Below are 48,537 nucleotides of genomic sequence, written 5' to 3' on the forward strand. Positions count from 1 at the left end.
CAACGACAGTTGGGTAACACCGACATCTAATGGTCCAAAGGACAGTATGGTGGTAACCCTTACCAATTACCACGTAAACGACACCATGCTTATGGGCACTAGAATATTTGTGAAAGACAGCATTTCAGCATCGGTATTGAGTATCACTGCGATTGTAAATAATGCAGGCGTTGTTTTTCCCGGAACATCTGGAAACGATACGTTAAACTGGAGTTATACAGGATCTGTTAAACTTACTTTTGGAAATAAGGGTGACTATAACGATAATGTAGTAAGTTTAAATATTTCAGGAAATGTTGATACAAAAGTTGGAACATATGCTATTCAGACATTGCAAACGCTATCCACACAATTTAGTTGTCTGTCAACGTGTGTTTTTACTGCTGGACAATTAAAATTATCTAATACCGAGGCACAAAGTGTGAAAGTGGGACCTAAAACCTATAGTGCAAGTGTAACAACAGCCTATACACTCGATTTTGGAACAGGTAGCTGTGACGGTACGATCAACTCATCAACAAATGTGGTTGGTGTTAATACCACTGATAGTTCAGAGTTGTTTAATGAATCAAGTTCCGAAACGATTAACTGTGATGATTTTACAGACTGGGAATAATTGGCGTAGGCATAGATTTAGTTGACTAAAAAAGGGCTCTAAAGCCCTTTTTTAGTATGTATATAGAACAATAAAATTATTTTACATCTGTTGTAACTTTTATTACTATTGGTTCGTCACATACAAAACGGAATTCTATTTAATGACTATTGAGGAGTACAATACATGTGTAGATAATTTCTCGGACGGCATTTACCGGTTTATCCTTAAAAACGCCAAGGATACCGATAAAGCCAAGGATATTGTGCAAGACACTTTTGAGAAGCTTTGGAACAAGGTGTTGGATGTAGATTTTTCAAAGGCAAAATCGTATTTGTTTACAACCGCATACCACACATTTATTGATCAAGTAAGAAGAGAGAAAAAACAAGGAGATTGGGAAGAAGCGCCATTACAAAGTCTTACCCACACAAAACAATATTCCGATTTAAAACACATACTAGAGGATGCGTTAAATAAACTTCCGGATATTCAAAAATCTGTACTAATGCTGCGTGATTATGAAGGGTACAACTACCAAGAGATTGGAGAGATAACCTCATTAACAGAAGCGCAAGTAAAGGTATATATTTTTAGAGCACGAACTTTTTTGAAAAATTATATTGGCAGTATAGAAAACGTATTATAACGTGGAGATAAACAAACATAATTACTCATTTTACCTAGAGCAATACACCAATGGCTCTATGGACGAGGCTTTACAAGAAGCTTTTGAGCAATTTATGGTTGATAATCCGGAATTGTGGGATACCACAACAACTATTCTTGATTTGGAAGAAATCACACTGCCTTTTTCAGAAAAAGAATCGCTAAAAAAAACTACTATTTCACTAGATAATTACGCCACTTTTTTTGTCCGAAAAATAGACAATGATTTGTCTAATGCTGAAATAGCAGCCCTAGATGCCTTTCTTGACAAAAATCCGCACTTAAAAGGAGAAGTTGCATTATTTGAAAAAGCAAAATTGAATACAGATACAACTATTGTTTTTGAAGAGAAGCAAGCATTAAAAAAAACAGAAACAGTAATTACAGCAGACAATTATGCGCACTATATTGTTCTTGAACTAGACAATGAATTGGGGGAGTACGAAAGTAAAAAACTTGCTCAATTTATAGCTACCAATAAAAAATATGAACAAGAAAAAGAGTTGTACGCTAAAAGTCGTCTGGTTGCACATCCCGTCCTATTTGAGGATAAGGAACTATTGAAAAATATTGGCAGCAGAAAGAAAAATGGGCTGTTCTATTACATTTCAATTGCTGCATCTATTCTCGTTTTGCTGGGTATTGGAATTGTATTTTTAAATCAAGCGAAAGACGAAGCCACTTCCATTTCTTTGTCGAATATTAATACGTTAGATGCACTTGTGAAAAAGACTGCCCCAGTCATATCGCACAGTACTAACACGACTAATGGCATTACAGCGAAACCTAAAAGTGAGTCATCCCGAGAACATAAATTCGCATCCAATGCTACTAAAAAAAGAAAAAGGAAAAATCGTGTTTCGGCTACTCCTGAACCACAAGTACCTATTGCGAAAGAACAAATAACTCCTGATACGTTAACCACAACTATCTATGCAGCAACTAGTATAGATACCAATGATGTTGGAAGTGCTACTTTTTCGGCAAACACCGAAAATGCTTTACCTGTTGCGCCCCAAACCTATTACATATACGAAAAGGTGGCCGTTGAAAAAAAATCAACATGGATAAAACAAGTATTGACTAAAAAAGATTCTAAAACAGAAAAACAGAAAAATGGGTTTACTCAACTACTAGCTAAAACAGTTGCAAGGCTGACTAACAAAAAAATTATATATACCCCTAGCTATAATGAATACAATGAGTTGGTGGCATATTCGATACAAACACCAGGGTTTGCGATGTCTAAAAATATAGGAAATGAAGAAGAATAATTTTTAGAACGAACTGTAACTTTTACCATGTCTCAATCGTCCTATTATAAAGGAAGCTAAAACATAGGATATAATTTTAGCACAAGTAAAAATTAAACTAGATACCAAATGAAAAACTTAATTCCCGCAGCATTTTTAACACTAGGATTATTGTTACATGCAAAAGCACAAACAGCCAGTTTTACTAAAGTACATTTGAATGGCAACGTAGATGTGGTAGTTGAACAATCGGACAGTTTTTTAGTTGCAATTAATGCTTCTGAAAATAACGCACCTAAGATAAAAACTACCATTTCTAACGAAGGTGTACTTACAATAACAACGGATGCAGGCATTAAAACATCTGAGAAAGCAAGTATATTAATAAAAGTGCCTAAGCTAAACGAACTAGAAATTAACGGTTCGGGTAATATTAAAAGTAAAGGAACATTAACGACCGACAATATTGCGCTTATTACAAAATCAACCGGCTCTATGGATTTAAACATAAAGGCCTCAGAAATAAATGCAACCATACATTCCATTGGGGTAATAAAACTTGCAGGAGAAACCTCTGTGTTAAATACTGAGATAACGGGTGTAGGCAGTATTGATGCGTTTGAGCTTCAATCAAACAAAACAAAAGTTTCAATATCGGGTGCTGGTTCTGCACAGGTGCAGGCTAAAGATAAGCTAGAGGCGTCCGTATCGGGTGTAGGTTCGGTTGTATACAAAGGAACTCCTTCCGAAAAAATAATTGAGGTAAGTGGTCTAGGTGCAGTAAAATCGAAAGAAACAAAAGAGATGGTAAGAAACCCAGGTACAAAATTTAATTTTTTCAACAAACAAATTACTGTAGAAGATGATGAAATTGAGGGTGAAGAAGAAAAGAAGTATGAGTACGATGCAGGCGATTTTAAACATTGGAGAGGGATTGGATTTGGTATAAATGGATACATGAGAGATGCATCATTCGTGCTTCCTGGAGGATATCCATATTTAGAATTAGATTATGCAAAATCGTTTTCTTTTAGTTGGAATGTCATAGAAAGACAAATGCGCTTAACAAAGAATGCTCCTAATGTAAACTTGTTTTGGGGTGTTGGATTTGAATGGAACTCATATGCTTTGCAAAATAATTATAGATTAAGACCATCAAACTGGAAACCCGAAGGAAACGTTATATTAGACGCACCTCCATTAACTTTAGGTGCGGATTACGAAGCAACGGACGTGTTTACTAAAAATAAATTGAAAACAGTTTTTGTGAAAGTTCCTTTAATGCTCGAAATAAATTCATCATCTAATCCTGATAAAAATTTCCATGTAGCAGCCGGAGTAATTGGCGGGTACCGCCTTGCAGCAAAAACAAAAATTAAATACGAAAAGAATAATGATGAAAAAAAGGAAGTCGTGAAAAATGATTATTTCATAAATCCATTCCGTGTGGAGGCAGCTTTCCGAATTGGATACAAGCATAACACCTTATTTGCCAACTATGCTTTAACATCTTTATTTCAAGACACAAAGGGTCCCGAATTAAATCCATTTACAATAGGGATACACAGAAGTATATAAACGAGAAGAATGGCAAAAAGCGCAAAAGCCAATACTGTAGTGGCTTTTGCGCTATGTTATAAAAATAAGTAGGGGTATTATCCCACCAATGCTTTCTTGCTTAGTCCAACCAATTCTTTTGCTGCGTGAACAATTCCTTCTACATCAAAACCGCATTCTTTGTGCAGCTCCAGCTGTTCGCCATGTTCAATAATTTTATCGGGTATTCCTAGGCGCCTTACTTGAGCAGCATATCCACTATCTCCCATAAACTCAAGCACTGCACTGCCCATACCGCCCATAATACAGCCATCTTCTACGGTAACAATTTTTGTATGTTTAGTAAACACTTCGTGTAAAAGTTGCTCGTCTATTGGTTTTGCAAAACGCATATCGTAATGCGCTGCATTTATACCCTCTTTTTCTAATTGCTTGCAAGCCTCTACAGCATAATTACCAATATGTCCTATGGTTAGTATTGCAACATCTTCGCCTGCTTTTATTTTTCTTCCTTTGCCAATTTCAATTTTTGTAAAAGGCTTTTTCCAATCTGTCATCACACCATTTCCACGTGGGTAGCGAATAGAGAATGGTGCATTTGTTTCGGGCAATTGAGCGGTGTACATTAAGTTTCTAAGCTCTTCTTCATTCATCGGAGCAGAAACAATCATATTGGGAATACATCTAAAATAAGCTATATCATAAGCGCCATGATGAGTAGGCCCATCGGCTCCTGCAAAACCACCTCTGTCTAAACAAAACACCACATGCAGGTTTTGCATGGCTACATCATGCACCACTTGATCGTATGCACGTTGCATAAAAGAAGAATAAATATTGCAAAATGGTACTATTCCTTGCGTTGCAAGTCCTGCCGAAAATGTAACAGCATGTTGTTCTGCAATACCCACATCAAAAGCTCTGTCGGGCATTGCTTTCATCATAATATTTAACGAGCAACCGCTAGGCATAGCAGGTGTTATACCCATTATTTTAGGATTCTTTTCTGCCAACTCAACAATGGTATGCCCAAAAACATCCTGATATTTTGGTGGTTGTGGTTCGGTTGGTTTTACTTTAATAATTTCTCCTGTGTCTTTATTAAATAGTCCGGGAGCATGCCACACGGTTTGGTTTCCCTCTTCCGAAAATTTATATCCTTTTCCTTTTACCGTTAAGCAATGCAAAATTTTTGGACCCGGAATATCTTTTAAATCTTTTAATACTTGTTGTAGGCGAACTACATCATGTCCATCAACAGGTCCAAAATAGCGGAACTTAAGCGATTCGAATAAGTTACTTTGTTTTAAAAGCGTTGTTTTTATTGCATTCTCAACCTTTGACGCTATCTCTTGCGCATTAGGTCCAAATTTGCTGATTTTACCTAGCAATTTCCAAACTTCATCTTTTACTTTATTGTAGGTGTGAGAAGTGGTAATGTCTGTCAAATATTCCTTCAGTGCCCCTACATTTGGGTCTATCGACATGCAATTGTCATTCAAAACCACTAAAATATCTGCATTCTCCGCACCGGCATGATTCAATCCTTCAAAAGCCATTCCGGCTGTCATGGCTCCATCGCCAATAACTGCAACGGTTTTCTGTGCATCATTTTTATACCTACTCGCTACGGCCATGCCCAATGCCGCAGAAATAGAAGTGGAGGAATGACCTACACCAAATGTATCGTATTCGCTTTCTTTGCGTTTAGGGAAACCACTAATGCCTTTGTAAATTCTGTTGGTGTGGAAAATATCTCTACGACCTGTGAGAATTTTATGTCCATATGCTTGATGTCCCACATCCCATACCAATTGATCAATTGGCGTATTGTAAATATAATGTAAGGCAACTGTAAGCTCAACAACACCTAAGCTTGCGCCAAAGTGTCCACCTTTTTGAGACACCACATCAATAATGTATTGGCGTAACTCATCACAAACTTGTGGTAGCTTATCTGACTTTAACTTGCGCAAATCAGCCGGATAATTAATCTTTCCTAAAAGTTCTCCCGCTTTAAATTCCATGTTGTTTTTATGAGTTGCAAAAGTAGTGGATTTTAACATTAATTTAATATTGTTTGGTAAAGTTTATTAAACTGATAACCAACTTGTTTGAAAATTGTTCTGTGCTATGTAAGTGAATCAAACAAAAAGCCTCGTTCTGTATAGAATTGAAGCACTTTTGGCAATGTGGTTTTAATTTTTTCTTCTGCTTTTATATTGTCGTGAAACACAAGAATAGAGCCATTTCCATAGTTATTGGTTGCATTCAAATAACATTGCTCATTTGAAATAGAGGCAGAATAATCCATGGTAAGAATATCCCACAATACAATTTTGTACTTTTTTTGCAATTCACGGTAGGCTGAAAGCCGCATTTTACCATAAGGTGGGCGAAACATCGTAAAAGGATACAATTCTTGACATTTTTCAATATTGGCAAGATAATCTGCATTGCTAACTTTCCAGCTGTTTACATGATTATAGGAATGATTGCCAACAGTGTGACCTTCCGTTAAAATCCTGTCGAAAAGGGTAGGGTACTTTACAATATTTTCCCCCACACAAAAAAATGTAGCCTTTGCGTTATACTCTTTAAGTATATCTAGAATACGAGGAGTAATGGTAGGTATGGGCCCATCATCAAATGTAAAATAGATTTTTTTTTCACTTGTAGCAACTCTCCAAAGCGCCTTTGGATAAAGCTTTCTGAGTAGAATAGGTGGTTTTACAAGTAAATTACGCAAAGATTTTTTGTTTATAGGTATGCGTTACAAAAAATATCGACTCGTGAAATTATACATAACTCCAAAATAGATTCTTTAGTGCGTTCAGGGTGAACTCTATGCCACTACGAGCATTTTTACACACCCCTAGCCACTCTCGAGAGAGGAACTAAATCTAATTACCCGCAGGCATTTGCTGCTGAATAGCCATTGGAAGCTCTTTTTCAAACTTCTTAGATAGCTCATCCTGCTTAAAGCTTTTTGCCATGTACACCAAACGTTGCATGATATCCGCTGCTTGGCGTTTTTCTCTTTCGTATGCTCCGCTTAAGGTAGAGTAGTAGTTAAACTCTTGCTTGAAGTTTTTAAACAATTTTTCTGCTAGCTCATTCGCTTGTTTAACATCTCCTGCTTGGTAATACGCACCGGTTATAGAGTACATTGTTGCATCATATGGAGCATTTTCTTCAGGCATTTCTTCACGACATTTGTTTAGCACTTTTATGGCCATATCATTTTTCCCTTCCTCAATTAATGCAGATGCTAAAGCTCCCATTTGCAAGCGCAAATTCATAATCATTCGCATGATGTTTTCGTCCAAAAATGTTCCGGGTTTTTTAATATTACCCCATTTAAACTTATTCATTATGTTGTCATACATAATATCTGTAGCCACGCGCGAGCCCATTTGCTGCTCTTCCGGAGTGTTTTTAATTGGCACCAATCTAAACGCCAATCCTTCTAACTGAAAATAATCTTGTAAATCGATATACGCTTCAGGACCTGTAGTTACCGCAAAATAAACTGGTCTATCCCACTTGAAATTGGCTAACAAATCCAACACCAATAAGTCATTTTTCATGATGTAGTTTTTGTTTACCTCCCAATCAATAGAAGGGACAATTCTGCTTTTAAGCTTCTCAGAAACCAATCCATTTTTTACAACTTTGTTGGTATCAACCGGAATACTCATTTTATTAGTTGGGAAATAAGGCATGTAGCTGCCATCTCCACTAGGAATTTGTTTGTTTTGATCATTGCTACTTACAAAATCTATCAGCTCTTTTAGATTAACGTAGCCCTTTACAGCCTTTTGCGGATATACGGCTACATAATCACGAGTGCCTTGTCTGTACTTATCGTTTGTCATGGAGAATGGCACAGGGTCAGAATTGTAAGCTTTGCGCTTCATTTGATCTATGTACCAATCTGTATTTAGTAAGCTTAAGTTTACAACACGCACATCTGTACGAATACCCTCTACCTCCTGCACATACCAAAGCGGGAATGTATCATTATCTCCATTGGTAAATAAAATTGCATTAGGCGCACACGAATTTAAATAGTTGATGGCAAAATCTCTTGCAGTATATCTTCCGGAGCGATCGTGGTCGTCCCATCCGTCTTTAGCCATTACGGCCGGAACAGACAAGCACAACACTGAGACTAGCGCTGCCCTTGGAACATCACTCAAGGTGTTTTTTAGTAATTCGTACAACCCGTAAACACCAAGTCCAATCCAAATTGCAAAGGCGTAAAACGATGCGGAGAATGCATAATCACGCTCGCGTGGTTGGTATGGATATTGATTTAGGTACACAACAATTGCAAGTCCGGTAAATAAAAATAACAACATTACCACCCAAGCATCTTTTGCATATTTATTAAAATGGAACCAAAGGCCAATTAAACCAAGCAAAAACGGCAGTGCATAAAATTTGTTTTTGGCTTTGTTGTTTTTTAGCGAATCTGGAAGTCCTTTCTCTGCTACTCCAAAAAAGCTGTCAACAGCGGGGATTCCGGATATCCAATTGCCGTCACTAGAGTTTCCGTGCCCTTGGATATCATTTTGCCTTCCTACAAAATTCCAAAAGAAATAGCGGAAATACATGTGATTAACTTGGTAGGAGAAAAAGTAAGTAAGATTCTCGAAGAAAGTTGGTTTAATAACTGTTTCCGATTTTCCTTCGTTATTCATGATGGTAATTTTCTGCCCTGTTACTTTCCCCCAGTTTTTGTAGGCCGCTTCGTGATTGGATTGCGAACTCCACATGCGTGGAAAAATGGTACAGAAACGCTTGTCGTAATTTGGCACTGAATTTTTTCTATCATCAGAAATTACGTACTTGTTTTTTTTGCTGTCTTTTTTATACTGTGGTCCGCCATCTACTCCAGTTAAACTTTGCGTGTTATCAACCTCTTGGCGCATATACACCGGATTCCCATCCTTGTATGGCTCTTGAGGGTCTAATGGAGCGTTGTAATATTGTCCAAACAACAATGGATTGTCTCCATATTGCTCACGATTTAAGTAGGACAACATCGTAATAGCATTCTCCGGATTATTCTCATCAATTGGAGTATTGGCTTTCGAACGAATTACCAACATGAAAAAGGACGAGTAGCCAATTAATAAAACAATTACACACAGCATAATTGTGTTTAGTGTTGCATAATTATTTTTAAGTTTAAATAATAACCATGCAGACAATCCGCCAACGGCTAGTCTAAGCATTACCGCAGATCCTGAAGGGCTTGCAATCAGCGCTAACAATAAAAACAATCCTCCCAATGCAAGTAATGTATTGAATAGTTTAGAGGAAGGATGATGCGAGTATCTAACGCCAACAACTAAAATAGAAACCAATAGAATAAAGTAAATGATTGTTCCACTATTAAAAGGCAATCCAATGGTATTGATAAAGAAAAGTTCGTAATTGGCTGCTAGGCTTACAACACCGGGTATTATTACGTTTTGAATTCCCCCCAATAACAATACAGAAATAATGAATGTGTAGATAAATCCTTTGCGAGTAACTTCGTATTTTTTAAAATAGTATATAAACACCAAAGCCGGAACCGCCAACAAATTCAGCAAATGCACGCCTATTGACATTCCAATTAAATAAACAATCAAAACAATCCATCTGTCTGCACCGGGTTCGTTTGCAATTCGTTCCCACTTTAACATTGCCCAAAATACGGCAGCAGTAAACATGCTGGACATCGCATAAACCTCGCCCTCTACAGCCGAAAACCAAAACGAATCGCTGAATGTATAGGCTATGGCACCCACCACACCGCTACCAAAAATAATTAGTTGGTCGGCAGTTGATAATTCTGTTTCATTTTTGGCAATCATTCTTCTAATTAAAGCCGTGATAGACCAAAACAAAAACAAAATGGTAAACGCACTAGACAATGCCGACATTAGGTTAATCATCAACGCTACCTTTGTAACATCTCCCATTGCAAACAATGAAAAGAAACGTCCCAACATTTGGAAAAATGGTGCTCCCGGAGGGTGCCCTACTTCTAGTTTATACGCGGTAGCAATGTATTCCCCACAATCCCAAAAACTGGCAGTAGGCTCCATTGTAGATGTATAAACAAATGCAGCCACGCCAAAGCAAAGCCATCCAATAATATTATTTAAAAGATTATAATTCTTCATGTATGCGTTGATTAATTGAAGGGATGAATTTAAGGAAATTTATTGTTTTACCACCAACTTAAAACCCCTTCCATGGATATTTAAGATTTCTATTTGAGGGTCGTCTTTTAAATATTTGCGAAGCTTTGTAATATATACGTCCATACTTCTGCCTGTAAAATAATTATCGCTTTGCCAAACGGTGTTTAGTGCAAATGCTCTGTCTAATACATCGTTAGAATATACGCACAACAGCTTAAGTAAATCGGCCTCTTTGGTGGTAAGCTTTTGCTGTTTTTTACCAATAAGTAAAAGTTGTTGTTGGTAATCAAATTTATATTTCCCTATATCAAAATTAGTTCGGTCGGCAGAGGCTTGTGTTTGACTTTTGGTTCGTCTTAAAATAGCATTTAAGCGTAATAACAGCTCTTCCATGCTAAATGGTTTATTGATATAATCATCTCCACCTGCCTGAAAACCCTCTATGGCATCTTCTTTCATTGATTTTGCTGTAAGAAATATTATTGGGATGTTTTTATCTGCTGCACGAATTTCCTTGGCTAGTGTAATGCCATCTTTTATTGGCATCATGACATCAAGTATGCATGCGTCAAATTTCGATTTCTTAAATTTTTCGAAACCTTCTTTACCATTAACTGCAAGTAGTGTTTCAAACCCTTTAGCATCTAAGTATTCTTGCAGCAACGAGCCTAAGTTTTTATCGTCTTCTACTAACAATAATTTTGTTTTTACATCTCCCATTTTAGTTTTGTATATAAGGTAAATAAATTGTGAACGTACTTCCTTTTCCTAGTTCGCTTACTACATCTATCGTTCCGCCATGTTTTTCAACAACAGCTTTTACATAGCTCAAACCTAGTCCGTAACCTTTTACGTTGTGCACATTTCCCGTAGGTACGCGATAGAGCGTGTCGAATATTTTTTTGATGTTTTCTTTGCTTATACCAATTCCGTTGTCGGTTACATCAATTAAAACACCATCTTTTACATTTTTGGTAGAAACGCATATTTCCGGATTTGTTTGTGTGTATTTAATGGCGTTGTCTATCAAATTGTAAATAATGTTTGTGAGGTGTACGCGGTCTGCTTTTACAATAAAATCAGTAGCTGCGAGCTGTGTTATAATTTTCCCTTGTTTGTTTTCCACTTGCAATCGAATAGTATCAATTGCTCTTTCAATAATGGCGTGAATATCGTTATCAGAAATCTTCAATTTGAACTCGCCTTTGTCCAAAATAGCGGTTTGTAAAATGTTTTCGACTAGTGTGCCAAGCCGTTTATTTTCCTCGTTTATAACACCTACATATTTTTCTGTTTTTTCTTTCGATTTAAAAACAGAATTATCGCTCAATACCTCGCATGCCAATGAAATAGTAGATATGGGGGTTTTGAATTCGTGTGTCATATTACTGATAAAATCGTTTTTTATTTCCGATAATTTTTTTTGTTTGAAAATAGTTGAAATGGTGTAGTAGAAAAACCAAAGCAGTGCACTAATAAAGAATGCCGATGCAATTAGCATCAACCACATGTTTTTAAGGATATAATTTGTTTGATTTGGAAAGTATACCGCCAAATATTTCGGTTTAATATGAATATTGTTTGGCGATAAATTTGTTTTGAATTTACTGGCTGAAATTTTATTTGTTGCGCTATCTTTAGATGCCGCTATATCGGTCGCACTGCCAACAATAGCATAGTTGTATTTTGCAGTTATTCCGTTTTCTTTAAGTGATTGTGCAAGCAGTGTGTCTAGCAATAGTGTGTCAATTTGGTCGTTGTAATCGTTGTAGATATTGATACTTACCAACTCATCAAAAATATCGCTTACCATTTCGTTCTTATTCATGAACTTGCTAAAATTGTCAATGGAAGAACTGTTTGATGTAATTCCAAACGGCTGAATAGAATGATTTTTATAGTTAATACCAAAATCATTGCTGGATGCAGAGTCGGTAATATAATTTTTCTCTCTTGTGTTTTTTATAATTACGCCATTGGAATCCGTTTCTAATTCTTCGAAAATTTTAACATTGTATCTATTGCTTGCTGCGCTGTATCTGGCGGGTGTTTCCAGCAATGAATCCCCCACTAGTTTACGAGCCAATCCGGTTGAGTCATTCTTGGAAAGCCAACGCACGCCTTGCTTTCTAAAGTTAAATCGTTTTTTAATTTTTGCCGCGGTCGATTTTTTTTCAAGTTGAAGCGCTGTGTTGGTTAATGCACTTGCTACTTGCTGTTCAAAGCGCTGTGTACTTATTTCTACAGCATTATTTATCCAATACAACTGAATAAGCACAATGCCCAGTAATGCTATAATTGCAAGTACACTTATTAGCTTGAGTCTAGTCGTATTCATTCGAGCAAATTTAACGTATAATGCGAAGCTGTATTACGGGCATTAACAACTTTTAACACACTCCAAAACATACTAAAAATTCCCGTTTTTTAATGTAAATTTGCACCTATGAAAAACGGGTTTTGGAAAAAAGTAATTGGTTATTTTATTCAGGGATTATTAATTATTGTACCTATTGGTATTACCGGTTGGGTATTGCTCAAAATTGTAAAAACAATTGGCTCGTTTTTCGATTTTTCGGAAGTGCTCATCCATCCGATTATAGATAAGTTTATTTTACTGGGAATTTCTATTGGGATTATAATTTTATTGGGGCTGCTAGGCTCTTCTTTATTATTTAAACCTTTGTTTGTTGTTTTTGAAAACGCGATTGAACGCGTTCCGATTATTAAAATAATTTACACTTCTATCAAAGATTTTTTATCTGCTTTTGTGGGCAATAAAAAAAGATTTGATAAACCTGTTCTTGTTTATATTGATAAAGCAAACAATGTGCAAATGATGGGATTTATTACCCAAAAAACACTTGCCACTATTGGAATTAAGGAGGAAAGGGTGGCTGTTTATCTTCCATACTCGTATGGATTTATGGGACAATTAATAATTGTGCCTGCAGAAAATGTTATTTCTATTGACATTTCATCATCTGATGCAATGAAATTTATTTTATCCGGAGGCGTTAGTGGTATTGATAACCAAGCAAAATAATTTTGTATGCAAAAAATTAAAAACTATATCAACGGAGAATTACTGGAACCTGCAGGCAATAACTACATAGACAATTACAATCCGGCCACAGGCAAGGTGTATTCATTCATTCCCGACTCTGACGAAAAAGATGTTGAGCTTGCTGTAAAGGCGGCACAAGATGCTTTTCCTAAATGGTCCACTACACCGAAGGATGAGCGCTCTAGAATAATGTTAAGAATAGCGGCACTCATCGAAAAAAATTTAGATAGGCTTGCATTAGCCGAATCTATTGATAATGGGAAACCTGTAAAGCTTGCTAAAGTTGTAGATATACCAAGGGCTGCCGCCAATTTTCATTTTTACGGGACGGGAATTTTGCATTTTGCTTCCGAAGCTCACTCTATGGAGCATTCTGCCATTAACTACACCTTGCGCGAACCAATTGGTGTTGCAGGATGTATTTCTCCTTGGAATTTACCATTGTATTTATTTACCTGGAAAATAGCACCTGCCATAGCTTCGGGCAATTGCGTGGTAGCGAAACCTTCTGAAATTACGCCAATGACTGCATACCTGCTTTCTGAATTATGCATCGAAGCAGGACTACCCAAAGGTGTTTTAAATATTGTACATGGCTACGGACATAAGGTTGGCAGCGCTATTACTGCACATCCCAATATTCCGGTTATTTCATTTACAGGTGGCACTAAAACAGGTGCAGAAATTGCACGTGTGGCAGCGCCTATGTTTAAAAAGCTATCGCTAGAGTTGGGGGGTAAAAACCCGAATATCATTTTTGCGGATTGTGATTTTGAGAATATGATTAAAACCACCATTCATTCGTCCTTCTCAAATCAAGGTCAGATATGTCTTTGTGGGTCTCGTATATTTATTGAGCGCCCTATTTACGAAAAATTCAAAACAGCTTTTTTAGTAGAAGTAAATAAATTAAAAGTTGGCAATCCTACAGATGAGTCCAGCAGATTGGGTGCTGTGGTGTCCAAGTCGCACATGGAAAAAATTATCTCTTATATTGAATTGGCAAAACAAGAAGGAGGAAAGCTTCTTCATGGAGGCAATCGTGTAACTGTTGCCGGAGAATGCGCAGAAGGTTATTTTATAGAGCCTACTGTTTTCGAGAACTTGCCCTACAATTGCAGAACCAATCAAGAAGAAGTGTTTGGTCCTTTTGTAACCCTTACTCCGTTTGACACAGAAGAGGAAGTGTTGAAATACGCCAATAGCACAACGTATGGGTTAGCCTCTACGGTATGGACAGAAAATCTTACCAAGGCGCACCGTGTAGCGCAACAAATCCATGCAGGAATTGTATGGATTAACTGTTGGTTATTACGTGATTTACGTACTCCATTCGGAGGAGTTAAAAGCTCTGGTGTTGGACGTGAGGGCGGTTTCGAGGCTTTTCACTTTTTTACTGAGCCTAAGAATGTGTGTGTAAAATTGTAGTGGTTTTAGTTTTTTAAGCTACACAATTTTGTAAAGAAAATATTGGAAATAAAAATGTGCAAAAAAACTACTCCACTCCAATATGAATCAACGCATCGCCTTCATTAATTACTGGTTGATTATTTACACCCACAATATAGCCCGATTCAGGCGCTTTTAGCTGTATCTCTGTATCTCCATAGGGGTCGGCAATGTAACCTATAACCTCTCCTTTTGTTACGGATGAGCCATATCGCTTGTGTGTTGCAAACAATCCTGCCATGCGCGCTCTAACCCACTTAGATTCTTTAAGCAATTTGGTTTCACGTTCCTCGACATTGGTATCAAGCATTTCCATTTGTTTTAGTAGTCGCAAACACCCTTTAATTCCTTCGTTTATAGCCAAACTATTGAAACGCATCGATTCGCCCGCTTCGTACACCAAAATAGATTTTCCTTTTTTGGAAGCTTCTTTTCTAAACGTTTTGTCTCGGTAGGGCGAATTAAGGGTAAATGGCGCACTAAACATGTTGGCATAAGCCAAACTTTGCTCATCATCAAACACACAGCGCGTTTGCGGAAAGTTATTTATTTGAGCACCTCCAGTATGAAAATCGACACCAAAATCTATTTGTGGGACAATTTCTTTCATTAAATCGTATGCCATCCTGCTACCTAGAGAGCCGGACTGGGTGCCCGGAAAACATCGGTTTAAATCCCGCCCATCGGGTAATTCGCGCGAACCACTTATAAAAGAAACAATATTGATAATAGGAATAACAATAACACTGCCTTTTACTAGTTTTTGCAAAACACCTTGCCGGATTAGTCTGCGCAAAATCTCAATTCCATTTATTTCATCACCGTGCATGCCTGCAATAAATAGTGCTGTTGGGCCTGTATGGATAGAGCGAAAAACGTGTACCGGAATTTCAATAAAGGTACGTGTAGGCAGCCTATACGTGTTTAGATTTGCCTCTAAGAATTGACCGGGCTTAATTGTATGGCCGTTTATAACAATATCCTTGTGCATATAGTTAGTTGAATTATTACAATGTACAAAGTATTTGTAAATGAGAATAAACCATATGGGACATTTTTGAGTGGCGAAATAGATTTTTTAACTGCCTTAATTTTTGGTAAATGGATTTATTGTGTCCTGCATTTAAACAATTAAACATAAGCGGCAAACATGTTTTTGTATTTGCTCTGCTTTTGTTTTAAGGTAACATTGTAAAAAAATGAAAAGGATTATTAAATTTTTGCTGATTACTATTTCGACAAAATTTTTATCATCACAAAATGCAAACTCGGGAACAGGATTACCAATTTCGGCTTCAATAAATAGAAATTGATTTTTCAGCTTTGCCTTCGGGAGTATATATCATTAATGTAGAAACATCAGATAAACACTATCTGTCGCGATTTATAAAACAATAGAAGAGAAGTTATTAGGAGCAGAGAAGCGAGAATGTTTATGTATTAATGAACATACTCGTTTCTTTCTACATACTCTATTATTTTTCCGGCTATATCAATTTTGGTTGCGCCTTCAATACCTTCTAATCCCGGGGAGGAATTGACTTCCATTACTAGTGGTCCTCTGGAAGATTGCAGCATATCTACACCTGCAATATCTAGCCCCAATGTACGCGCGGCTTTTATAGCAGTTGCTTTTTCTTCCGGAGAAAGTTTTATGACACTTGCAGAGCCACCTCTGTGTAAGTTGGATCTAAATTCCCCTTCTGCACCTTGTCTTTTCATCGCCCCTACAATTTGACCATCCACTACAAACGCTCGAACATCAGCACCTCCGGCTTCTTTAATAAACTCCTGCACCAAAATGTTTACATCTTGGCTCAAAAAGCCTTCTATTACTGATTTTGCAACACGATGTGTTTCAGCCAAAATAACGCCAATGCCTTGCGTTCCCTCCAAAAGCTTTACTACTACGGGTGCTCCACCTACTTGGTTAATTATATTATCAATATCTTTCGAACTATATGTAAAAGCTGTTTTCGGCATTCCTAAATGTGCTCGCGCCATTAGCTGCAAGCTTCTTAGTTTGTCTCTGGAGCGCACCAGTGCTTGTGATTCCACCGCAGTGAAAATTTTCATCATCTCAAATTGGCGCACCACTGCCGATCCATAAAAAGTGGCAGATGCTCCAATGCGCGGAATTACAGCACTTACATCGGTTACTTCTTTTCCTTGATAAAATATATGTGGCCGCCCTGCTTCGATTACAAGCACACATTTTAAATGGTCGAGCACCAACATTTCATGACCTCTTTGCTCACCCGCTTCTACCAAGCGTTTGGTAGAATAAAGTTTAGGGTTACGAGAAAGCACTACAATTTTCATTTTATTTTCTATTTGTATTTAACAGTTCAACATCAACAATAAATCTGCTCTTAAGCAATCGCCTGCCAATTAAAACAGGAAAACGCATGTTAGCTCTATCCGTTAGGGATATAAAGGATTTTATTTTTCTTCCGGCAATTATCACTCGTGTCATTATAACATAGCGTTTTTCTAAATCGCCAAAAGAATTTTTAATCATTTTTTCTGAAAATTTTTCGAACTGATGCTCTTGCTCATTGTACTCCGGGTGGCTTGGATCAAGCAATTTGAAACACAATACAGGTTTGTTTTTTTTTGTTATGATTTTAATATCATGACAGTGAAGTGCAGTTGTATATGCACCTGTATCTATTTTTGCCTCTATGCCAACTAATTTTATATCCGGAAAATCAACCAATTCTCTACGGCCAATTAATTGTTTCGATTTTTTTGTCTTTGCCATGAATGGGTATCTGTTACAATAATATTATTTTATTGTATTTCCACCAATAGTTATCAATAATTTAATATTTGCTTATTCCCTTTATTTGCAGTAATACTACAAGTTTGTACCTTGTGCAACTATGGAAAATACGAGATACGATTACATACTAGTAGGGCAGGGAATTGCTGGGTCGGTGTTGGCGTTGTCTCTTCATAAGCAAGGTAAGCGTGTTTTGGTAATTGATGAGCCCGGATTGTCTAGCTGCTCAAAGGTTGCAGCCGGTGTTTGGAACCCCATTGTTTTTAAGCGTTTGAATAAAAGTTGGATGGCCGATGAGTTGCTGCCAGCAGCGCATCAGTTTTATACTTGGGCAGAAGGCATTGTTGATGGCTCATTTCATCACGTTATTCCTATGGTGAAATTTTTTACCGAACAGCAAGAAATTAATTTGTGGAAGAAAAAATTAAACGAAGAGGAAGGTATTTATTTAAGTAAAGTGTTTCACTCCGAATTCCACCCTGCGTTTTTTCAACAAACACTATGCTCATCAGAGGTAGAAAAATCGGGCTTTTTGGACACAAAGTTGTTTCTGCAAAAAACACGTGCATTTCTTAGCAAAAACGATATGTTGTTGGAAGAAACAGTTGATTACTCTAAACTAAATGTACAGGCTGATACAGAAGTTTCTTACAAGCAAATAATCGCCAGCAAAATTGTTTTTTGCGAGGGGTATAAAGCGTTAGAAAATCCATACTTTCCTAAAAATGCATTTAAACTTACAAAGGGAGAAACATGCACAATTCGCGTAGAAAATTTAGATGTAGCAAAGATTGTAAATAAAGGTGTTTTCATTGTTCCGCTAGGAAGCAATAAGTATAAGGTAGGCGCTACTTATAATTGGGACAACATTGACGAAAATTCTACGAGTGAAGGATTAGTAGAGTTAACAAATAAATTAAATAAACTGCTGTGTGTTCCTTTCGAAATACTAACACACGAGGCGGGAGTACGTCCAACAACGGTTGATAGAAGACCATTGATTGGCGAACATTCCACCCATAAGAGTGTTTTGTTTTTTAACGGATTTGGCACAAAGGCTGTAATGCTTGTTCCGTATTGGGCTCAGGCATTTGCAGAAAATAAATTAGAAGATCGACCTTTTTATAGCGAGTGTGATATAAAAAGATTTTTTAAAGCTGGTAACCACTAATTTTTCCAAAATTTTAGAACTTTGGAAACGCTAACGATGTACATTAATTTAATTAGCATACAACATGAATACAACTCAAGAAAACATTTTTGATATAATTATTGTAGGAGGCGGAATTGTTGGTCTGGCTACGGCCTATAAGATAAATACAAAATATCCCACAAAGAAAATATTGGTTTTAGAAAAGGAAAAGGAAGTGGCAGCGCACCAAACGGGACATAATTCGGGAGTGATACATTCCGGGTTATACTACAAGCCGGGCTCCTATAAAGCAAAAAACTGTGTAGATGGACGCAGAGAGCTTGTCTCCTTTGCAAAAGAACATGGTATAAAACATGATATTTGTGGAAAGATTGTTGTTGCCACCGATACTTCTGAATTGGCGCACATGAACAGAGTATTTGAAAATGGCCTAAAGAATGGAGTTGAAGGGATCGAAAAAATAGATGCTAAGCGAATAAAAGAAATAGAGCCTTATTGTGTAGGAATAGAGGGCATTTGGGTGCCATGTGCCGGAATTATTGATTATGCGGACGTGTCTAGAAAGTATGTGGAGTTAATTAGAAGCAAATTTAATGGCAGCAAGGTGCTTACAGAGCACGAAGTAACCGGCTTTGAAAAACACACCAAGCACACGCATGTTATTACGCCTAAAGGAACATTTACAGGAAATTATATAATTACTTGTGCAGGCTTACAAAGCGATAGAATAACAAAGAAGGAAGGAACTCCTACAGATACTGCTATTGTTGGCTTTAGAGGTGATTATTTTGATTTGTCTGATAAAGGATTAGAAAAGGTTAAGAATTTGATTTATCCGGTACCCAATCCTAAATATCCATTTTTAGGTGTTCACTTTACTCGTATGATACACGGTGGCACCGAATGCGGACCCAATGCCGTATTTGTGTTTAAGCGAGAGGGGTATGGCAAAACGGACTTTTCGTTGCGAGATACTGTGGAAGCATTGTCGTTTGGTGGCACTTGGAAGTTTTTTGCGAAAAACATGAAGTTTGGATGGGACGAATACCGTGGCGCATTTTCAAAAAAATTCTTTTTAAAGCGCTTACGCAAACTTATCCCAACACTAGAAATGGATGACTTAAAGCCGGGAAGAGCCGGAGTACGAGCAATGGCATTGGCTCCGGAAGGAGAAATGATTGATGATTTTAAAATTGAAGTAAATGGAAACGCAATACATGTTCTAAATGCACCTTCTCCTGCAGCTACATCATCACTTGCTATTGGAACTGCGATAGAACAAATGGCTACACAGCATTTTAATTTGGGATAATTAAAATTTATGTCGAGCCTGAGGTTTTTCTAAAGTTCAAAGCTTTGGTAATGCACTACTAGAAAGCGCTATCGCTTATTTCTTCTTGCAGTAAAGGTCAGAATCTTCTATCGGATATTTTTTATCTAAGTCAACATCATTAAAGCTTTGTTGTTTACCCCAAGCAAAGTACTTCTCAAAAAATGGCAACAGTCTATTCGTTTTTATTTTTTCTAAAAAATACACTTCGTGTTCTTTTTCCTTGATACCCATTTCGTACAGCACTTTATCGTGCTCCTTAATTCCCAACGAATGAAAAAACTGCATCATTCTAAAATACTCACAAACATTGCCGCTTTCCAATCGTCCTGCAAAATAAAAGGGCATAAACCAGCCTATTATGTAGCAACTAAACGATATTAGCTTTCCTAAAATATAAAAACGCACTTCATATGATTTAGAAATAGGAATGTTGTATGTATTCATTATAGCCAACACTTCGCTGCGATGATTCCATTCGTCAATTTCAATTTGTCTTATGGCTTTTTTCTCTTCAACATTCTTTACTGCACCTGCATGTCCTTGATAGGCAAACGCTGCGGCCTTTTCTGCAGAATATGCTTTTTTCAGCAAATCGACAAGCTGAGGGTGCTTTAGTTGCATTACGCTTGAGTTACCAATTTTTTCAAAGCCTCTATCCAAACCGGATGGTCGTTCAAACTCTCTACCAGTTGCACTTTTTCGCCACCATGTTCTTTGAAAATTTCATCGTATTCGGTGCCAATTTCATAAATTGTTTCCAAGCAATCTGCTACAAATGCAGGCGAAAAAATTAGTATTTTCTTTGCACCTTTTTCTGCAAGCTCTGCAACTACCTTATCTGAATAGGGTTTTAGCCACTTGTCATCCAACCTTGATTGAAACGTGGTGGTGTACTTCCCTTCCGGAATACCAATGGTACGAACCAGCTGGCGTGTGGTTTCAAAACATGCAGCTCTGTAGCAATACGCATTATTCTTAGTTATCTTATTGCAGCAATCGCCCATTTGGCAGGTGTTTCCTCCGTAATGTGCAGACGCTTTTCTAATCTGTCTTTCAGGTAATCCATGGTAACTAAACACTACATGGTCATACTCTAGGTGGTTGTGTTTTTTTGCTACCTCCGCAAACGCTTGTATAAAGGGCGGAAAATCATAAAATTTATTTATAATTTTTAGTGTTGGCGTAACTTCCCATTTTTTGACAACTCGCAAAAGCTCTTCTACAGAAGAGCCCGTGCTAGATGAAGCATACTGCGGATACATAGGCAGAGCAACAATTTCAGAAACTTTTGCCTGACGTAATTTTTCTAGCGCAGATTCTAAACTTGGCTGTTGGTAACGCATTCCAAGCTCAACGACAAATTCATAGCCCAACGCCTTTTGCAAAGCATCTTTTACTTTGTTCCCATAAATCAAAAGTGGAGAACCATCCTTAGTCCAAATATGCTTGTATAGCTTGGCTGATTTAGGTGCTCTAAAAGGAACAATAATTCCATTAACCAAAATAAATCGTCCAATGGGATTGATATCAATTACTCTAGGGTCGTTTAAAAATTGGGTGAGATATTTTCTTACATCCGAAGTAGCAGGGCTATCAGGCGTTCCAAGGTTAATTAATAATACTCCTTTTTGCATATAGTTAAATTAGAGGAAACGCTATATTTTCCTGACTTATAATTTCTTCACACTTTAATTTTAAATAAAGCTGTGCAACCGTAACAGCATCTTTTTGGCAATACGTAACTATTCTATTTAAATCCTTTTGTTCGTAATATACTCGAGCTACATCACTACCATCAATGTCGTCTTTAGGCGTTGGTATACCAAATACATGAGCAAGCAAATTAAGAGAAGTGAAATTTTTATAATCGCCAAACTTCCACATATCCATTGTGTCAAGGTGTTTAACCTCCCAAGGTTTTTTACCGGAAAGGTCAAGTATGGCAGGTAGTTTAATGCCATTAATCAGCATTCTTCGGCACAAAAAAGGGAAATCAAACTCTCGGCCATTATGTGCACACAGCATCTGATTCTCCTTGTTGTACTTGGTTTGTAGCAACTCCGAAAACTCTTTCAGTAGCTCTTTCTCATCGTCTCCATAAAAAGATTTTACACGAATGGTTTTGTTTTTCATAACAATAGCCACAGAAATGCAAATAACTTTTGCAAACTCTGCATATATACCGGATTTTTTATATATCTCTTCCGGTGTTTCTTGCTGATTAAATCTAAATTTTGTGTCCCATAATTTTTTTGTGGCATCGGGCAACTGCTTGTATTCATAAACAATGGGAGCGGTTTCGATATCTAAAAAAAGAATGTTTTCGTAATTAAAATCAGACATAGTTATTGTTTTTTTACTGATTAAAAACGTTACTTAATCATAACTCCTCTTTTGTTAAGAATAGGAACGGTTGTAAAGTATTCTTCTTTGATTGTTTCCGCCAAAAAAATATACTTTTTATCGTACATTTTTTTATTGTGGTAAAAGCTTATCCAATACTCATTATTCAGGCCAAAAACATTTTCCATAATGGGTTCTATCTTCGAAAAACTCTTTGGTTCGATTGTATCCAGAAAATGGCGTAGTGTAGACGTTTTAATCTCTTCTCCGTCAATTTGCCCATAACCGCTGGAAGTAACCAACACGCCTTCGAGCGGCTCATTCTTTAAATTTACGAAATAAACATTCCACTCATCTTGTGCCAATTCGTTCTGTTCTTTAACTACAGCCAAAGCCACATTCTCAACTTCCGGAAACTCAATATCTTTTCGCATATTGTAAAATTGCTTTTAACCGTAAATCTACAAAATGACTGTTAAATAATTCGCATTTTCTTCTGTTTGGTATTGGTAATTGTAGCTTTCTTAACGTTCTTGAATAAAAAACAAAAGATACAAGCCACTTAATACCAACTAGCATTGGAAAATGCACCTGTTGATGAATATCATTTTTTAGTACCTCTCTTTTTACCTAAATTTCAGCAATAAAAAAATGTGTTATGGAAATTACGCCCGAAATTGCGGAAAAATTAGATCTCCTAAATAAGAAAATTTCTTCTACTGGTCAAAGCTTTTCAGCCTACTTAGATGGATTTTTGCATGCGGATTATTTGAATTATTGGGATTATGTAGAAGTAGATACCCTACTAACACTACAAAAGCCGCGCACAAAATTTCCGGACGAGGTTATTTTTATAATGTACCATCAAGTAACAGAGCTGTATTTTAAACTTTGTTTACATGAGTTAAAACAAATTGCAGATTCTGAAAATACCACAGCTGCTTATATGTACGAGAAGCTAAGACGCGTTAATCGTTATTTCGAAGCACTTACCAAGTCGTTTGATATTATGGTGGATGGGATGGAAAAGGAGCAGTTTTTACAATTCAGAATGTCGCTGATGCCCGCCAGTGGCTTTCAGTCGGCACAATACAGAATGATTGAAATTTACTCAACCAACTTTTTCAATCTAGTGGCAAAAGATAAGCGAGATAATTTTTCTGTTAACCACACAGAAAAAGATATTGAGGGCATGTATGAGTTTATTTATTGGAAGTATGGAGCTACCGAATTAGCAACAGGAAAAAAGACATACACCTTACTTCAATTCGAAGAAAAATATTCTAAGCAATTTATTGCAACAGGCCAGAATGTACTAAAATCAAATGTTTGGGCAAAATACCTTTCATTGCCGGAAAGCGAACAGAAAAATGAGAAGTTGATTTCTGCGTTAAAGCAGTTGGATGTAAACGTTAACGTAAACTGGCCACTGGTGCATTACAAATCGGCAGTGCGCTACCTACAAATGGATCCAAAAGACATTGCCGCTACCGGTGGAACTAATTGGCAAAAGTACTTGCCTCCGAAATTTCAGAAACGAATTTTCTACCCAACAATTTGGAGTGAACAAGAAATTGCAGATTGGGGGAAAGCCTTTATTTTAGAGGCTTTAATGAAATAGAAATCAATTAGTTTTAGAGGATGAAAATTTATCGGTAAAGTACTTTACAGGATACCAGGCTGCTATGTATCCAATTATAAATACACTTATTAGAACATAAACTACATCCATTAGCAGTATTTTAACGGGGTAGGCCTCTACTACAAAGCCCTCGTCAAATTTTATTAAACTAAATTTTTGCTGTAAAAATACTAATAGCAATCCTAGGAAAACACCGCCAAATGCGCCTAAGAATGTGATTAGCATCCCTTCTTTCATAAAAATACTCCTAACCATTTCTTTGTCGGCACCCATGCTCCACAAGGTTCTAACATCCTTTTTCTTGTCGAGAATTAACATGGCAATGGAACCAATTACATTGAATGTGGCTATTATCAATATAAACAAGAGAATAATAAATGTCCATAGTTTCTCGGACTTGAAAGTCTTATACAGTAATTCATTCTGTTGCTCTCTATTTTTCACCGTATATTCTTCGCCTAAATGCTGTTGTATTCTGTCTTGCAACTGCTTATCTATACTCTTGTTATCGAACCGTATTTCTAAACTACTGGCCTTATTATCTGCATCTAGCAATTTAGCAGCAAAATCAAGCGATACAATCACATACTTATAGTCAAACTCATCATTCACCGAAAATATGCCGCTAGGAAAAGCAGGCTGTTGACTAAATCCATCTTCCGGATTGAGCTTTGCGGACAAGCCTTTTCTAGGAACATAAAACAAAACAGGCGTAAATGGGTCGCTGTTATTTATTTGTAATTGATATGCAACTCCACGCCCCAATAGACAATAGTTTGTAGCATCATCTTTAAGTATATATTCTCCTTCTTTGATAAGCGTATCAAATTGTGTAATGCGCTCAAATCGATCATCTACGGCTTTTAAGGTTGCAATGCACTGCTTATCGCCATACTTTACAAGTGCATTTTCTTCTAACACAAAAGAATAGTTAGTAAGCTCCGGCCATGCTATTAGACTTTTAATTTTAGTGTCGTCTATAGAAAATGTTTTTCCTTGTGCTGCAACAATTCGAATATCCGGGTCGAACGATTTGTATAAATCTTTTACTAAGTCTGAAATACCATTAAATGCAGACAAAACAACAATCAACGCCATAGTGCCTACCAACACCCCAATCACCGAAATAATTGAAATTATATTTATGGCATTATGCGATTTCTTAGAGAATAAATACCTACGAGCAATGAAAAATGGAAGATTCAAAACAAGCTTATTTTTTTAACAACTGATCTATTCTTTCGGCATAGTCCAACGAGTCGTCAATAAAATATTCCAACTGAGGTACAATGCGCAATTGATGCTTTACTCTATTTCCAAGAGCTTTACGTATTTGCGATGTGTTTTGCTCAATATCTTTTAACAACTTATTCTTGTCAGTCGCATTAAATAAACTTAGATAAATACGGGCAATGGATAAATCGGGAGTAACTCGTACAGTAGTAACTGTAATGAGTGGGTTTCCAAAAATAACTTTACCATCACGTTGAAACCAATCGCCAATTTCTTTTTGAACCAATCGTGCTACTTTATTTTGTCTAGTTGTTGTCATGCTGTAAAGATAACAATTCGGCTTTTATAGCAACAGTATCATTTACACAAATGATACTGCTTAACAAACTCTTGAGTTAGGGGAGTATAGGGTAGCAAACCTGAATTAGGCAATTCTATTTTTGCAGTGCTTTTGGTGTCATTTGATCTACAAAATTGAGCTAACAGAGCATCGTAGCTATTTGCATAGTTTTTAGCCAAAGGCACATGTTTTTTAGCATAACTAAATAATCCTATCCATAAAATACAACACATGGGCAGCAAGGCATATATAGACACTTGCGCCATTCTTTCATTTTGCAACCCCAACTTAAGTAGTGTAATCCAAATAAATGCAACAACTAAAAAACTTGGCAGGAGCCACGTTCGTATTGGACCCAATGTTTTAGTAAAAATAAAATAGTTTAGAATAAACGTTATTGCCATGCTTATTACCAATAGTACCAATAGTTTGCGTTGCAATTGTTTTAAAACGAATATGGAATGCGCAGATTGTTTCACTTGAAACACCCTTGGAATCAGCAATAAAAACAATAAAAAAGAAACCAGTACAATACAGTTTTTGGACGTAAATAAAACATCAATCAAGGTGGTGTAGTTTTTTTCAGAAAAGTAAATAGGAATGCCTGCTAAGCTTTGCGGTTCAACAACGTCAACTAGTGTGGGTTGAGAAAGTAATCTTTCTTGATTTCCGGTTGCAGCTAAACTAATTCCTAAGCCTGCACCAATCAATAGATACAGCACCAACATTTTCTTTTGCATAACAAAAGGTAGCTTTACAAAACTACTTTTTACAATTTTTGAATATACAAAAAATGTAGAGGTAGAACCTATCAGTAAAATAGCGGTCAACTCAGAAGCCCCCGCTATATATATTCCGGACACAACAAGTAACAAATAGGTGAGTAGGTTACTTTTTTCATTGAACACCAAACTGATTGCAAACAGAGCTATTACAAAACTTTGCAAATGAAAAACAGAAGAACTGATCCAAAACCAGTTGTCAGTTAATTGCGGTGCAGCAAAAAAAATAATCATCGTTGAAAGTACCGCTAAACAGACTTGCCAAAAAGCATTTGGAGCAACCACGCCTATTTTAGCAATTACTTTTTTTTGTAATGAATAAACGCTGGAAATTAGGACTAGTAGTGTAAATGAATGGTGCAGAACAATAATCCAATTAATATCTAAAAAATTCGTTGCTTTCCCCCATAGCAAATAGAAATATAGTAATCCGCTCCAACGAGCACTCCAATTGGAACAAACATATCTTACGCTATTGTAGATGCCACCTTGCGTATCGAGTAAATTCAAGAAAAAAAATTCTTCGGACGACAATCTGTTGTAAAATGAAAGGGAAAAGTAAAAATAGAGAAATAGCGCGCCAATCAAGCCAATGACAATTGGTAATAAATATTCCTTCACAAATCGGAATTGGTTCATTTATTTAATAAATTTAGCATATCATGTCGAAAAGAAAATTCAAAGCAAAGAAAGAGAAAAGAAGTACGAAGTCGTATCTTTTTCAAGAAATTTTAAGAATACTTAAATCTAAGCCCACACAATCGTTCAACTATAAGCAAATTGCAGCCCTTTTACATATAGAGAATCAGGCGGATAAATTACTTATCAATACACTGTTAGAAGATTTTGTAGAGAAAAAAGTGGTTGTTGAAACACAAAGAGGTAAGTACAAAATTTTTAAAGACGAAAAACTAATCTCCGGAAAGGTTGATATGACCATGTCCGGATCGGCATTTGTAATTCCGGAAGATGAAGGTGCAGATATATTTGTTTCTGCAAACAACTTAAATTCCGCTATGCACCAAGACTTGGTTCGCATCAGAATTGTGGATAACCACAGAGGAAAAGCCGAAGGTGTGGTTGAAGAGGTTATTAAAAGAGCGCGTACGGAATTTGTAGGAACCATTCAAAAATCGAAAACATTTGCCTTTTTGGTTCCGGATAATGTGCGAATTAATACAGATATTTTTATTCCACCAGACAAGCTTGGTATTGCAGAAGACAAACAAAAAGCAGTAGTAAAAATAATCGAATGGCCTACAAGTGGCAAGAATCCAATTGGAGAGGTTGTTCGCATTTTGGGATTTGCAGGAGAAAACGATACCGAAATGCATGCCATATTAGAGGAGTTTGGCTTGCCATATAGCTTTGAAGAGGTGGTAGAAAAATTTGCAGATTCTATCCCAAAAGAAATTTCGGAATCGGAAATAGCCAAAAGGAGAGATTTTAGAAACATTGATACATTTACCATAGATCCCTTTGATGCCAAGGATTTTGACGATGCCTTGTCTTTTAAAAAACTTACCGACAATACTTATGAAATAGGTGTTCACATTGCAGATGTTTCGCACTATTTGCAAGAAGGAACCATTTTAGACAAAGAAGCAGAAAGTAGAGCTACCTCTGTTTATTTAGTGGATAGAACCGTGCCAATGTTGCCCGAAGCGCTGTCTAACTTTTTATGCTCCTTGCGACCAAACGAAGATAAGTTGTGCTTTTCGGCAGTTTTTGTGATTGACAACAATGCGAAAATTTTGGAACAATGGTTTGGGCGAACAGTGATACATTCCGACAAGCGCTTTAGTTACGAAGATGCACAAGAAGTGCTGGAAAGTGCATTTAACAAGGTAAAAGAAAAGAAGCCTTTGTTAAGCGGACTGGAAAATAAATACGAAGAAGAATTATATATTTTAGATTCTATAGCAAAAAAATTGCGGGAAGAGCGAATTAGAAAAGGAAGTATAACATTCGAAAAGCAAGAAATTAAATTTCAATTGGATGAGTCGGGAAAACCAACCGGAGTGTACTACAAACAAATGAAAGATTCTAATAAATTGATTGAAGATTTCATGTTACTCGCAAACCGAAAGGTGGCCGAGTTTGTAGGCAAACCTAAATTTGATGCGAAAGGAAAACATGAAAGTCAAAAACCCAAACCTTTTGTTTATAGGATTCATGACAAGCCGAACGAAACAAAATTGAAAGCTTTTTCTGAGTTTGTAAGTAAAATGGGGTTCAAACTGAATATTACAAATGATAGTGTAGCTGCACAGTCGATGAATAGCTTGCTTAAGGAAGTTGAAAAAAAACCGGAGGCAAATGCCATTGAATTGCTTGCTATTCGCACTATGGCAAAGGCTGTTTATTCCATAAATAATATTGGGCATTACGGCCTTGGGTTTGAGCACTATTCGCACTTTACATCTCCTATCAGAAGATATCCGGATGTTTTAGCGCACCGATTGCTAGATATATATTTACGAGGCGAGAAAAAAAATATTGATGAAAATGAGCTAGAATCTAAGTGTAAGCACTCTTCCGAAATGGAAAAAATTGCTGCCGATGCAGAACGAGCTTCCATCAAGTATAAGCAAGTAGAGTTCCTAAAAGATAAGATTGGCGAGCAGTTTGAAGGTATGATCTCCGGAGTGTCAGAGTGGGGAATTTATGTAGAGATTATTGAAAATCACTGCGAAGGAATGATTCGGTTGAAAGATATTGAAGGCGATTATTATTATTTTGACGAAGACAACTTTAGAGCCGTTGGCAAAAAAACCGGGAAAACATTGCGCTTAGGAGACAAGATAATGGTAGAGATAAAACGTGCCGACCTCATAAAAAAGCAAATTGATTTTTTATTTATTGAAAAAATAATTGCTACATCAACAGACGATAGCTTTAAGGCGCCTAAAACAAAAGAATCTGCCCAAAGAATAAAACAGTACAAACCGAAAGATAAAAAAAAGACCGACAACACACATTTCAATGATGAATACGGTTTTGAAATATAAATTTACGGTAGCCATTTTTTATTTTTGAATAGAGTGTTCTAGTATATTTAAATTTTTTAATACAGTTTGAAATGAATAGTATAAGCAGTTTAATAACTAACGAAAGTGTTCTGGTATTTGTATTGCGCGTAATATTGGGGATACTTTTTTTCTTTCAGGGGTACGACAAAATTTTTAAAATAAAAATCAGTGGCGTAGTTGATTTTTACAAATACGAACTCGGTACGATAAGAATGCCAAATTGGGTATTGGCACTATCAGCCTACTACACCTCCTATATAGAGTTGATTGGCGGTATTTTATTAATTGTTGGTTTTTTTAAAAGCTGGGCACTCTATTTATTAGGAATTGATTTGATACTGGTAACAGCCGCATTTAGCATGATTAAACCTATGTGGGATATGCAGTTGTTATTCCCAAGGTTAATTATCTTATCCATTCTATTATACCTACCCGCCAACTGGGACTTACTCTCCATCGACAACCTATTTAGATTTTAGTTTTCGGCTGTGCATTGATTTTATCTATTTGCGCTTGCACGCAGCTTTTCAATGCTTTTTTATTTACTTTTACGGGAATAATTGGAGAAAATGAAAGTTACAGAACACATAAAATCAGCTAAAAAGACCTTGTTCTCTATAGAAATTTTACCACCGTTAAAGGGGAAGGGAATTCATTCTATATACGAAGGAATAGATCCACTAATTGAATTTAAGCCTGCATTCATTGATGTTACCTATCACAGAGAAGAATTTATTTATAAAAAGCGCGAAGGTGGATATTTGGAAAAAATAGCCACTCGCAAGCGTCCAGGAACTGTTGCTATTTGCGCTGCATTGATGAACAAATATAAAATTGATGCTGTACCTCATATCATTTGTGGTGGTTTTACAAAAGAAGAAACAGAGAATGCTTTGATTGATTTGAATTTTCTGGGGATTGATAATGTATTGGCATTGCGAGGTGATTCTATTAAAACAGAACCCACTTTTGTTCCTGAACCTAATGGACATGCTTATGCGTTAGATTTAGTTAAGCAAATTGTTCAGCTCAATAAAGGCAACTACTTGTTTGAAGATATTATCAATCCTACACCCACCAAATTTTGTATAGGCGTAGCGGGATATCCCGAAAAACATTTTGAAGCGCCAAATTTGACTTTTGATTTAAAACATTTGCAAGCAAAGATTAAGGCTGGTGCCGAGTATGTTGTTACTCAGATGTTTTTTGATAATAAAAAGTTTTTTGAGTTTGTGAATGCATGCAAGGCCGCAGGGATAGACGCTCCAATTATTCCAGGTTTAAAAATATTGAGCACCAAGAAACAAGCTTCTATGCTTGCTAAAACTTTTCATATTGACATTCCACAGGAATTTTTAGAAGAGATAGAGAAGTGTAAAACAGATGAACAGGTGAAACAAGTCGGCATTGAATGGTCAATTAATCAGTGCAAAGAGCTTGTTAAATTTGGAGTTCCTTGCTTACACTTTTATACAATGGGAACATCTGATACCACAAAGCGTGTGGCAGAAAAGGTGTTTTGATAGTAGTCCCACTGTAAGTTGCAGGCTAAGTAAAAAATAAACGTGTATTACAGTGTACCATATTTCAATTAATTCTAATTCTAATTTACTTGGCAATCTTCTAGCTTTAAATTCTAGCTATTCTTCCTACTGTCTTCTAAATAGCAATTGCAATCATCAGCAAGAACAAGGTGATTGGAACAAACAATTAAATAAAGCAAAATCCTCTTATCTGCTTGGGTTGGGAGAAATAGATTTTATTGGAGTAAATAAAAACTGTATGTACGAACTGGATGTATTTACCCAAAAGCATAAGGGTAAGTGGCTGTTCGGCTGCATTTCGTACGATATAAAAAACGAAATAGAGAAATTAGAATCCGAGAACTACGATGGATTGGAATTCCCGCTGATTCATTTTTTTGTTCCTAAATATGTAGTAGAAATAAATGAGAATAATTGTACTATCCATTCACAAGGGGCCAATGATTCAAAAGAAGAAATAGATACGCTTATTGCTAAACTTACAAATACCCAAATTGCGCACCCCGATTCGCAAAATGCGAAACTCGAAACAATCAACCTGGAAACCCGCAATTCAAAACAAGAGTATCTTGCCGCTGTAAACAAGCTAAAACAACATATTCAGTTAGGAGATATTTATGAAGTAAATTATTGTATGGAGTTTTTTGCTCAAAACGTAACCATAAATCCTATTACAGTTTATGAAAAATTAAATACGCTAACCATGGCTCCCTTTTCTGCATTTTATAAAAACGGCTCCAACTATGCTTTGTGTGGCAGTCCCGAACGATTTATAAAAAAAGAAGGGAGCAAAATTAGTTCTCAGCCAATAAAGGGAACGGCTAAACGCTTTGAAAACAAAGAAGAAGATGAATTAGCAAAAAAGCAATTGTTTGAAAACAAGAAAGAGCGCAGCGAAAATGTAATGATTGTTGATTTGGTTCGCAATGACTTATCACGAATAGCTACCCGCTCGAGCGTCCAAGTAGAAGAGCTTTTCGGGGTATATACATTTAAATCGGTACATCAGTTAATTTCCACTATTAGCGCAGAAGTAAAACCCGACCTGCAATTTATAGACATTCTAGAAGCCTTATTCCCTATGGGCTCCATGACAGGCGCTCCAAAGATAAGAGCCATGCAGCTTATAGAGCAATACGAAAAAACAAAACGGGGTTTATATTCCGGTAGCATAGGCTATATTAAGCCGAATGGCGACTTTGATTTTAATGTAGTAATAAGAAGTATTCTTTACAACGAAGAAAAAGAGTATGTGTCCTTTATGACAGGAAGCGCTATCACTGCAAATTGTGAGGCAGAAATGGAATACGAAGAGTGCCTATTAAAGGCAGAGGCATTGGCGAAAGCATTGAGATAAAGACTTACCTATTTTATCTAAACAAGTGTTATATTTAGCATCCTAAATGAACTTAGAAGAGAAAATAGCAAAGCACGTAGAGTCAATAACTGATGAAAAAGACCGTTTAGTTGCTTCGCTGAAATATATTCAAATCAACAACCCCAATATTACCAATGAGACGGAATTGGCTGAAAAATATTTAGGATTAGCTCAGGAGCTTCAATTTAAAGAAGGTGAGATTTGGGTTAAAGTCCTGCTCTCAAATAATAAGCAATACAACATTTACCAAAACATTGAAAGCTATGAATTCAAGAGTTTAGTAGCATATATACATTCACTAGCTGATTCTAGCTGTAAAGGGTGGGTGTTGCTTGCTATGATGCGTATCTATTTTATGCAATCGAGTTTCCTGAATACGCTCGAGCTCTTAAGTATCATAAAGAAAATAGCAGCTAAGTATGATGACAAACTTCTATTAGCTGAAACAGTAAGCTATAGCGCCTTATTTAAGATAGATTTGCAGGACTATAAAGAGGCAGCGCGTTTATTTGGAGAGGCAGCCTCCCTGTACAAAGAAATTGGAGAAAAAAAAAGCGCTGCTTACGTAAACTATTATATTGCAACCACAAATCATTCTTCAAATAATTTAATTATAGCCGAAAAACAGTATCTAGAATGTATTGAGGTGTTTAGACAATTAAAAAATGAAAAACAAATTATCTATATTTTACTAAAAATTGCTGAAATAAAAATAGCATCTGCTGATTTCAACTCAGCACAAAAAATAATTAAGGATGCCCTAGCTAAAGCGACAGAAATTGGCGAGACTAAAATTTCGGCTCTAGCTTTTATTTTATTGGGCGAGATTTATATTCTCCAAAATAAATTTACCTCAGCGTTAGAGTATTTGACAAAAGCCAATAAAATAGATAATGAAATAGGGGTAGGCGCTTCGAAAGAAAAACTATATTGGCTCTCCTATGTTGCAAACAAAAACAGTAATGATACACTCCGCGCTTTATTTTTTTTAGAGAAGCACAACGAACGCTTAAAAGCAGAATCGATTAGATTTTCTGATAGCTCCCTACGACAATTAGAGGTTAAATACGCAACCGAAACTCTTGAAGCAAAAGCAGAATGGGAGCGAAAAAGAAACGAAGAGATTGCTGCAAGTATTAATTACGCCAAACGTATACAATACGCATTGTTAGCCCACGATAAATTCTTGAATAACTATATACCACTGCATTTTGTTTTATTTAACCCCAAAGATATTGTTAGTGGCGATTTTTATTGGGCTACTTATAAAAACAATACTTTTTATTTAGCGGTGTGCGATAGCACCGGGCATGGCGTTCCCGGGGCATTTATGAGCCTATTGAACATTTCCTTTTTGAACGAAGCCATTAACGAACGTAATCTAACAAAACCTAGCGAAATATTTGATCATGCCCGAAAGCAGCTTATAAAGAGTATTTCAGCCGAAGGCCAAAAAGATGGATTTGATGGGATACTTATAGCCTTTGATTTCACTACAAAATCCATAACATATGCTGCAGCTAATAATGCACCAATTATTATAAGAAACAAAGAAATTTTAGAACTGCCAAAAGATAAGATGCCCGTGGGAGAAGGAATTGAAGATAAGCCGTTTTCGCTATTCACTATTGATTACTTGAAAAACGACAAGCTTTATTTATACACTGATGGATTTGCCGACCAGTTTGGTGGACCTAAAGCAAAGAAATACAAATACAAGCCTTTGAATACTTTATTGCAAGTAGTATCAAACTTTCCAATGCAAGAGCAAAAACATAAATTGCAAAAAGAATTTATTGATTGGAAGGGAAATACAGAGCAAACAGATGATGTGTTAGTTGTAGGGATTGATTTGGATGTTGTTTTCTAATTACATTTGTTGAATGCTGCATGAATTAAAAAGCCATATAGAACAATACATACCCGGTTTTAGCGGTAAAACATTTTTATTGGCTGTGAGCGGAGGGATTGATTCTGTTGTTATGTGCGACTTGTTTCATAAACTAGAGTTAAAGTTTGGTATTGCACATTGTAATTTTACACTTAGAGGTAATGAGTCTGATGGGGATGAAGTATTTGTAAAGCAACTAGCAAAGCAATATGGCACTCCTTTTTTTTCTACGAGCTTTAATACTACTGAATTTGCTGCAAAAGAGGGAATTTCAACCCAAATGGCAGCCAGAGAACTGCGCTATCAGTGGTTTGAAAAAATCAGACAAGAAAATGATTTTGATTTTATATGTACTGCCCATCATCAAAATGATGTGGTAGAAACAATACTTATCAATATAACAAGAGGTGCCGGGATTGCGGGTTTGCATGGCATTCTACCGGTAGCGAATAATATTTTCCGACCATTACTTTTTACAACACGAGAAGAAATAGAAGCATACGCCCACACAGCTCAAATTAACTACCGAACAGATAGTAGTAATCATTCCGACTATTACATTCGAAACAAAATAAGACATCATGTTATTCCAATACTAAAAGAAATTAATCCCAGTTTAGAACATACAATATCTGAAAGCGCTCGTTTACTGGGAAGTATAGAACAATATTACTTAGACGGCATAACTCAAAAAAAAGAAATTTTACTTAAGAAAAAGGATTCGGGATATGCAATTGATATTGTTGAGTTGCAAAAAGAAAAACATATTTCAGTCTTGTTGTATGAAATACTCAAAGAGTTTGAATTTAATGCATCCACAATAAACGATATTTTGATTGCCCTGAAGTCAAACGAATCCGGCAAACGTTTTTACTCAACTAATTTTGTGGTAGTAAAAGACAGGAATGTCTTGGTGATAGAGGAGAAGGGGCGTCTGTCGTTTTCGGAAATAGGCATTGCAGAAAATACAACTACCGTAACAGAACCAATTAAATTGACTTTGCATAAAGCAAAAAAGGCTACAGATTTTATAATTAGCAAAGTCAATACCATAGCGCAATTAGACAAGGATAAACTTGTTTTTCCGCTAAAAGTAAGAAGCTGGCAACCGGGAGATTTTTTTTATCCATTAGGAATGGAGGGAAGAAAATTGTTGAGCGATTTTTTTATTGATGCTAAAATCTCTGTTCTTGAGAAACAAAGAATTTTTGTATTGGTGAACGGAAACAATGATATTATCTGGATTATAGGGCATCGATTAGACAACCGATACAAAATAACTTCCCAAACAAAAACTGTTATGTATTGCCAAATGGCTTAATTGATATAATTTAGCACTATGCAAGAAAAAAATTTGTTTGAAGAAAGGCAGTATTTAGGGTTGAACAAATCAACATTAGCTCGGAGATTGTTGTTGGCGCTGTTTTGCTTTGTAGCGTACTATTGGTCGGAAAACCCAAAACCGGTAGAGGTAATTTCCGGCATTGAAATTGTTTCTTATCCTATCGAGGAAATACCAAATTCGGGAGAGCTCTTTTTTGTTTTGGGAGTTTTTATTATTGTACTATCCGTGGTGTTGGCTTTTGTACCACACATTCGAACTGTAATAACCCCAAACTATATATTATTAGAGGGTTTTTGGACTTCTAGAAAAGTAAAAATTACTTTAAACAATATTTCTACTGCAAAGCGCGTTAGATATAGTAAGTATAATTTAAACAGGCCTGTTTATAATATGCACAACAAGGGAGTTATTAAATTCTATACATCCGGAAACGATGCTATAGAGCTAATAGACAATGAAGGCTTAAAGTATAAAATTGGAACTCAAAAACCGGAAACTTTTTTATTTATTACTGAAACCTTATTGAAAAACTCCCGTACAACAACTTAAATCTGTCGTTTATTTCTGATAGATATTGTTAAACCCTTTAAATACGAGAGTTATGAACACAGTTAGAGTAGCATCTATAGAAAAAGAGCAATTAGCAACATTGCATTTCCCATCTCAAGAAGTTTTAGATTCGAAAGAAGCTAAAGACCAACGTTTAAAGGATTTGGAAAGAGCGTTAACGCTTGGAAATTTAGACCATATTAAAATAAAATTAATATTTGCCGATAACGAAGGCGATAAGCAGGTAGAAACTACCGTTTGGGGTATAACCGACAAAAGGGTTATTCTTAAACAAGGGCTGCTCATACCAATTCATCGTGTAAAGGAAGTACGAATTATCTAAAAAATTCGTAAATTCCATATATGCAACACGGTACATTGGTTCGCTTTTTTTACAGCACCTTATTTTTTGCTCTATTTGTTACTTTAGGGTTTTCTCAAATTCAGAAACCTGTTAAGTGGAGTTTTAGTGCCCAAAATACATCTACAAACATTGTTGAAGTTAGGTTAGAAGCCACTATTGAAAAAGGGTGGCACATGTATGCTATTAACCCGGGTAGCCCGGATGTTATTCCAACTTCGTTTACATTTTCGGTAAGTCCTTCTTACGTTTTGGTTGACTCTGTTGTTCAGGGAATTCCGATTACACGCAAAGAGCCGGTATTTGACAATGCGGAACTCAATTTTTTTGAAGATCATGCAACATTCACTCAGAACGTTCAGCTAAAATCGAGTGATAGTGTAGTAATTAAAGGCAGTCTGGAATTTATGGTGTGTAGCGACAATAGTTGCCTTCCGCCCGAAATTGTTGAATTCGCAATACCCGTTTCAGCGGGCGAAAAAAAAAACGGTAGTTCCGAAATAACATCTACCGGAACAACAAAATCGAACACACTCATATTTATTTTGGGTTTTTTGGGAGGATTAGCCGCACTGCTTACACCCTGTGTATTTCCAATGATTCCGCTTACGGTAAGCTTTTTTACCAAACAAGGAAACGGACGCTCCGGACTTAAAAATGCCCTTATTTATAGCTTTTCCATTATTATAATTTACATCGCTATTGGATTTTTAGTTACAGTTTCTCTGGGCCCAGATGCCCTAAACGCCTTGTCTAGCAACGAGTGGATGAATCTGCTTTTCTTTATCATATTCGTAGTTTTTGGTATTTCATTCTTAGGTGCATTCGAAATTACATTGCCCAGCAGTTGGGTAAACAAAGCTGACAAAGCCTCTGAAAAGGGCGGATTAATTGGAATATTCTTCATGGCATTTACACTTTCTTTAGTTTCCTTTTCTTGTACAGGTCCTATAATTGGCAGCTTATTAGTAGAAGCTTCTGTTGGAGGAAACTACATGGGACCGCTAACCGGAATGCTTGGCTTTTCTGTTGCATTGGCATTGCCATTTGGCTTGTTTGCAGCGTTTCCGCAATGGTTAAATTCACTGCCAAAATCGGGCGGTTGGTTGAATAATGTAAAAGTTGTGTTGGGATTACTGGAAATAGCATTTGCGTTAAAGTTCCTTTCTATTGTTGATTTAGCAGGGTTGCACATCGACTTTTTGAATTTTCATATAAACGGACCTATAGGGTTTTTGAAACGAGAGCTGTTCCTTTCCCTGTGGATTGTCATTTTTACGCTTTTAGGATTTTATTTATTGGGAAAAATTAGATTTTCCCACGATTCGCTTGACACTAAATACGTTTCCATTCCTAAGTTTTTATTTGCCGTACTTGCTTTTTCTTTTGTGGTGTATTTAGTGCCGGGATTATGGGGTGCGCCTTTAAAGCTAATCAGCGGATTCCCGCCACCGTCCTTTCATAGCGAGGGTTGGGGGACGAATTCGCATGCACCAGCCGTGTCAACAGGTCCCAGTACACACGCCAATACATCTAGTGGACAAAAACACATTCAATGCCCGCATGGATTAAATTGTTTTCACGATTACTCGCAGGCGCTTGATTACGCAAAACAGGTTAATAAACCGCTACTAGTCGATTTTACAGGGTGGGCTTGTGTAAACTGCCGTAAAATGGAAGAGAATGTGTGGATAGACCCAGCGGTAATGAATAGACTTCAGAATGAGTATGTATTGGTATCACTTTATGTAGATGATAAAACACCTTTGCCTGAGGCAGAACAGTACATATCAACTACTACAGGTAAAAAAATTAAAACAATTGGTAATAAGTGGAGCGACTTTCAAACAGAGCGATTTAAAACGAACTCCCAACCTTGGTATGTAATTCTGAATCATGAAGAACAAGAATTAATCCCTGCACAAGGCTATAATCCTAACATACCTGAATTCGAGCAGTTTTTAGATGCCGGAATTAAGGCGTTTAAAAAATAACTTTTATTGACTAACCTTTATAAATCAGGTGTCGAACCCATTTGGAACTAAGAAAATAAAAAAGCAAAGCAGATTCTCATAAAAAACCAAGCTTTGCTTGTAGTCCCGACAAGAATCGAACTTGTATCAAAAGTTTAGGAAACTTCTATTCTATCCGTTGAACTACGGGACCAGATATAATTTCAACCATGTATAGTTGTAAAAACAGTGCATTCTTTGTGATCCCGGAGGGATTCGAACCCCCAACCCTCAGAGCCGAAATCTGATATTCTATCCAGTTGAACTACGGAACCAATTAAGTTCACAAATGTATTGTTTTTGCTGATATTTTGAAACCAATTTACTAATCTGATTTTTCGAGTGTAAAAATGTCTTCTAAGGGCTTTTTAAATACTCTTGCGATTTTTAGCGATAATACTGTGGAAGGTACATACTTATTCGACTCTATGGCATTGATAGTTTGTCTGCTTACTCCCACCAATTTAGCGAGTTCTTCTTGTGTAATGTCCTTAATAGCACGCTCTATTCTTAGATTATTCTTCATGTGCCATTTTTTTGTTTTGTATAAATATGGAAACTCGGAAGTGAATTACAAAAACAAGAAGCAATAAAAACATATTTACTGTCAGTGCCCAATAAAACGAGAACCCATAAATAAACAGATTAGATAAAAAAATTAATATCGTATGCATAAAGGCGGCAGTCAACAAGGAATTTAATCGCAATCTCATAATAAATTCATCCTCTATCTTCTCTTTCGAAAAGGCAACAAAAAAAAATCCAATAATTAGTAATGATATTAAAATTTCATATGCAAAATCATCTCTAATCAAAGTAAACCAATGGGTCTCTTTTAAATGTGCTTTTTCTCCAATATACAGAACCTCACCATCTCCGTAAACTTGAAAAACAGTTACATTAAAAAATTTTTCAGGGAATATTTCCAATTTTAGTAAAAGCAAAAATAAAAGACCAACAAACAATAAAGAGTATCCCACTGGTTTGATTCTATAGGGTAACAAAGGAATCGATTTCATAATCTTATGTTTTTATAAAATCAAAAGTAAAGTATGTTTTACATAATGTCAAGTATAAAATATAATTAGACAAGCAAAATTAACATTTTTTAAGAGTTAATTAATCTTAATTTTAGCATATACAAACCACTCCATTGTTTAAACAGGAATTGAAATATACCAACATTCTTTACTACCTATTATTAGTAATAATAGCAATGGGAGCTCTATGGCAAGTCGCATTTTTTCAAAATAGCGTAAAATGGGATTTTATTGAAGTGGTATTTCCTTGGCGATTTTATGTTGGCGAATGTTTGCAGGCGAATACATTTCCATTATGGAATCCTTATCAGCAACTGGGTTATCCAATGTTTGCTGATTTGCAATATCCATGGTGGTATTTAGAGCAATTGGTAATTGGATTTTTATTTGGCTATAACAACTACATCATGCAACTACTATTAGTTGGCTATGTTTGGCTAGCAGGTGTAGGTATGTTTAAATTGAGCAATTGTTTTGTCGGGCATAGGCCTGCTTCTTTTATAATTGCTTGTTCCTACATGCTGTCAGGCTATTTTATTGGACATGCTCAATCACTCACGCTTATTATTGGAGGGGCATTTTTGCCTTTTGTGTTGTACTATTATATTCATTTGCTCGAATCCCCCAATCTAAAAACTACACTCAAGCTATCCGTTTTTTTATTCCTATTAATAAGTGGGGGCTACCAAGCGTTAACAATAATTTTAGCCTACTTACTTTTAATCTTATTCATAAGCAAATGGTGGTGCGAACGAAAGAACAAACTATTTCTTGTTGAATTGCTAAAAGCGCATGGACTTCTATTTGCAATAATTATTCTAGAAAGTCTATGTTTATTTGTAATTGTATTTCAGCTGCATGGGCAAACGAACAGGTTGTTTGGTGGTACAGTAGATTTTGTAAACGAGTTGCCTTTTACTCCACAAAGTATGTTGTCTTTTATTCTACCAAATGCAACGGTAGAGAATTTACATTTTTTTAACACCGACCTTTCTTTAACCAACGGGTACATGGGAATTATAACTCTTGTGTTTACTTTGTATTCAATACTGTTTCTGCCGAAAACAAAAACAGAAATTATATTGCTTGTATTTGGCTTGCTTTCTCTTTTAGCTGCTTTTGGTAACTATACTCCTGTAAGAACTTGGCTTTACTACATTCCGATGTTTAATACATTTCGGTTTACGGGTATTTTTAGGCTGTTTACAATTATTATTTTCTTGCTTCTTGCGGGAAAAAGCATCAAGCTTTTTTTTGAAAATGGAATTGCTGGAAAAAAAATGATTTCACAAGTTGCACTAGTGGCAAGTGTTTTGGTCGGCTTTCTTGTCTATTCCTGTTTTATTCATAATTCGGAACTGCTGGTGTTTAAGGGGAATATTATAAAGCAATCGCTCGTCCAGCTTTCTATACTTCTAGTTTCGATAGTTCTTATAGCAAAGCGGAAGCCGACATTGCTTACTATTGTTTGCGTTGTTGATTTACTTATTGCAACCCAATTAAACTCACCTTATACCGTATTCTCGGAAACAACACCCAAAGAAATTCATTCAACTATTGGCGAGAACTCAGAAGCATTTTCAACTCCATCAGCCACACCTATTATAAAAAATTCCGATGCCAAAGCGTCTATGAACGGGATTGGTAGAAATTGTAATTTGTTTAAAAAAGAAATTTCTTATGATGGATACAGCTCGTTTTGGCTAGCAAATTACGATAAGTTTTATTACGAGAATCCGAATCTTAGACGAGCTGTTTTACAAAATCCGTTTATCTATTTCTCATCAAACCTGCTCCCAATAAGCCAATTATCAAGTGACACAAGCACACTCATTCAGACATCTACAATATTTGTTCCGGATTCTGTGTATGCACACTACAAAAATAGCGCCTTAAGAACCGATTCTGCAGATTATATAAATGTTCTATCCTTCTTACCAAATCAAATACAGGTAGAGGTTAGTACAAAGAATACGCAGTTGTTAAACCTATTACAAAGCAATTTTCCGGGGTGGGAGGTAACAATAGATGGAAAACCTGTCAATCACTTTTCGGGAAATATTTTATTTATATCTACGGTTGTGCCTTCCGGGAAACATAGTATTACCTACACATTCAATAACACTATTTTTATTTCAGCTCTTGCAATTAGTTATGGTGTGTTTTTAACTGTTTTACTTTGTTTGATTTGGCTTGTTTTGAAAGAGAGTAAATACAAACACTACATTTTACTTTCATTCATTTGCTCCACAATCGCCATATTTATGATTGTTTACTACACACATAAAACTACAAGTCTAACACCCCAAGAGCTTACTTCATTTATAAAAGAGAAAAGTAAATCATACCCAATTCTGCTCAATACCGATAAAAATAATCAGTTACAGTTGCAACTAAGAAATAGTTATGATGTGCGCTATACAAATAGTTGTGATATAAATAAATTTGCGCAGTTTCTTGCAAAGAATAATAGTGATACGTGTCTTTATGTTCAACACAATACGGCAAGAGCGGCAAATCTGAATTTATATCTGCAAGAAAACTTTATGTTGCTACAGTCGCACAAAATTGAAAATGGAGAGTTGGTTTTATTGGTAAGAAAAAAAATTAAAAGCGAATTTCTTGCCTATGCAGATTTTGAAAGCGGTCAGTCTAATTGGAGTATAGATTCATTGGCGCTTGACACAAATGTATACTTCACTAAACAACATTCGTACTCGTATATTCCGACAAGGGAATGGGGTATTTGTTATACAATAGAAGGGAAGCAACTAGAAACTGTTTCGAAGAAAAAATTTTTGACAATAGCTTTGAAATACAAAGGGCCTAACACCAATCGAGCACTGGTGGCTATTTCGGTTCAAAATGGAGAGCATATTTTAAAGTGGGAGAAACGATTTTTGAGTGATTTTCATTCCTCTGAAACCGAATGGAATCAATTGTTTTGGGCTAGCGAAATTTCTTCGATATACCCGCAGGAAGCAAACAAGATTTTGATTTATGTTTGGAATATAGAAAAGGAAACCTTTTGGGTGGATGATATGAGTATTAATGCCCATTAATGAAAGAAGGGCGGTAATTTTTTACCGCCCTTCTTCTTATAAAAGAACAATTCTTCTAGGCTTCTTTATCTGCCTTGCCTGTTCCGGCTCCCATCGTTTCTAAATCTCTATCGAAGAAATACAAGCCTCCTTTGTCATCGCCAATCAATTTTAATTTATCCATTACTTTTCTGGCTAACGCTTCTTCTTCTATTTGCTCAGAAACATACCATTGTAAGAAGTTGTGAGTGGTATAATCTTTCTCTTTCAAGCACGTTTCTACTAATAAATTAATTTCATGAGACACTTTTATTTCATGTTCTAAAATTTCCGAGAAAACAGCTTTTAACGATTTAAATTTAACAGGAGGCTGTCTCAATGCAGGCACAACGCCATTGCCACCTCGTTCATTAACAAACTTAAGTAGTTTAAGCATGTGCATGCGCTCTTCGTCCGAGTGTGTATATAAAAATTGTGCTGCGCCTCCAAAGCCTTCTGTTTCTGCCCAAGACGCCATAGCTAAGTAATATTGAGAAGAAGATGCTTCCAGCTCAATTTGCTTATTTAATGCGGTTTCTATTTTTTTCGATATCATATTTTTATTTTTTTTAATATTCTATTTTCTGTTGATTAGTATTTTGCTTGATATTAAGCTGTTGCCAACAGCAAATTGCCAATACATACTGTGCTTACAGCTCGTCAATTATCATCAATGCTTCTTCCAATTCTCCAATGGTTTTCATGTCTTTTTTCGAGTTGGCAATGAAAATGCCTTTACGATAAATTTGAATTGCCTTTTGCGATTCTCCTGTTTGTTCGTATAATTTACCTAATTGATAGTATGCAGGAAGGTAGCTTTCGTTAATGCTGTGGGCTTTTTCTAATAATCCGATAGCCTCTTCTAAACGCTCTTCTTTTGCGTGTTCTAGCGCCAATGCATAAATTAAAAATACATCATTGGGGTCGTTTTTTAACATTTCTAACAACAGGGTAACACGTTTTGTTTCGCTCATGATTTATACAATTGATTTAAATTGATTTAAAAATCTTACATCGTTCTCAAAAAACAAACGAATATCTTTTACTTGGTATTTTAACATCGTAATCCGCTCTACGCCCATTCCAAAGGCAAATCCGGAATAAACACTACTATCTATTTTGCAATTATCCAACACAGCAGGGTCTACCATTCCACACCCCAAGATTTCTACCCACCCGGAGCCCTTGCAAATATTGCATCCTGAACCTTTACAAAAAGGACAAGAAACGTCCATCTCTGCACTAGGCTCTGTAAAAGGAAAATACGATGGGCGCAATCTTATTTTGGTATTGGCGCCAAACATTTCTACGGCAAAATAATTAAGCGTTTGCTTTAAATCTGCCAACGAAACTTCTTTATCTATATACAATCCTTCTACTTGATGAAACTGGCAGTGTGCACGTGCCGATATTGCTTCGTTACGATACACCCTGCCTGGAGATATGGTACGAATAGGCGGTTTGTTGTTTTCCATCAAATGCACTTGTACCGAAGATGTTTGTGTTCTCAATACAATTGCGGGATCTGTTTCGATATAAAACGTATCCTGCATATCTCTTGCCGGATGATACTCCGGAGTGTTTAATGCAGTAAAATTATGCCAATCGTCCTCAATCTCTCTTCCTTCGCTAACAGTAAAGCCTATGTGCGAAAAAATATCAATTATCTCGTTTTTTATTTTTGTAATGGGATGTGTTGAGCCCAATAAAACAGGTTCTCCTGGAAGTGTGTAATCCATTGCTCCCGATGATTTTTGTGTAGGAGCATCCATGCTAACCTTCATTCCTTCCCATTTTTGTTGAGCAGCTGTTTTTAGCTCGTTCAACTTTTGACCCAATTCTTTTTTAAGTTCGGGAGTGGTGGTTTTAAAGTCTTCGAATAGATCATTCAAAACACCTTTTTTACTAAGATATTTCAAACGAAAATTCTCTAACTGCTCTTTCGATTCTATCGAAAACGCATCAACCTCGTTTAGTATGTTTATTATTTTTTCTTTTAACACTGGTATCTTACAAAATTAAGGTAATGTGAAGGTGTATGCAATTTATACGATACAAATTTATGAACTACTTAATAACTTTCATTTTCAAAACTCGCACATCCTGCAATGGCCTGGAATTTTGATCTACTTCTACGGCAGCTATTTTTTCTACCACGTCCATTCCCTCTACCACCTCTCCAAAAACAGTATAGCCGCCATCCAAGTGAGGTGTTCCTCCAACTGTGGAATATGTTTTGATTTGCTCTTCGTTAAATTTAAAATATGCTTGCTTAAGCAATTCGGCATCAATAGCTGGCTCTATCTGTTTTATCAATGGTTGCAGGCTGTCGAATTTGCTTTCTGTTTGAAACTGGATGAACTTATTTCTAAAATCGGCATATTCCGGCTTGTTTATTAATTCGGAAAATATTTGTTGCTTTAACGGTGCGTTTTTCTGGGCTTCCAACATTTTTAAATCCGATTCGGTAAATGTTTTTCCTTGTACAATATAAAATTGGCAATCGGACGATTCTTTATTCGGATTTTGATCATCGCTCAAACGAGCAGCTGCAAGTGCACCCTTTTTATGAATAAGTTTAGCATTAAATTCGGCAGGCACGGTACTCCCAAAACCGCCATTGCCTAGCATTGTTCCACTTGGCGCACGCTTAGAATCCGGGTCTCCACCCTGAATCATAAAATCTTTAATTACCCTATGAAAAAGTAAACTGTCGTATTTATTGCTACGAACAAGTTTTAGAAAATTATCTCTGTGCTTAGGTGTTTCGTTGTATAGCTTTATTTTTATGTCGCCCTGGGTGGTTTTAATTAACACCTTTAGCTCTTGCTGTGCGATGGCTGAAATTGACAAAAACAAGCATATTAAAGAGAAGAATCGTACTAACATAATGGCTTTTTTAGAGATAAATGGTGTATAATGTCCTTAAAATATTCATTTTCACTTAAATAAAAAAATTAAGTATATTTGTTAGGATAGTCTTAACCCATAAAACTATTATAACATGAAAACTATAACTATACTTTCAACTAAATTGCTTTTGGCTAGTTTGATTTTAATAGCTATTACAAACTTTGGCTGCAAAAAAAAGGATACCACTTGTACCGCCAATGTATATGTAGTTGATGCCAGTGGAGCTCCTGTAGATGGCGCTTCTGTAAGATTGTGGGCAAACACCTCTAACAATCCTTCCAACAATACTAAGATTGAAGAAACGCAAACAACAGATAGCGATGGCTTAGTGGTTTTTGAGTTTAAACTTCAAGCTATATTTAATGCAGATGCAACAAAAGGCGCTCTAAAAGGCTCTGCTATTGTGAAGTTAGAACCCGGAGAAACTGTAGATAAAACTATTACGGTTCAATAGTCTCCTCTTCCTTAAAGAAATTAACAATTGCTTCTTTGATTAAGTATTGTTGTTCTCCTGCTTTTAGTGGGGGAAGCTCCTCTTTTAATCTCCAATGTGGCCACCCATCCTTATCTAAACCTTCATATTCATAATAGCCATAGGGTTCTAATAATTTGCAAATAGCTATGTGCAACACATTTAGCTTTTGGTCTTTCGAAAACTTTTTGTAGCCCATCCCCAACACTTGAACACCAATCAAAAAAAGCACTCCATCTAAATCTAAACTACCACCAAATTGAGTATTAAGTCTGGTTAATAATATATTCCAATCTGCTTTAAGTTTTTCTATCTGTGCGGCTTCGGGTAGCATTTTTTTTCTTTAAATATACAAAGTTGTGCGGGAATTTTTTCAAACATCTTTTTTGTTCGGTATAAAAAAATTAGGTTTGTGCGGAAAATTACTCATCTATGTTGGTAAAAACATTTGGCTGTGCGGTATATGGTATAAACGCTACACTTGTAACGGTAGAGGTAAACATTTCTACCGGTGTAAATTTCTTTTTAGTTGGATTGGCAGATAGTGCTGTAAAGGAAAGTCAACAACGTATTGATGCGGCATTAAAAAACAATGGATATAAAATTCCGGGAAAAAGTATTGTAGTAAATATGGCTCCTGCCGATATAAGAAAGGAAGGCTCTGCTTACGATTTAACCATTGCAATGGGAATACTAGCTGCATCAGAACAAATAGTGGCCGATACAATAAGCGATTATGTGATTATGGGTGAACTATCGTTAGATGGCGGGCTTCAGCCAATTAAAGGTGTATTGCCAATTGCATTAGAAGCAAAGGCAAAAGGCTTTAAGGGAATAATTTTGCCAAAAGCAAATGCCAGAGAAGCCGCAGTTGTTAATGGATTGCAGGTATATGCTGCCGAATCGATAAAGCAGGTAATTAATTTTTTTAATGGCGAGGAGCAACTTATTGATGCCAGCACAAACATTGAAGAAGAGTTCTATTCTAAACTAAATGTATTTGATGTAGATTTTTCGGAAGTAAAAGGGCAAGAAAATATAAAACGAGCATTGGAAATAGCTGCAGCAGGCGGACACAATGCAATTTTGATTGGCCCTCCCGGAGCAGGAAAAACAATGCTTGCAAAGCGATTACCTACTATATTACCTCCCATGACGGTAGATGAATCGTTGGAGACAACCAAGATACATTCTGTTGCAGGTAAAATGGGAAAAAACATTGGATTGATTACCACTCGTCCTTTTCGCTCTCCGCACCATACTATAAGCGATGTGGCGCTGGTAGGAGGGGGTAATGTTCCACAACCCGGAGAAATTTCTTTGGCGCATAATGGCGTTTTGTTTCTAGACGAGTTGCCTGAATTTAAGCGTACAGTGCTTGAAGTAATGCGCCAACCGCTAGAAGATAGAGTAGTGAGTATTTCTAGAGCTAAGTTTTCTGTAGAATATCCTGCAAGCTTTATGCTTATTGCCTCCATGAACCCATGTCCGTGCGGTTTTTACAACCACCCTGAAAAAGAATGTGTTTGTGCACCCGGCATTGTACAAAAATATTTGAATAAGGTTTCTGGTCCTTTGTTGGATAGAATAGACATACATATCGAGGTAACACCGGTTTCTTACAACGAATTGTCGGCAGAAAGAAAAGCGGAGGCTAGTGAGCTAGTAAGAGAGCGTGTGTTAAAAGCACGTGAAACTCAGCAAAAAAGATTTGCCGAAAAGCCAGGTATATATGCCAATGCACAAATGGGTTCTCAGCTACTTCGTGATATTTGTAAACTGGACGATACTGGGCATCAGCTTTTAAAAACTGCGATGGAGCGTTTAAAATTATCTGCAAGAGCTTACGATAGAATTTTAAAAGTAGCGCGCACCGTTGCAGATTTAGACAGCAGTATAGATATTAAACCCAATCATTTAGCCGAAGCCATACAATACCGAAGCCTTGACAGAGAAGGTTGGGCGGGGTAGGATAGTTTGTCGATATAGCCAATTAATAAAGATATTTTTAAGAAGCTGGTTCCGTCTATTTTGATATGTGTTTTAAAAGAGCCAGTTCTGCACTTATATTTTTATAAATCAACAAATTTAAATGTTACATTAGCTACCCTAAAACAATTATATGAAAAAAAACAATTTACTTTTCTTTATTTTATTAGTAACGGGACTAGGCAAGGTCTTTGGTCAACTTACTCCCGATATTTTGTATTACAAATTTGATGGTAGCGGAACTGCTGTTCCTAATTTAGCTACAGCTGCTACAAGTGTTACAGATACTGCCACACTAATGGGAGCGCTAACACAAGGAGGTAACGGGCTTTGCAAGGGGGCGCTTATTGGAACAGGCGGGTCAAGCAGTAATGATTATCTTAATACCAATTGGACCCCAAATATAACAGGATCTTCGTGGACAATTTCTTTTAGAACATCGAATGTTCAACAATCAACTTCTACATCTTATATATTTGGCGATGTAAATTCAGGGTCGTTCAGATGTTTTACCGGTGGCGTTGCAG

General features: G+C 36.4%; 45 protein-coding genes and 2 tRNA genes (1 of these 47 only partly in view). 23 read left to right on the forward strand and 24 right to left on the reverse strand.

Annotated features, from left to right (window positions below; all coding sequences use genetic code 11):
• The 4 genes from J0M08_00775 to J0M08_00790 all read left to right on the forward strand — a co-directional run.
• A protein-coding gene (locus J0M08_00775) for a hypothetical protein (protein ID MBN8701574.1) crosses the window boundary here: on the forward strand, positions 1 to 616 show its 3' portion. Its footprint begins 434 nt before the window's first position; 616 of the gene's 1,050 nt are visible here — the last part of the coding sequence; the start codon falls outside the window, past its left edge; its stop codon occupies positions 614 to 616.
• A 142-nt stretch (positions 617 to 758) separates the two neighbouring features.
• Positions 759 to 1,244 (forward strand): RNA polymerase sigma factor, encoded by a 486-nt coding sequence (locus J0M08_00780; GenBank protein MBN8701575.1) that lies wholly within the window; start codon positions 759 to 761, stop codon positions 1,242 to 1,244.
• Between the two features lies 1 nt (position 1,245).
• A complete protein-coding gene (locus J0M08_00785) occupies positions 1,246 to 2,538 on the forward strand; it encodes a hypothetical protein (protein MBN8701576.1) in 1,293 nt (430 codons plus the stop codon).
• A gap of 108 nt (positions 2,539 to 2,646) precedes the next feature.
• Positions 2,647 to 4,095, forward strand: coding sequence for a DUF2807 domain-containing protein (locus J0M08_00790; GenBank protein ID MBN8701577.1), 1,449 nt, complete (start codon positions 2,647 to 2,649; stop codon positions 4,093 to 4,095).
• Between the two features lie 77 nt (positions 4,096 to 4,172).
• Here the strand turns inward: J0M08_00790 and J0M08_00795 are convergent, their stop codons facing one another.
• The 5 genes from J0M08_00795 to J0M08_00815 form a co-directional block, all read right to left on the reverse strand.
• The gene (locus tag J0M08_00795) at positions 4,173 to 6,101 is read right to left on the reverse strand and encodes a 1-deoxy-D-xylulose-5-phosphate synthase (protein MBN8701578.1); all 1,929 of its coding nucleotides are present in this window, start codon (positions 6,099 to 6,101) and stop codon (positions 4,173 to 4,175) included.
• A gap of 104 nt (positions 6,102 to 6,205) precedes the next feature.
• Complete coding sequence (locus J0M08_00800; protein ID MBN8701579.1) at positions 6,206 to 6,823, reverse strand: polysaccharide deacetylase family protein; 618 nt, start codon at positions 6,821 to 6,823, stop codon at positions 6,206 to 6,208.
• Between the two features lie 154 nt (positions 6,824 to 6,977).
• Positions 6,978 to 10,256 carry a DUF2723 domain-containing protein gene (locus J0M08_00805; GenBank protein ID MBN8701580.1) on the reverse strand — a complete coding sequence of 1,093 codons (3,279 nt, stop codon included), beginning with the start codon at positions 10,254 to 10,256 and terminating at the stop codon, positions 6,978 to 6,980.
• A gap of 39 nt (positions 10,257 to 10,295) precedes the next feature.
• Positions 10,296 to 10,997 carry a response regulator transcription factor gene (locus J0M08_00810; GenBank protein MBN8701581.1) on the reverse strand — a complete coding sequence of 234 codons (702 nt, stop codon included), beginning with the start codon at positions 10,995 to 10,997 and terminating at the stop codon, positions 10,296 to 10,298.
• Between the two features lies 1 nt (position 10,998).
• Positions 10,999 to 12,615: a HAMP domain-containing histidine kinase gene (locus J0M08_00815; GenBank protein MBN8701582.1), complete on the reverse strand. Its 1,617-nt coding sequence runs from the start codon at positions 12,613 to 12,615 to the stop codon at positions 10,999 to 11,001.
• A gap of 108 nt (positions 12,616 to 12,723) precedes the next feature.
• Between J0M08_00815 and J0M08_00820 the strand changes: the two genes are divergently transcribed.
• Positions 12,724 to 13,323, forward strand: coding sequence for a DUF502 domain-containing protein (locus tag J0M08_00820; protein ID MBN8701583.1), 600 nt, complete (start codon positions 12,724 to 12,726; stop codon positions 13,321 to 13,323).
• Between the two features lie 6 nt (positions 13,324 to 13,329).
• On the forward strand, positions 13,330 to 14,772 hold the full coding sequence (locus tag J0M08_00825; protein MBN8701584.1) for an aldehyde dehydrogenase: 1,443 nt from the start codon (positions 13,330 to 13,332) through the stop codon (positions 14,770 to 14,772).
• Positions 14,773 to 14,839: 67 nt separating this feature from the next.
• Here the strand turns inward: J0M08_00825 and J0M08_00830 are convergent, their stop codons facing one another.
• A complete protein-coding gene (locus J0M08_00830; GenBank protein MBN8701585.1) occupies positions 14,840 to 15,784 on the reverse strand; it encodes a succinylglutamate desuccinylase/aspartoacylase family protein in 945 nt (314 codons plus the stop codon).
• 311 nt (positions 15,785 to 16,095) lie between these two features.
• Between J0M08_00830 and J0M08_00835 the strand changes: the two genes are divergently transcribed.
• Positions 16,096 to 16,191: a T9SS type A sorting domain-containing protein gene (locus tag J0M08_00835; protein MBN8701586.1), complete on the forward strand. Its 96-nt coding sequence runs from the start codon at positions 16,096 to 16,098 to the stop codon at positions 16,189 to 16,191.
• 42 nt (positions 16,192 to 16,233) lie between these two features.
• Here the strand turns inward: J0M08_00835 and rimK are convergent, their stop codons facing one another.
• Both rimK and J0M08_00845 read right to left on the reverse strand, forming a co-directional pair.
• The gene (rimK, locus tag J0M08_00840; protein MBN8701587.1) at positions 16,234 to 17,115 is read right to left on the reverse strand and encodes a 30S ribosomal protein S6--L-glutamate ligase; all 882 of its coding nucleotides are present in this window, start codon (positions 17,113 to 17,115) and stop codon (positions 16,234 to 16,236) included.
• Between the two features lies 1 nt (position 17,116).
• Positions 17,117 to 17,557: an ATP-dependent zinc protease gene (locus J0M08_00845; protein ID MBN8701588.1), complete on the reverse strand. Its 441-nt coding sequence runs from the start codon at positions 17,555 to 17,557 to the stop codon at positions 17,117 to 17,119.
• A 121-nt stretch (positions 17,558 to 17,678) separates the two neighbouring features.
• Between J0M08_00845 and J0M08_00850 the strand changes: the two genes are divergently transcribed.
• Positions 17,679 to 18,749, forward strand: a complete 1,071-nt coding sequence (locus J0M08_00850) for an FAD-binding oxidoreductase (GenBank protein ID MBN8701589.1) — start codon at positions 17,679 to 17,681, stop codon at positions 18,747 to 18,749.
• 64 nt (positions 18,750 to 18,813) lie between these two features.
• Positions 18,814 to 20,043: an L-2-hydroxyglutarate oxidase gene (gene lhgO, locus J0M08_00855; protein MBN8701590.1), complete on the forward strand. Its 1,230-nt coding sequence runs from the start codon at positions 18,814 to 18,816 to the stop codon at positions 20,041 to 20,043.
• A 75-nt stretch (positions 20,044 to 20,118) separates the two neighbouring features.
• Here lhgO and J0M08_00860 read toward each other — a convergent pair whose 3' ends face one another.
• Genes J0M08_00860 through J0M08_00875 form a run of 4 tightly spaced genes read right to left on the reverse strand, consistent with a single transcriptional unit; the run spans position 20,119 to position 22,841 of the window.
• On the reverse strand, positions 20,119 to 20,685 hold the full coding sequence (locus J0M08_00860; GenBank protein ID MBN8701591.1) for a hypothetical protein: 567 nt from the start codon (positions 20,683 to 20,685) through the stop codon (positions 20,119 to 20,121).
• Positions 20,685 to 21,698, reverse strand: a complete 1,014-nt coding sequence (gene hemH, locus J0M08_00865) for a ferrochelatase (GenBank protein ID MBN8701592.1) — start codon at positions 21,696 to 21,698, stop codon at positions 20,685 to 20,687. The genes J0M08_00860 and hemH overlap by 1 nt, the downstream gene beginning before the upstream one ends.
• 4 nt (positions 21,699 to 21,702) lie before the next feature.
• Positions 21,703 to 22,407 (reverse strand): 3'-5' exonuclease, encoded by a 705-nt coding sequence (locus J0M08_00870; GenBank protein ID MBN8701593.1) that lies wholly within the window; start codon positions 22,405 to 22,407, stop codon positions 21,703 to 21,705.
• Positions 22,408 to 22,436: 29 nt separating this feature from the next.
• The gene (locus J0M08_00875) at positions 22,437 to 22,841 is read right to left on the reverse strand and encodes a DUF4909 domain-containing protein (protein MBN8701594.1); all 405 of its coding nucleotides are present in this window, start codon (positions 22,839 to 22,841) and stop codon (positions 22,437 to 22,439) included.
• A gap of 224 nt (positions 22,842 to 23,065) precedes the next feature.
• Between J0M08_00875 and J0M08_00880 the strand changes: the two genes are divergently transcribed.
• Complete coding sequence (locus tag J0M08_00880; GenBank protein MBN8701595.1) at positions 23,066 to 24,028, forward strand: tryptophan 2,3-dioxygenase; 963 nt, start codon at positions 23,066 to 23,068, stop codon at positions 24,026 to 24,028.
• 3 nt (positions 24,029 to 24,031) lie between these two features.
• Here J0M08_00880 and J0M08_00885 read toward each other — a convergent pair whose 3' ends face one another.
• The 3 genes from J0M08_00885 to J0M08_00895 are packed head-to-tail and all read right to left on the reverse strand — an operon-like array spanning position 24,032 to position 27,043.
• The gene (locus tag J0M08_00885) at positions 24,032 to 25,255 is read right to left on the reverse strand and encodes an ABC transporter permease (GenBank protein MBN8701596.1); all 1,224 of its coding nucleotides are present in this window, start codon (positions 25,253 to 25,255) and stop codon (positions 24,032 to 24,034) included.
• A 7-nt stretch (positions 25,256 to 25,262) separates the two neighbouring features.
• Positions 25,263 to 25,601, reverse strand: a complete 339-nt coding sequence (gene rbfA, locus J0M08_00890; protein MBN8701597.1) for a 30S ribosome-binding factor RbfA — start codon at positions 25,599 to 25,601, stop codon at positions 25,263 to 25,265.
• Between the two features lie 38 nt (positions 25,602 to 25,639).
• Entirely contained in the window at positions 25,640 to 27,043 is a 1,404-nt protein-coding gene (locus J0M08_00895) for a hypothetical protein (protein MBN8701598.1), read from the reverse strand.
• A 23-nt stretch (positions 27,044 to 27,066) separates the two neighbouring features.
• Between J0M08_00895 and rnr the strand changes: the two genes are divergently transcribed.
• The 9 genes from rnr (at position 27,067) to J0M08_00940 (ending at position 38,498) form a co-directional block, all read left to right on the forward strand.
• Positions 27,067 to 29,415, forward strand: coding sequence for a ribonuclease R (gene rnr, locus J0M08_00900; GenBank protein ID MBN8701599.1), 2,349 nt, complete (start codon positions 27,067 to 27,069; stop codon positions 29,413 to 29,415).
• Between the two features lie 71 nt (positions 29,416 to 29,486).
• Positions 29,487 to 29,915, forward strand: a complete 429-nt coding sequence (locus J0M08_00905; protein ID MBN8701600.1) for a DoxX family protein — start codon at positions 29,487 to 29,489, stop codon at positions 29,913 to 29,915.
• Positions 29,916 to 30,005: 90 nt separating this feature from the next.
• Entirely contained in the window at positions 30,006 to 30,959 is a 954-nt protein-coding gene (gene metF, locus J0M08_00910) for a methylenetetrahydrofolate reductase [NAD(P)H] (protein MBN8701601.1), read from the forward strand.
• Positions 30,960 to 31,011: 52 nt separating this feature from the next.
• A complete protein-coding gene (gene pabB / locus J0M08_00915; GenBank protein ID MBN8701602.1) occupies positions 31,012 to 32,337 on the forward strand; it encodes an aminodeoxychorismate synthase component I in 1,326 nt (441 codons plus the stop codon).
• A gap of 46 nt (positions 32,338 to 32,383) precedes the next feature.
• The gene (locus tag J0M08_00920; GenBank protein MBN8701603.1) at positions 32,384 to 34,228 is read left to right on the forward strand and encodes a SpoIIE family protein phosphatase; all 1,845 of its coding nucleotides are present in this window, start codon (positions 32,384 to 32,386) and stop codon (positions 34,226 to 34,228) included.
• Between the two features lie 13 nt (positions 34,229 to 34,241).
• The gene (tilS, locus tag J0M08_00925) at positions 34,242 to 35,570 is read left to right on the forward strand and encodes a tRNA lysidine(34) synthetase TilS (GenBank protein ID MBN8701604.1); all 1,329 of its coding nucleotides are present in this window, start codon (positions 34,242 to 34,244) and stop codon (positions 35,568 to 35,570) included.
• 18 nt (positions 35,571 to 35,588) lie between these two features.
• The gene (locus tag J0M08_00930; GenBank protein MBN8701605.1) at positions 35,589 to 36,143 is read left to right on the forward strand and encodes a hypothetical protein; all 555 of its coding nucleotides are present in this window, start codon (positions 35,589 to 35,591) and stop codon (positions 36,141 to 36,143) included.
• A 52-nt stretch (positions 36,144 to 36,195) separates the two neighbouring features.
• Complete coding sequence (locus tag J0M08_00935) at positions 36,196 to 36,486, forward strand: hypothetical protein (GenBank protein MBN8701606.1); 291 nt, start codon at positions 36,196 to 36,198, stop codon at positions 36,484 to 36,486.
• A gap of 20 nt (positions 36,487 to 36,506) precedes the next feature.
• Positions 36,507 to 38,498 carry a thioredoxin family protein gene (locus J0M08_00940; GenBank protein MBN8701607.1) on the forward strand — a complete coding sequence of 664 codons (1,992 nt, stop codon included), beginning with the start codon at positions 36,507 to 36,509 and terminating at the stop codon, positions 38,496 to 38,498.
• A gap of 100 nt (positions 38,499 to 38,598) precedes the next feature.
• On the opposite strand, the gene J0M08_00945 is transcribed toward J0M08_00940, so the two are convergent.
• From J0M08_00945 to J0M08_00960, 4 genes are all read right to left on the reverse strand, one after another.
• Positions 38,599 to 38,670: transfer RNA gene (locus J0M08_00945), tRNA-Arg, on the reverse strand.
• A gap of 47 nt (positions 38,671 to 38,717) precedes the next feature.
• Positions 38,718 to 38,791: transfer RNA gene (locus J0M08_00950), tRNA-Arg, on the reverse strand.
• 50 nt (positions 38,792 to 38,841) lie between these two features.
• Complete coding sequence (locus J0M08_00955) at positions 38,842 to 39,042, reverse strand: helix-turn-helix transcriptional regulator (GenBank protein ID MBN8701608.1); 201 nt, start codon at positions 39,040 to 39,042, stop codon at positions 38,842 to 38,844.
• Positions 39,032 to 39,535 (reverse strand): hypothetical protein, encoded by a 504-nt coding sequence (locus J0M08_00960; protein ID MBN8701609.1) that lies wholly within the window; start codon positions 39,533 to 39,535, stop codon positions 39,032 to 39,034. Before J0M08_00960 ends, J0M08_00955 begins: the two co-directional genes overlap by 11 nt.
• Before the next feature lie 134 nt (positions 39,536 to 39,669).
• Between J0M08_00960 and J0M08_00965 the strand changes: the two genes are divergently transcribed.
• Positions 39,670 to 42,618, forward strand: a complete 2,949-nt coding sequence (locus J0M08_00965) for a hypothetical protein (protein ID MBN8701610.1) — start codon at positions 39,670 to 39,672, stop codon at positions 42,616 to 42,618.
• A 55-nt stretch (positions 42,619 to 42,673) separates the two neighbouring features.
• Here J0M08_00965 and J0M08_00970 read toward each other — a convergent pair whose 3' ends face one another.
• The 4 genes from J0M08_00970 to J0M08_00985 form a co-directional block, all read right to left on the reverse strand.
• A complete protein-coding gene (locus J0M08_00970) occupies positions 42,674 to 43,192 on the reverse strand; it encodes a ferritin (GenBank protein MBN8701611.1) in 519 nt (172 codons plus the stop codon).
• 94 nt (positions 43,193 to 43,286) lie between these two features.
• Positions 43,287 to 43,610, reverse strand: a complete 324-nt coding sequence (locus tag J0M08_00975; GenBank protein ID MBN8701612.1) for a tetratricopeptide repeat protein — start codon at positions 43,608 to 43,610, stop codon at positions 43,287 to 43,289.
• Between the two features lie 3 nt (positions 43,611 to 43,613).
• On the reverse strand, positions 43,614 to 44,639 hold the full coding sequence (pheS, locus tag J0M08_00980; GenBank protein MBN8701613.1) for a phenylalanine--tRNA ligase subunit alpha: 1,026 nt from the start codon (positions 44,637 to 44,639) through the stop codon (positions 43,614 to 43,616).
• 64 nt (positions 44,640 to 44,703) lie between these two features.
• Complete coding sequence (locus J0M08_00985; GenBank protein ID MBN8701614.1) at positions 44,704 to 45,525, reverse strand: peptidylprolyl isomerase; 822 nt, start codon at positions 45,523 to 45,525, stop codon at positions 44,704 to 44,706.
• 115 nt (positions 45,526 to 45,640) lie between these two features.
• On the opposite strand from J0M08_00985, the gene J0M08_00990 reads away from it, so the two are divergent.
• Positions 45,641 to 46,003, forward strand: a complete 363-nt coding sequence (locus J0M08_00990) for a hypothetical protein (protein ID MBN8701615.1) — start codon at positions 45,641 to 45,643, stop codon at positions 46,001 to 46,003.
• Here J0M08_00990 and J0M08_00995 read toward each other — a convergent pair.
• Positions 45,990 to 46,355 (reverse strand): hypothetical protein, encoded by a 366-nt coding sequence (locus J0M08_00995; GenBank protein MBN8701616.1) that lies wholly within the window; start codon positions 46,353 to 46,355, stop codon positions 45,990 to 45,992. The genes J0M08_00990 and J0M08_00995 overlap by 14 nt on opposite strands.
• Positions 46,356 to 46,453: 98 nt before the next feature.
• Between J0M08_00995 and J0M08_01000 the strand changes: the two genes are divergently transcribed.
• Positions 46,454 to 47,992: a YifB family Mg chelatase-like AAA ATPase gene (locus tag J0M08_01000; protein ID MBN8701617.1), complete on the forward strand. Its 1,539-nt coding sequence runs from the start codon at positions 46,454 to 46,456 to the stop codon at positions 47,990 to 47,992.
• 151 nt (positions 47,993 to 48,143) lie between these two features.
• The coding region (locus J0M08_01005) for a hypothetical protein (GenBank protein ID MBN8701618.1) at positions 48,144 to 48,537 on the forward strand (394 nt) is incomplete at its 3' end.

The sequence above is a fragment of the Bacteroidota bacterium genome (genome assembly GCA_017303975.1).
Lineage (GTDB): Bacteria > Bacteroidota > Bacteroidia > JAFLBG01 > JAFLBG01 > JAFLBG01.

Excerpts from the sequence above, each read along its gene's own strand:
- J0M08_00780 (MBN8701575.1), top strand. The coding sequence starts at position 759 with ATGACTATTGAGGAGTACAATACATGTGTAGATAATTTCTCGGACGGC.
- J0M08_00790 (MBN8701577.1), top strand. The coding sequence starts at position 2,647 with ATGAAAAACTTAATTCCCGCAGCATTTTTAACACTAGGATTATTGTTA.
- J0M08_00795 (MBN8701578.1), bottom strand. The coding sequence starts at position 6,101 with ATGGAATTTAAAGCGGGAGAACTTTTAGGAAAGATTAATTATCCGGCT.
- J0M08_00805 (MBN8701580.1), bottom strand. The coding sequence starts at position 10,256 with ATGAAGAATTATAATCTTTTAAATAATATTATTGGATGGCTTTGCTTT.
- J0M08_00810 (MBN8701581.1), bottom strand. The coding sequence starts at position 10,997 with ATGGGAGATGTAAAAACAAAATTATTGTTAGTAGAAGACGATAAAAAC.
- J0M08_00815 (MBN8701582.1), bottom strand. The coding sequence starts at position 12,615 with ATGAATACGACTAGACTCAAGCTAATAAGTGTACTTGCAATTATAGCA.
- J0M08_00820 (MBN8701583.1), top strand. The coding sequence starts at position 12,724 with ATGAAAAACGGGTTTTGGAAAAAAGTAATTGGTTATTTTATTCAGGGA.
- J0M08_00825 (MBN8701584.1), top strand. The coding sequence starts at position 13,330 with ATGCAAAAAATTAAAAACTATATCAACGGAGAATTACTGGAACCTGCA.
- J0M08_00830 (MBN8701585.1), bottom strand. The coding sequence starts at position 15,784 with ATGCACAAGGATATTGTTATAAACGGCCATACAATTAAGCCCGGTCAA.
- rimK (MBN8701587.1), bottom strand. The coding sequence starts at position 17,115 with ATGAAAATTGTAGTGCTTTCTCGTAACCCTAAACTTTATTCTACCAAA.
- J0M08_00845 (MBN8701588.1), bottom strand. The coding sequence starts at position 17,557 with ATGGCAAAGACAAAAAAATCGAAACAATTAATTGGCCGTAGAGAATTG.
- J0M08_00850 (MBN8701589.1), top strand. The coding sequence starts at position 17,679 with ATGGAAAATACGAGATACGATTACATACTAGTAGGGCAGGGAATTGCT.
- lhgO (MBN8701590.1), top strand. The coding sequence starts at position 18,814 with ATGAATACAACTCAAGAAAACATTTTTGATATAATTATTGTAGGAGGC.
- J0M08_00860 (MBN8701591.1), bottom strand. The coding sequence starts at position 20,685 with ATGCAACTAAAGCACCCTCAGCTTGTCGATTTGCTGAAAAAAGCATAT.
- hemH (MBN8701592.1), bottom strand. The coding sequence starts at position 21,698 with ATGCAAAAAGGAGTATTATTAATTAACCTTGGAACGCCTGATAGCCCT.
- J0M08_00870 (MBN8701593.1), bottom strand. The coding sequence starts at position 22,407 with ATGTCTGATTTTAATTACGAAAACATTCTTTTTTTAGATATCGAAACC.
- J0M08_00875 (MBN8701594.1), bottom strand. The coding sequence starts at position 22,841 with ATGCGAAAAGATATTGAGTTTCCGGAAGTTGAGAATGTGGCTTTGGCT.
- J0M08_00880 (MBN8701595.1), top strand. The coding sequence starts at position 23,066 with ATGGAAATTACGCCCGAAATTGCGGAAAAATTAGATCTCCTAAATAAG.
- rbfA (MBN8701597.1), bottom strand. The coding sequence starts at position 25,601 with ATGACAACAACTAGACAAAATAAAGTAGCACGATTGGTTCAAAAAGAA.
- J0M08_00895 (MBN8701598.1), bottom strand. The coding sequence starts at position 27,043 with ATGAACCAATTCCGATTTGTGAAGGAATATTTATTACCAATTGTCATT.
- rnr (MBN8701599.1), top strand. The coding sequence starts at position 27,067 with ATGTCGAAAAGAAAATTCAAAGCAAAGAAAGAGAAAAGAAGTACGAAG.
- J0M08_00905 (MBN8701600.1), top strand. The coding sequence starts at position 29,487 with ATGAATAGTATAAGCAGTTTAATAACTAACGAAAGTGTTCTGGTATTT.
- metF (MBN8701601.1), top strand. The coding sequence starts at position 30,006 with ATGAAAGTTACAGAACACATAAAATCAGCTAAAAAGACCTTGTTCTCT.
- J0M08_00920 (MBN8701603.1), top strand. The coding sequence starts at position 32,384 with ATGAACTTAGAAGAGAAAATAGCAAAGCACGTAGAGTCAATAACTGAT.
- tilS (MBN8701604.1), top strand. The coding sequence starts at position 34,242 with ATGCTGCATGAATTAAAAAGCCATATAGAACAATACATACCCGGTTTT.
- J0M08_00930 (MBN8701605.1), top strand. The coding sequence starts at position 35,589 with ATGCAAGAAAAAAATTTGTTTGAAGAAAGGCAGTATTTAGGGTTGAAC.
- J0M08_00935 (MBN8701606.1), top strand. The coding sequence starts at position 36,196 with ATGAACACAGTTAGAGTAGCATCTATAGAAAAAGAGCAATTAGCAACA.
- J0M08_00940 (MBN8701607.1), top strand. The coding sequence starts at position 36,507 with ATGCAACACGGTACATTGGTTCGCTTTTTTTACAGCACCTTATTTTTT.
- J0M08_00955 (MBN8701608.1), bottom strand. The coding sequence starts at position 39,042 with ATGAAGAATAATCTAAGAATAGAGCGTGCTATTAAGGACATTACACAA.
- J0M08_00960 (MBN8701609.1), bottom strand. The coding sequence starts at position 39,535 with ATGAAATCGATTCCTTTGTTACCCTATAGAATCAAACCAGTGGGATAC.
- J0M08_00970 (MBN8701611.1), bottom strand. The coding sequence starts at position 43,192 with ATGATATCGAAAAAAATAGAAACCGCATTAAATAAGCAAATTGAGCTG.
- J0M08_00975 (MBN8701612.1), bottom strand. The coding sequence starts at position 43,610 with ATGAGCGAAACAAAACGTGTTACCCTGTTGTTAGAAATGTTAAAAAAC.
- J0M08_00985 (MBN8701614.1), bottom strand. The coding sequence starts at position 45,525 with ATGTTAGTACGATTCTTCTCTTTAATATGCTTGTTTTTGTCAATTTCA.
- J0M08_00990 (MBN8701615.1), top strand. The coding sequence starts at position 45,641 with ATGAAAACTATAACTATACTTTCAACTAAATTGCTTTTGGCTAGTTTG.
- J0M08_00995 (MBN8701616.1), bottom strand. The coding sequence starts at position 46,355 with ATGCTACCCGAAGCCGCACAGATAGAAAAACTTAAAGCAGATTGGAAT.
- J0M08_01000 (MBN8701617.1), top strand. The coding sequence starts at position 46,454 with ATGTTGGTAAAAACATTTGGCTGTGCGGTATATGGTATAAACGCTACA.